At 67.7% G+C, this 57,671-nt stretch carries 46 protein-coding genes and 1 tRNA gene (2 of these 47 cut by a window edge); 20 read left to right on the forward strand and 27 right to left on the reverse strand.

What is annotated here, in order from left to right; genetic code table 11:
* The 6 genes from FOF45_RS12440 to pyrH form a co-directional block, all read right to left on the reverse strand.
* Positions 1-101: the 5' end (the start) of a 1-deoxy-D-xylulose-5-phosphate reductoisomerase gene (locus tag FOF45_RS12440; protein WP_158985328.1), read on the reverse strand. The gene continues 1,066 nt to the left of window position 1, outside the view; 101 of the gene's 1,167 nt are visible here — the first part of the coding sequence; its start codon is at positions 99-101; its stop codon lies beyond the left edge, outside the window.
* A gap of 2 nt (positions 102-103) precedes the next feature.
* Positions 104-955, reverse strand: a complete 852-nt coding sequence (locus FOF45_RS12445; protein ID WP_158985330.1) for a phosphatidate cytidylyltransferase — start codon at positions 953-955, stop codon at positions 104-106.
* Positions 952-1,719, reverse strand: coding sequence for a polyprenyl diphosphate synthase (gene uppS, locus FOF45_RS12450; protein ID WP_158985333.1), 768 nt, complete (start codon positions 1,717-1,719; stop codon positions 952-954). Before uppS ends, FOF45_RS12445 begins: the two co-directional genes overlap by 4 nt.
* A 20-nt stretch (positions 1,720-1,739) precedes the next feature.
* Positions 1,740-2,297, reverse strand: a complete 558-nt coding sequence (gene frr, locus FOF45_RS12455) for a ribosome recycling factor (RefSeq protein ID WP_158985335.1) — start codon at positions 2,295-2,297, stop codon at positions 1,740-1,742.
* A 135-nt stretch (positions 2,298-2,432) separates the two neighbouring features.
* A complete protein-coding gene (locus FOF45_RS12460; RefSeq protein ID WP_158985337.1) occupies positions 2,433-3,371 on the reverse strand; it encodes a cation diffusion facilitator family transporter in 939 nt (312 codons plus the stop codon).
* A gap of 87 nt (positions 3,372-3,458) precedes the next feature.
* Positions 3,459-4,184, reverse strand: coding sequence for a UMP kinase (gene pyrH / locus FOF45_RS12465; protein ID WP_158985339.1), 726 nt, complete (start codon positions 4,182-4,184; stop codon positions 3,459-3,461).
* Between the two features lie 330 nt (positions 4,185-4,514).
* On the opposite strand from pyrH, the gene FOF45_RS12470 reads away from it, so the two are divergent.
* From FOF45_RS12470 to FOF45_RS18440, 5 genes are all read left to right on the forward strand, one after another.
* Positions 4,515-7,565, forward strand: a complete 3,051-nt coding sequence (locus FOF45_RS12470; RefSeq protein WP_158985341.1) for a TonB-dependent receptor — start codon at positions 4,515-4,517, stop codon at positions 7,563-7,565.
* Between the two features lie 106 nt (positions 7,566-7,671).
* On the forward strand, positions 7,672-7,878 hold the full coding sequence (locus FOF45_RS12475) for a hypothetical protein (RefSeq protein WP_158985343.1): 207 nt from the start codon (positions 7,672-7,674) through the stop codon (positions 7,876-7,878).
* A gap of 318 nt (positions 7,879-8,196) precedes the next feature.
* Positions 8,197-8,802, forward strand: coding sequence for an RNA polymerase sigma factor (locus FOF45_RS12480; protein WP_158985345.1), 606 nt, complete (start codon positions 8,197-8,199; stop codon positions 8,800-8,802).
* Positions 8,799-9,770 carry a FecR family protein gene (locus FOF45_RS12485; RefSeq protein WP_158985347.1) on the forward strand — a complete coding sequence of 324 codons (972 nt, stop codon included), beginning with the start codon at positions 8,799-8,801 and terminating at the stop codon, positions 9,768-9,770. Before FOF45_RS12480 ends, FOF45_RS12485 begins: the two co-directional genes overlap by 4 nt.
* Positions 9,771-9,895: 125 nt before the next feature.
* On the forward strand, positions 9,896-12,736 hold the full coding sequence (locus FOF45_RS18440; protein ID WP_158985349.1) for a TonB-dependent receptor domain-containing protein: 2,841 nt from the start codon (positions 9,896-9,898) through the stop codon (positions 12,734-12,736).
* A gap of 367 nt (positions 12,737-13,103) precedes the next feature.
* Here the strand turns inward: FOF45_RS18440 and tsf are convergent, their stop codons facing one another.
* Both tsf and rpsB read right to left on the reverse strand, forming a co-directional pair.
* Positions 13,104-14,003 carry a translation elongation factor Ts gene (gene tsf, locus FOF45_RS12495; RefSeq protein WP_484502621.1) on the reverse strand — a complete coding sequence of 300 codons (900 nt, stop codon included), beginning with the start codon at positions 14,001-14,003 and terminating at the stop codon, positions 13,104-13,106.
* A gap of 116 nt (positions 14,004-14,119) precedes the next feature.
* Positions 14,120-14,935 (reverse strand): 30S ribosomal protein S2, encoded by an 816-nt coding sequence (rpsB, locus tag FOF45_RS12500; RefSeq protein WP_158985353.1) that lies wholly within the window; start codon positions 14,933-14,935, stop codon positions 14,120-14,122.
* A 338-nt stretch (positions 14,936-15,273) separates the two neighbouring features.
* On the opposite strand from rpsB, the gene map reads away from it, so the two are divergent.
* From map to dapE, 5 genes are read left to right on the forward strand one after another with little or no spacing between them, the layout of a single operon-like run.
* The gene (map, locus tag FOF45_RS12505; RefSeq protein WP_158985355.1) at positions 15,274-16,050 is read left to right on the forward strand and encodes a type I methionyl aminopeptidase; all 777 of its coding nucleotides are present in this window, start codon (positions 15,274-15,276) and stop codon (positions 16,048-16,050) included.
* Entirely contained in the window at positions 16,047-18,680 is a 2,634-nt protein-coding gene (gene glnD / locus FOF45_RS12510; RefSeq protein ID WP_158985357.1) for a [protein-PII] uridylyltransferase, read from the forward strand. The genes map and glnD overlap by 4 nt, the downstream gene beginning before the upstream one ends.
* Positions 18,681-19,577, forward strand: a complete 897-nt coding sequence (dapD, locus tag FOF45_RS12515; protein ID WP_158985359.1) for a 2,3,4,5-tetrahydropyridine-2,6-dicarboxylate N-succinyltransferase — start codon at positions 18,681-18,683, stop codon at positions 19,575-19,577.
* 4 nt (positions 19,578-19,581) lie between these two features.
* On the forward strand, positions 19,582-19,941 hold the full coding sequence (locus tag FOF45_RS12520; protein ID WP_158985361.1) for a Spx/MgsR family RNA polymerase-binding regulatory protein: 360 nt from the start codon (positions 19,582-19,584) through the stop codon (positions 19,939-19,941).
* A gap of 10 nt (positions 19,942-19,951) precedes the next feature.
* Complete coding sequence (gene dapE / locus FOF45_RS12525) at positions 19,952-21,082, forward strand: succinyl-diaminopimelate desuccinylase (protein WP_158985363.1); 1,131 nt, start codon at positions 19,952-19,954, stop codon at positions 21,080-21,082.
* A 39-nt stretch (positions 21,083-21,121) separates the two neighbouring features.
* Here the strand turns inward: dapE and FOF45_RS12530 are convergent, their stop codons facing one another.
* Complete coding sequence (locus tag FOF45_RS12530) at positions 21,122-23,470, reverse strand: penicillin acylase family protein (RefSeq protein ID WP_158985365.1); 2,349 nt, start codon at positions 23,468-23,470, stop codon at positions 21,122-21,124.
* Positions 23,471-23,811: 341 nt separating this feature from the next.
* On the opposite strand from FOF45_RS12530, the gene asnB reads away from it, so the two are divergent.
* Both asnB and bfr read left to right on the forward strand, forming a co-directional pair.
* Positions 23,812-25,503, forward strand: coding sequence for an asparagine synthase B (gene asnB, locus FOF45_RS12535; RefSeq protein ID WP_158985367.1), 1,692 nt, complete (start codon positions 23,812-23,814; stop codon positions 25,501-25,503).
* Between the two features lie 111 nt (positions 25,504-25,614).
* Positions 25,615-26,100, forward strand: a complete 486-nt coding sequence (bfr, locus tag FOF45_RS12540; protein ID WP_158985369.1) for a bacterioferritin — start codon at positions 25,615-25,617, stop codon at positions 26,098-26,100.
* Between the two features lie 33 nt (positions 26,101-26,133).
* On the opposite strand, the gene FOF45_RS12545 is transcribed toward bfr, so the two are convergent.
* From FOF45_RS12545 to rnk, 3 genes are all read right to left on the reverse strand, one after another.
* On the reverse strand, positions 26,134-26,793 hold the full coding sequence (locus FOF45_RS12545; RefSeq protein WP_158985371.1) for a thiopurine S-methyltransferase: 660 nt from the start codon (positions 26,791-26,793) through the stop codon (positions 26,134-26,136).
* A 4-nt stretch (positions 26,794-26,797) separates the two neighbouring features.
* Positions 26,798-29,041 carry a DNA topoisomerase IV subunit A gene (parC, locus tag FOF45_RS12550; protein WP_158985373.1) on the reverse strand — a complete coding sequence of 748 codons (2,244 nt, stop codon included), beginning with the start codon at positions 29,039-29,041 and terminating at the stop codon, positions 26,798-26,800.
* Between the two features lie 108 nt (positions 29,042-29,149).
* On the reverse strand, positions 29,150-29,566 hold the full coding sequence (gene rnk / locus FOF45_RS12555; RefSeq protein WP_158985375.1) for a nucleoside diphosphate kinase regulator: 417 nt from the start codon (positions 29,564-29,566) through the stop codon (positions 29,150-29,152).
* A gap of 263 nt (positions 29,567-29,829) precedes the next feature.
* Between rnk and FOF45_RS12560 the strand changes: the two genes are divergently transcribed.
* Positions 29,830-29,914: transfer RNA gene (locus FOF45_RS12560), tRNA-Leu, on the forward strand.
* A gap of 105 nt (positions 29,915-30,019) precedes the next feature.
* On the opposite strand, the gene pgaD is transcribed toward FOF45_RS12560, so the two are convergent.
* From pgaD to pgaA, 4 genes are read right to left on the reverse strand one after another with little or no spacing between them, the layout of a single operon-like run.
* Positions 30,020-30,484, reverse strand: coding sequence for a poly-beta-1,6-N-acetyl-D-glucosamine biosynthesis protein PgaD (pgaD, locus tag FOF45_RS12565; RefSeq protein ID WP_158985378.1), 465 nt, complete (start codon positions 30,482-30,484; stop codon positions 30,020-30,022).
* 2 nt (positions 30,485-30,486) lie between these two features.
* Positions 30,487-31,737, reverse strand: coding sequence for a poly-beta-1,6-N-acetyl-D-glucosamine synthase (gene pgaC, locus FOF45_RS12570; RefSeq protein ID WP_158985380.1), 1,251 nt, complete (start codon positions 31,735-31,737; stop codon positions 30,487-30,489).
* Positions 31,734-33,467 carry a poly-beta-1,6-N-acetyl-D-glucosamine N-deacetylase PgaB gene (gene pgaB, locus FOF45_RS12575; RefSeq protein WP_158985382.1) on the reverse strand — a complete coding sequence of 578 codons (1,734 nt, stop codon included), beginning with the start codon at positions 33,465-33,467 and terminating at the stop codon, positions 31,734-31,736. The genes pgaC and pgaB overlap by 4 nt, the downstream gene beginning before the upstream one ends.
* A 4-nt stretch (positions 33,468-33,471) precedes the next feature.
* Positions 33,472-35,490: a poly-beta-1,6 N-acetyl-D-glucosamine export porin PgaA gene (gene pgaA / locus FOF45_RS12580; protein ID WP_158985384.1), complete on the reverse strand. Its 2,019-nt coding sequence runs from the start codon at positions 35,488-35,490 to the stop codon at positions 33,472-33,474.
* Between the two features lie 260 nt (positions 35,491-35,750).
* On the opposite strand from pgaA, the gene FOF45_RS12585 reads away from it, so the two are divergent.
* The 7 genes from FOF45_RS12585 (at position 35,751) to sugE (ending at position 48,430) form a co-directional block, all read left to right on the forward strand.
* Entirely contained in the window at positions 35,751-38,498 is a 2,748-nt protein-coding gene (locus FOF45_RS12585) for an aminotransferase class I/II-fold pyridoxal phosphate-dependent enzyme (protein ID WP_158985386.1), read from the forward strand.
* Positions 38,499-38,522: 24 nt separating this feature from the next.
* Positions 38,523-40,223, forward strand: coding sequence for an aspartate:alanine exchanger family transporter (locus FOF45_RS12590; RefSeq protein ID WP_158985388.1), 1,701 nt, complete (start codon positions 38,523-38,525; stop codon positions 40,221-40,223).
* 15 nt (positions 40,224-40,238) lie between these two features.
* Positions 40,239-41,627, forward strand: coding sequence for an OprD family outer membrane porin (locus FOF45_RS12595; RefSeq protein ID WP_158985390.1), 1,389 nt, complete (start codon positions 40,239-40,241; stop codon positions 41,625-41,627).
* An 84-nt stretch (positions 41,628-41,711) separates the two neighbouring features.
* Positions 41,712-44,141, forward strand: coding sequence for a ribonuclease R (gene rnr, locus FOF45_RS12600; RefSeq protein ID WP_158985392.1), 2,430 nt, complete (start codon positions 41,712-41,714; stop codon positions 44,139-44,141).
* Positions 44,142-44,183: 42 nt separating this feature from the next.
* Positions 44,184-44,936, forward strand: a complete 753-nt coding sequence (gene rlmB / locus FOF45_RS12605; protein ID WP_158985394.1) for a 23S rRNA (guanosine(2251)-2'-O)-methyltransferase RlmB — start codon at positions 44,184-44,186, stop codon at positions 44,934-44,936.
* Between the two features lie 145 nt (positions 44,937-45,081).
* Positions 45,082-48,024: a diguanylate cyclase gene (locus FOF45_RS12610; RefSeq protein ID WP_233264227.1), complete on the forward strand. Its 2,943-nt coding sequence runs from the start codon at positions 45,082-45,084 to the stop codon at positions 48,022-48,024.
* 88 nt (positions 48,025-48,112) lie between these two features.
* Positions 48,113-48,430: a quaternary ammonium compound efflux SMR transporter SugE gene (gene sugE / locus FOF45_RS12615; protein WP_158985397.1), complete on the forward strand. Its 318-nt coding sequence runs from the start codon at positions 48,113-48,115 to the stop codon at positions 48,428-48,430.
* Positions 48,431-48,585: 155 nt separating this feature from the next.
* Here the strand turns inward: sugE and FOF45_RS12620 are convergent, their stop codons facing one another.
* The 11 genes from FOF45_RS12620 to pstS form a co-directional block, all read right to left on the reverse strand.
* Positions 48,586-49,635 (reverse strand): lipid A deacylase LpxR family protein, encoded by a 1,050-nt coding sequence (locus FOF45_RS12620; RefSeq protein WP_158985399.1) that lies wholly within the window; start codon positions 49,633-49,635, stop codon positions 48,586-48,588.
* Between the two features lie 267 nt (positions 49,636-49,902).
* On the reverse strand, positions 49,903-50,448 hold the full coding sequence (locus FOF45_RS12625; RefSeq protein ID WP_158987487.1) for a sugar O-acetyltransferase: 546 nt from the start codon (positions 50,446-50,448) through the stop codon (positions 49,903-49,905).
* A gap of 17 nt (positions 50,449-50,465) precedes the next feature.
* Positions 50,466-51,116: a ribonuclease T gene (gene rnt / locus FOF45_RS12630; protein WP_158985401.1), complete on the reverse strand. Its 651-nt coding sequence runs from the start codon at positions 51,114-51,116 to the stop codon at positions 50,466-50,468.
* 98 nt (positions 51,117-51,214) lie between these two features.
* Positions 51,215-51,982 carry an HvfC family RiPP maturation protein gene (locus FOF45_RS12635; RefSeq protein ID WP_158985403.1) on the reverse strand — a complete coding sequence of 256 codons (768 nt, stop codon included), beginning with the start codon at positions 51,980-51,982 and terminating at the stop codon, positions 51,215-51,217.
* Positions 51,969-52,841, reverse strand: coding sequence for an HvfB family MNIO-type RiPP peptide maturase (locus FOF45_RS12640; RefSeq protein WP_158985405.1), 873 nt, complete (start codon positions 52,839-52,841; stop codon positions 51,969-51,971). The genes FOF45_RS12635 and FOF45_RS12640 overlap by 14 nt, the downstream gene beginning before the upstream one ends.
* A 31-nt stretch (positions 52,842-52,872) precedes the next feature.
* The gene (locus FOF45_RS12645; RefSeq protein ID WP_158985407.1) at positions 52,873-53,265 is read right to left on the reverse strand and encodes an HvfA family oxazolone/thioamide-modified RiPP metallophore; all 393 of its coding nucleotides are present in this window, start codon (positions 53,263-53,265) and stop codon (positions 52,873-52,875) included.
* Positions 53,266-53,638: 373 nt separating this feature from the next.
* A complete protein-coding gene (phoU, locus tag FOF45_RS12650) occupies positions 53,639-54,349 on the reverse strand; it encodes a phosphate signaling complex protein PhoU (RefSeq protein ID WP_158985408.1) in 711 nt (236 codons plus the stop codon).
* A 143-nt stretch (positions 54,350-54,492) separates the two neighbouring features.
* Positions 54,493-55,308, reverse strand: a complete 816-nt coding sequence (pstB, locus tag FOF45_RS12655; protein ID WP_233264141.1) for a phosphate ABC transporter ATP-binding protein PstB — start codon at positions 55,306-55,308, stop codon at positions 54,493-54,495.
* A 34-nt stretch (positions 55,309-55,342) separates the two neighbouring features.
* On the reverse strand, positions 55,343-56,242 hold the full coding sequence (gene pstA / locus FOF45_RS12660; protein ID WP_158985412.1) for a phosphate ABC transporter permease PstA: 900 nt from the start codon (positions 56,240-56,242) through the stop codon (positions 55,343-55,345).
* A complete protein-coding gene (gene pstC / locus FOF45_RS12665) occupies positions 56,242-57,213 on the reverse strand; it encodes a phosphate ABC transporter permease subunit PstC (protein ID WP_158985414.1) in 972 nt (323 codons plus the stop codon). Before pstC ends, pstA begins: the two co-directional genes overlap by 1 nt.
* A 212-nt stretch (positions 57,214-57,425) precedes the next feature.
* On the reverse strand, positions 57,426-57,671 hold the final stretch of the coding sequence (pstS, locus tag FOF45_RS12670) for a phosphate ABC transporter substrate-binding protein PstS (RefSeq protein ID WP_425481923.1). It continues 843 nt past the right edge of the window; only the last 246 of its 1,089 coding nucleotides appear in the window; the start codon falls outside the window, past its right edge; it ends in the stop codon at positions 57,426-57,428.

Consider the following 57,671-nt stretch of genomic DNA (forward strand, 5'->3'; position numbering starts at 1 on the left):
GCAAGCACGCACGCGCGCAGACGATCGGGATGGCGCGCGATCACGTCCAGCGCGGACGTGCCGATCGAACCCGTGGCACCCAGTACGGCGACGCGACGCATGATCAGAAGCCCAGTACCGCCTTGCCCAGCGCGAACACCGGCAGCGCGGCGAGCACGCCGTCCACGCGGTCCAGAATGCCGCCGTGGCCCGGGATCAGGTTGCCCGAGTCCTTCACGCCGGCATGGCGCTTGAGCAGGCTTTCGAAGAGGTCGCCGACCACCGAGAACAGCACGGCCACCAGCGCGACCAGCGCGACGGCCGGCAACTGCGACGGTGTTGCGCCGGCGATCAATGCGAACACCACGCCCACCAGCACACCGGCGATGACGCCACCGCCGAGGCCTTCGAGCGTCTTGTTGGGGCTGATCCGCGGCGCAAGCTTGCGCGCACCGAAGATGCGTCCGCCGAGCTTGCGGCCGGCGAAGTACGCACCGCTGTCGGCGGCCCAGACGATCGCCAGCGCGGTCAGTAGCCAGCGATGGCCGTTGGGCTGGCTGGCATGGATCCACGCCAGCGCGCACCACGCCGGAATCATGCTCAGCGCGCCAGCGGCGAGCTTGAACACGCGCGCATGCGTGTCGTGGTCGCTGGCGAAGTCGTAACGGCCGAGCCAGATCAGCGCCAGCAGCCACCACGCCACGCCGATCACGGACGCAAGCTGGAACAACACCATGCTGTAGCCGGAGGTCGAACGCGAGGCCCACACCAGCGCCACCATCACCGCGAGGTTGGCCACCAGCAGCACCGTGCGCGCCAGCGTGTCCTCGATCTCGGCCAGGTCGAACCACTCCCACAGGCCGGCGAGGAACAGTACCGCGGCTAGCGCGACCATCCACGGCGTGGGCAGCAGCAGGATGGCGGCGATCGCGAGCGGCGCCATCACCAGCGCGGCGAGCAGGCGGGTTCGGGTCATTCAGAAGTCTCGTTGGTCGGGGCCGGCGCCACCTGGGCACCGGTCAGGCCGAAGCGGCGCTGGCGGCCGGCATAGTCGTCCAGGGCGCGCTGCAGTGTGGCCGCATCCAATTCGGGCCACAACAGGTCGGTGAACCACAGTTCGGTGTAGGCCAGCTGCCACAGCAGGAAATTGCTGATGCGCGTCTCGCCGCCGGTGCGGATGAACAGATCCGGCGCGGGCAGCTCGGCCAGACAGGTGCGCGACGCGATGGCGCGTTCGTCGATCTCGTCCGGGTCCAGGTGGCCCGCGGCGACGTCCTGCGCCAGCGAGCGCGCGGCCTGCGCGATGTCCCAGCGTCCGCCGTAACTGGCGGCGATGGTCAGGTGCAGGCGGGTGTTGGCGCGGGTGCGGTCTTCGGCCGACTGCATCTGCGCGCGGATCGCTTCGCTGAAGCGCTCGCGTTCGCCGATGAAGCGCACGCGCACGCCGCGACGATCGAGTTCCTCGACCTCGCGTTCCAGCGCGCCGAGGAACAGCTTCATCAGTGCGCCGACTTCCTCTTCCGGGCGGCCCCAGTTCTCGCTCGAGAACGCGAACAGGGTCAGTGCCTCGATACCGCGCTCGAGGCAGAAGTCGATGCACACGTTGACCGCGCGCGCCCCGGCGCGATGGCCGATGACGCGGGGACGGCGGCGGCGCTCGGCCCAACGGCCGTTGCCGTCCATGATGACGGCAAGGTGGCGCGGGACGCGCGAAACGGCGAGGGCAGGTTCGGACGACATGGACGGTACGGACAGACCCGTCAGACCGCCATGAGTTCCTGCTCTTTCAACTTGACCACTTCGTCGACGTCCTTGATGGCGGAGTCCGTGATCTTCTGGATCTCGGTCTCGGCACGGGCGACGTCGTCCTCGGTGACCTGCTTTTCCTTGAGCAGTTCCTTGACCTGGTGGTTGGCGTCGCGGCGGATGTTGCGGATCGCGACCTTCGCGTTCTCGCTCTCCGAATGCACGAGCTTGGACAGCTCGCGGCGGCGCTCTTCGGTCAGGGCCGGCAGGTTGAGGCGGATCACGGTGCCGGCGGTGTTCGGGGTCAGGCCCAGGTCGGAGGCGAGGATCGCCTTCTCGACGGGGCCGACCATCTGCTTCTCCCACGGCGTGATCGTCAGCGAGCGCGCGTCGGAAATGGCGACCGTGGCGACCTGCGACAGCGGCATGTCCGAGCCGTAGTAGTTGACCTTCAGGTGGTCGACCAGCGCGGTGGTGGCGCGGCCGGTGCGGATCTTGACCAGATCGTGCCGGAACGCCTCGACGCTCTTGGCCATGCGGGTCTGGGCGTCTTTCTTGATGTCGTTGAGCATCGCCGGCTCCGATCCTTTTGCGGTAATCGCGGGATTATATAGGCAGGGCGAGCCTCCCCGCGTGCCGCGCCGGACACACGCAGGCGGCGGGTCCCGGGATTCGAGGGGCGGGCCCGGCAATGCGGGGCGGCAGCCTCAATGCGCGTGATCGTGGTCGTGCTGGTGCCCATCCCCGTGGGGCGCGCGGTCGTGGCGGTCGTGCTCGCAGGCGCGGCCCTGCTCGATCTGCAGAGTCGGATGGTTGATCCCGAAGCGGTGGTCGAGCTCGTGGTTCAACCGGTCGATGAAGGCATCGTGGTCGCCCGCGGCCGGGCGCACCAGATGCGCGGTCATCGCGATCTCGCCCGCGCCGAGCGACCAGATGTGCAGATGATGGACCGCCTGCACGCCGGGCTGGGTCGCCAGGAAGTCCTGCACCTGCGTGCGGTCGATGCCGCGCGGCACCGCGTCCATCGCGGCGTTGAACGCATCGCGCAGCAGGCCGAATGCGCCCACCGCGACGACCACGCCGATCAGCAGTGCGATCGCCGGATCCAGCCATTCCCAGCCCAGCCACCACATGCCCAGGCCGGCGAGCACCGCCGCCAGCGACACCGCCGCGTCGGCGACCAGGTGCAGGAAGGCACCGCGGCGATTGAGGTCGTGTTCGTGTCCGTCGCGCACCAGCCAGGCAGCGCCGAGATTCACCGCGATACCGAGCGCGGCCACCACCATCACCGGCAGCGCGGGGATTTCCGGTGGCGCCGAGAAGCGGCGCATCGCTTCCCATGCGAGCGCGCCGGAAAACGCGACCAGCAACAGCGCATTGGCCAGCGGCGAGAGCAGGGTGGCGCGACGCCAGCCATAAGTGTGGCGTTCGGTCGGCGCGCGTCGCGCCAGTACCGCAGCACCCCACGCCAGGCCGAGGCCGAGCACGTCGCCGAGGTTGTGCAGCGCATCCGACAGCAGCGCCAGCGAATTGGTCGCGAAGCCGTACCCCGCTTCGAGCGCGGTGTAGGCGAGGTTGATCAGCGTGACCGCGGCGAACGTGCGGGTCGCGTTGAACGTGTGGTCGTGATGGTGTCCGTGGCCCATGCGCGGATGGTCGCACGGGCGGCGCGGCGGACTCTATTACAGGCAGGACCTGCATCGCAGGCCCGGATTCGGCGCGCTGGAACGGCCTCAGACGTTGCGGCCGCGCACCAGCGTGCCAATGTCCTCACCGTGCAGGATCTTCAGCAGCTGGCCCGGATGGCCCATGTCGAAGATGCGCAGCGGCAGGTCGCTGTCGCGGCACAGTGCGAAGGCCGCCGTGTCCATCACCTGCAGGTCGCGGTTGATGACCTCGTCGTAGGTCAGCTTCTCGAAGCGCACCGCGTCCTTGTGCTTCTTCGGATCCTTGTCGTACACGCCGTCGACCTTGGTGGCCTTGAGCAGCAGGTCCGCGCCGATCTCGATCGCGCGCAGCGCTGCACCCGAATCGGTTGTGAAGAACGGATTGCCGGTGCCAGCGGCGAAGATGGTGATTCGGCCTTTTTCGAGATGACGGATCGCGCGGCGACGGATGTAGTCCTCGCACACGTCGTTGATCTTGATCGCGCTCATCACGCGGCACTTCGCACCGAGCTTCTCCAGCGCGTCCTGCATCGCCAGCGCGTTGATCACGGTGGCGAGCATGCCCATCTGGTCGCCGGTCACCCGGTCCATGCCGCCGGCGGCCAGCCCGGCGCCGCGGAAGATGTTGCCGCCGCCGATCACCAGTGCGACCTCGGCCCCGGCCTGCTGGGCCTCGATCACCTCGCGGGCCAGCCGGCCGATCATCTTCGGGTCGATGCCGTAGTCCTCGTCCCCCATCAGCGCCTCGCCGGACAGTTTGAGCAGGACACGGCGATAGGCGAGCTGGGACATGGAGACCTCGGAAGTTGGGGGCAAACAGCGGGATTGTACGGGATCGCGGTCCGGCCCCTCCGGGGCCCGTCCGGCTGTCGCGTAGACGCCGTCTTCACGCCGCTAGACGAATCCGGCGGTCCCGGGCAAGGCCCGGGTCGACGATCTGAGGGCTCTCACTTTGCCGCATTTGCTCTCAAACATTTCACCACTTGGCTGATGTCGGTCAATTGACACAAAAGAGCCGCAAACGCATTGAACCCGAATGATGACGAAAGTCATATTCAGCTCGCCCTCAGGGGGAGGGCATTCCCACCGACTTTAGGGGTCAACAAAGTGGCAAATACAAAAATGAACCGTGCGCTGCGACGCAGCGCGCTGACGGTGGCGCTTGGTCTGTGTTTTGCGTCCAGCGTCCATGCGCAGTCCAACACGGCGGGCGCCGTGTTCGGTCAGGCAGCAGCGGGAGATACGGTGCTGGTCGAGAATCCGGCGACCGGCTTCAAGCGTGAGATCCGCGTCGGCAGCGACGGTCAGTACCGCGCCTCGGCGCTTCCGACCGGCAGCTACCGCGTGACGTTGCAGCGCGCGGACGGCACCAGCAGCGTGCGTGAGAACGTCACGGTGAACGTCGGCACCGGTACGTCGGTGAACTTCGCGGCCGCCGCAGCCGGTGGCGCGACCGACCTCGATGCGATCCAGGTGACCGCCACGCTGGTGAACCCGATCGACGTCTCGTCGGTGGAATCCACCACCATCCTGACCGCCACGCAGATCGCCAAGATCCCGGTGCCGCGCGACCTCACCAGCGTTGCACTGCTGGCGCCGGGCACGGTGAAGGGCGATGCGGCCTTCGGCAGCCTGCCGTCGTTCGGTGGTTCTTCGGTGGCCGAGAACGGTTACTACGTCAACGGCTTCAACGTGACGAACTCGTTCAAGGGCCTGAACTTCGCCAACATCCCGTTCGAGGCGGTCGCTGAGCAGCAGATCAAGACCGGCGGCTACGGCGCCGAGTTCGGTCGCTCGACGGGCGGCATCATCAACGTCATCACCAAGCGCGGTACGAACAAGTTCGAGGCGGGCGGCAACATCTTCTGGGAGCCGGAGTCGCTGGCCGAGACCGACCCGAACCTGTACTACCCCGATGGTCGCCTGATCGAGGTCAACTCGAAGGACAAGACCTCCAACACGACCGCCTCGGTGTGGGCAAGCGGCGCGCTCGTCAAGGACAAGCTGTTCGCATACGGCCTGCTCCAGTACGGCTACCGTGATGAGGACTCGTATCCGGAGACCTTCAACGGCATCGATGGCGACCGCAATCATGGCGATGAAACCAAGTCGCCGATGTGGCTGGTCAAGCTCGACTGGAACATCAACGACAACAACCTGCTCGCGCTGACGGCCTTCTCCGACAAGCGCAAGACGGATGCGAAGTACTACAACACCCACTTCGGCACCGACAGCTCGCCCACCTGGACTCCGAGCCGTGGCGACTACGTCGGCACCGACACGATGGAAAACGGCGGCGACAGCTACTCGCTGAAGTACACCGGCTACCTGACCGACACCTTCACCCTGTCCGCATTGGCGGGACATGGCGAGTTCCGCCGCTTCAACTACGGCGTGTCCTCCAGCGGCATCCGCCAGGAGTATCGCGGTGACGTCGGCGGCCCGGTCTCCGGTTGCCCGTGGATCGTCGACGCGCGTCCCTCCGTCATCAATGGCGTGAACCAGGAAATCACCGGCTGCTGGTTCGTCGATTCGCTGGGTCGCGTGGACGCAAAGGATACGCGTGACCAGTTCCGCCTCGACGCCGAATGGCAGCTGGGCGACCACCTGCTGCGCGGCGGTGTCGACATCGACAACTTCGAGACCATCGACGGTACGTCGTACGCGGGCGGTGAGCAGTGGCGCTACGGCCGCTACACCCCGATCGGCGGCACCGCCACCGAGAACGTCGTGCGTCGCCGCGTGTTCCAGTCCGGTGCGACCGTGAAGGTCGACCAGCGTGCGTTCTACGTCGAGGACAACTGGAGCATCACCGACTCGTTCAACGCGTACCTCGGCCTGCGTTGGGACACGTTCGACAACAAGAACGGTTCCGGCCAGACCTACGTCAAGATCGACAACCAGTTCGCGCCGCGACTGGGTTTCTCGTGGGACGTCAACGGCGACTCGTCGCTGAAGATCTTCGGTAACGCCGGCCGTTATGCGCTGCCGCTGACCGCCAACGTCGCCATTCGCGGCGCCAGCGCCTCGCTGTACAGCGAAGAGCATTTCACCTACACCGGCGTCGACCCCGTCACGGGCGCACCGACCGGTCTGGTGCAGATTCCGAACGTCATCACGGGTGAGGACACGCGTTACCTCAACAATGAGTTCGGCGTCGGCAAGGATCCCAAGACGATCGCCTCGGGCAACCTGGAGCCGATGTACCAGGACGAGTACATCCTGGGCTTCCAGACCCAGATCACCGACGGCTTCTCCGGCGGTGCTCGCGCGATCTACCGCGACCTGAAGCGCGCCATCGACGACACCTGCGACTACCGTCCGATCTTCGAGTGGGCCGACGAGAACGGCTACGAAGTGCACGACGCCAATCCGGGCTTCCCGTACTGCCGCCTCTACAACCCGGGCAGCGACGGCGTCTTCACGATGGACGTCGACGGCGACGGCACGTTCGAGCACATCACCGTGCCGGCCGACGTGCTGGGTCCGAAGGCCAAGCGCACCTACAAGGCGATCGAGCTGTTCGCCGAAGGCCAGCTGACCGACAAGTTCTTCCTGCAGGGTTCGTACACCTGGTCGAAGAACAAGGGCAACACCGAAGGCGGCGTGAAGTCGGACATCGGCCAGGCCGATACCGGCACCACGCAGGACTTCGACTACCCCGAGCTGACCGTCGGCGCCGATGGTTACCTGCCCAACGACCGTCGTCACTCGCTGAAGCTGTTCGGCAACTACCAGTTCAACGACCAGTGGAGCGCCGGTGCGAACCTGCTGGTGCAGTCGGGTCGTCCGATCAACTGCTTCGGCTACAACGGCGCAGGCGACAGCAACTACGCCAACGGCTACTTCTGGTGCGACAAGGGCGATGGCAATGGCAGCCAGCTGGTGCCGCGCGGTACCGCGGGCCGCACGCCGTGGACGCGTACGCTCGATCTGAACGTGGCCTACTCGCCGACCATCCCGACCGGCGAGCTGACCTTCAAGGTCGACGTGTTCAACGTCTTCAACGAGCAGGAAGCCGTCGCCGTGTACGAGTACGGCGAGGACGCGGGTGGCACGCCGCAGCAGGGCGGCACCGCGCCGGACGGTACCGAGTACGCCAATGTCTACGGCTACCCGACCGCCTGGCAGGCACCGCGCTCGGTGCGTTTCATGGTGCAGTACCGCTTCTGATGTAATCGCAGCAAATCGAAACGGCCGCCTTCGGGCGGCCGTTTCCTTCGCGCTCACGGCCGACACCATCCAGGAACTGTTCGCACGTTCCGAGCAGGCTGCCGCCTTGAAGCGCTGGCCCGATGCGATCGAGGCAATCGAGACGGTGCTGGCGAAATCGCCGGACCATACGCAAGCGCTGCTTCAACTTTCCTATCTCAATTCTATCGGCGGCCATTACCGGATGGCCCATCGGCACACAGTGCAGTGCCCCCCCAAGTGGACGCGCTACGAACGCTGGCTGGGCCCCTTGCGCGAACACCTGAAGGACTGACGACCGCGGTCACGGTCCGCGGGTGGGGTATCGCCCGTGCCCTGCGTTGATCAGGGCATGGATGGACGCACTTACCCTGCGATGACGGTGGACACGGCAGTCCTGGAGGCGGCCGAGGCGTCTGCATCCGCGTTGCGCGCGTGCTACAACGTGGTCCTGCGACGTGCCGCGCCCGGGGATGCGCGGCCGCTCCCTCCGGAGCGGACCCATCCCGGTTCCGGCGCCCGCGATGTCCCCCCAGCCGCTGGTGCCCTGCATGCGATCGAGCCCCCGTCCGCCTTCCGGAACGACGCGGAATCCCGCCACAGGCCGGCGCGGATGAGCCACGCAGTGGCCGCCACGGTGATCCTGCCCACGCAACTGCCCGACGACGACGCGCCCGCGGCCGGGACGACGGGCGAGGCCGGCGACGGTTTCGAGGCATTCGTGCGCGACCACCGAGGCATGCTGGTGGCGTACCTCGGCCGTCGCATCGGCGAGGACGACGCGCAGGACATCGCGCAGGAAACGATGGTGCGGTTGATGCGCTACCGCGCGCAGCCGGTCGAACAGCTGCGTCCGCTGATGTACCGCATCGCCATCAACGTCATCCACGATCGCGGCCGCCGCGACGCGACCCGGCAGGTGTTCGCGCACGTCAGCCTCGACCAGGATTTCGTCGGCCTGGCGTCGCTGGAGCCGGCGCACGACCAGCGCATCGAACACGAACAGGAACTCGCGCTCGCACGCGCGGCGATCCTGAAACTCCCCGAACGCTGCCGGCAGGTGTACCTGCTCAACCGAATCGAGGGCATGAGCTACAGCCAGATCGCGCAGCACTGCGGGATCTCGGTGAAGGCCGTCGAGAAGCACATCGGCAAGGCGCTTGGCATCCTGCGCGCCCGATTGAAGGAAGGCGGCATGGACCGCGAGGACCGGTCATGAACGCAAGGACGACGAATCCCTCCACCGAAGCCGCGCAGGCGTGGATGGCGCGCCTGATGGCGCCGGACTGCACCGCCTCCGAACGCGCGCTGTTCGAGGACTGGCTGGCCGAATCGCCGGAGAACATCGCCGCGTTCCTGGAGCTCGAGCGCGTGAATGCACTGACCGCCGAACTCGCCTCCGACGAGATGGTGCGCGCCGCGGCGCGGGCCGCACGTCGCGCACCGGCGGCTCCGATGCGGCGTTGGCGGGTGTGGGTGCCGAGCGCCGCTGCCGCGGTGCTGGTGGTAGCGGTAGCCATGCTGCATTGGCGGCAGCCGGTGGATGTCCCGGCCGTCGAACACTACGTGACCACGCTGGGCGAACAGCGCGACGTCACGCTTGCCGATGGCACGAAGCTGCGGCTGGATACCGCGTCGGTGCTGACTACCCGGTTCGACAGCGACGCGCGCGTGGTCGAACTGAACCGTGGCCGCGCCCAGTTCACCGTCGGCGACGATCCGCGGCCGTTCCTGGTCCACGCCGGCGCGGGCACGGTGCGCGACATCGGCACCACGTTCCAGGTCAGCCATCGCGGCGACGTGGTCGATGTCGGACTGCTGGAAGGCCGCGTGGACGTCTCCACCGCGAAGGCCGGCTCCAGCACGCTGGCGCCGGGTGAACAGGTCACCGTCCAGGCCGATGGTCGCATCGGCGCGAAGGCGCCGCTGGACGTGGCGATGGCGCGTGCGTGGCCGCAGGGCGATCTGGTGTTCCAGCAGCGTCGCCTGGACGAACTGCTGTCCGAGATGAACCGGTATTCGTCGCGCCAGATCCGCCTGGCCGATCCGGCCCTGGGCGAGCTGCGGGTGAGCGGCGTGTTCCACGCGGGCGACCAGGAAGCGCTGGTCGCGGTGCTGGAGCGCGGCTGGCCGCTGCGCGCGGTGCGCAGCAGCGACGACGAGATCGTCCTGCACGCCCGGGACTGAACGCAGGCGTCCGTCACACCGTCGCGACAACCCAGCGGCGGACGCCAACGGCGCGGACGGAATCCATTGCGCCGCGATGGCGCGCTCTCGTATGGTGAAGGTCTCGGACCGACTTCTCCGTACGAATGGCCAGGAAGCTCCGCCTCACCCTCGCCATCGTCGGAGCGTTGTCCCTGGCCTGCTCGGCTGCGCCGGTTCTCGCGGCAGGGGATCCGCCTCCGGTCGTCCGCTTCGTGATCCCCGCCGGTTCGCTGGATCGCGCGCTGCAGACGCTGGCGACGCAGGCGCGCGTGCAGATCCTGTACGCACCGGCGCTGGTTGAACAGCAGCAATCGTCCGGCCTGCAGGCGCGCCTGACGCCGCAACAGGCGCTGGATGTGCTGCTGCACGACGCCCGCCTGCGCGCGGTGGCGGTCAATCCCAACACGTTCCTGATCGAGCGCGCGCCCGCGGTGGTCGCGCCGCCGCCCGGGCCCGCGCTGCTGCCCTCGCGCGAACCGACCGAACTGGCGCCGGTGGAAGTCACCGGCACGCACATCCCGCGCGCGGACATCGAGATCGTCACGCCGATGCCGATGACGCGGATCGGCCGCGCGCAGATCGAGGCGAGCGGATTCCAGACCCTGTTCGAACTGCTGAGCTACCAGCCTGGCATGGTCAGCCACCATCCGGTGGACGTGGCGACCGACGGCAATTTCCAGTCGCAGCAACCGTTCGCGGCGGCGGCGACGACCAGCCTGTACGGACTCGGGCCGCGCGCGACGCTGTTCCTGATCGACGGACGGCGCGTCGCGAATTACGGCCTCGCATCGGCGGACCTGGGCGGACTGACCGACCTCAACGGCATTCCGTTGAGCATGATCGAGCGCATCGAGATCATCCGCGGCGGCGCATCGGCGATCTACGGCGCCGACGCGATGGCCGGCGTGGTCAACATCATCCTGCGCAAGTCGCAGAAGGGCGGAGAAGTCGTCGCGCGCTACGGATTGTCCGAGCGCGGCGACGCCGAACAGATCCGCCTGTCGCTGAGTTACGGCGCCGATACCGACAGCGGCGGCAGCTTCTATCTCAGTGGTGATTACTTCCATCGCGAGGCATTGGTCGGCGCGCAGCGCGACTGGCGCACCGCCGACCTGCGCGGCTACGGACTCGGCGACTGGCGGTTGCCGCTGGGCTATTTCAGCCTCCTGGACCTCTCGCTGGTGCGCGCCGTGTGTCCCGACGAGGTGCGCGAGGCGGACGGCTCGTGCCATCTCGACACGCCGAAGTACCTCACGCTGCAACCGGAAACGGAAAGCGGCGCGTTTTACGCGCGCTACACGCAACCGTTGGGCGACAGCCTCGATTTCGACGCATCGGTGCGCCTGGGGCAGGTGAAGCAGCGCCTGCAGGGCGCGCCGCTGCACGGCACCGTGTTGCTGCCGTTCGGCCATCCGGACGATCTCAACGAAGGCGTGCCGACGCTGCTCGACTACGCGTTCTTCGACATCGGTCCGGTGCGCAGCCGCAGCAGTGCGCGCAGCGTGGACCTCGATGCCGGACTCAGCGGCTGGCTCGGTCGCTGGCAATGGCGCACCGATCTGTCGCACCACCACAACAGCGTCGACAACCAGATCGACCGCATGGTCAGCAACAGCGCGTTCGCGCAGGCGGTGGCCGAGCAGACGTACCGCTTCAACGCAGGCAATTCGCCGGAATTGCTGCGCGCGCTGTCGCCGCGCGTGGAGGTCAAGGGCGACGCGCGTTTCGACCAGTTCACCGCGTCCTTCAACGGTCCGTGGTTCACGCTGCCCGGCGGCGAAACGCAGGCCGCGCTCGGCGTGGAATGGTCGCGCGATGCGCTCGACAACCGGCCCGATCAGCGCATGCTCGACGGCGACGTCGCGCTCGGTGCGCAGAAGAGCCGGCTCGACGATCATCGCTACAGCTCGGCGTTCTACGCTGAACTGAGCATGCCGATCACCGACTGGCTGCACGCCGATGCCGCTTGGCGCATCGATCATCGACAGGGTTACGGCAGCGAGTCCTCGCCGATGCTCGGACTCAAGTGGGAGCCGGCGCGCTGGCTGACCGTGCGCGGCACGGTCGCGACCGGGTATCGAGCGCCGTCGCTTTTCGAACTGCGCCGGCCCACGGTGGCGAGCACGATCGATGCGGTGCCGATGACCGATACGCTCGCGCCGTGCCTGATTTCCAGCACGCTCGACAATGGCGTCACGTATTGCCTGGTCGAACACGGCGCGATCGAGAATCCCGATCTGGAACCGGAGACCTCGCGCAGCGCGACGCTCGGCATGGTGTGGGCGCCGAGCGAGAGCTTCGACCTGAGCCTGGACCGTTTCCACATCCGCCGCCGCAACGAGATCGTCACCACCGACGCGCTCGCCGATCCGGAGGCGTTCCCGCTGTCGCTGGAGCGCAATGAGGCGGGGGAACTCGTCGCGGTCAACGATTACTTCGCCAACGTCGGCCGCACCGAAGTGGAAGGCTGGGAGTTGCAGGGCGAATACCGTCTCGATACCACGCGCGCGGGACGCTTCACGTTCCGCCTCGCGGCCAGTTATCTCAGCAAGCTGGAACGGCAGATCGCAGCGGGCGGGCCGGTGCTCGACTATGCCGGTCATCGTGCGCCCCAGCGCGCCGTGCTCACCGGGCTGGAATGGGGCTATGGCGACTGGCTGACCACGCTCAACGTGCACCAGTTCGGACCGGCGGAAGTCGCCCCGCCGGGGCAGCCGTGTCCGGAATGGAACGCCGCCGTCGGCAAGTGTTCCACGCCGTCGGCGACCACGGCGGATCTCTATGTCGCCTGGGGTGGGATTCCGAACTGGCGGCTGTCGCTCAACGTGAACAACCTCACCGACCATGAGCCGGTGAACTACGACGTCGGCAAGGGCGGTTACGACATCGCCTACGACGATCCGCGCGGTCGCTACTACCTCGTCAGCGCCGCGTACCGGTTCTGACGCCGCGCTGACGGCGTAATCACGACGCGAAAAAAATCCCTACTCGGGGTAGGGGGGGAGCACTGCGCCCGCGTTATTGGATTCGTGCTTCCGGAAACGAAAGCGCCGCGCCAAGGACGGCGCACTTTTCCGGACCAGGCCGAAGGAGCGGCGCCAGCTGTGATGCGTACCAGGAAGGTGCGTCTCCGGCGGGAACCACGGGACCCGTCGGTCCGGATCGAAGCGGACCCTGCCGCTTCGACCCCCTCTGGAGAAGCCCCGGATGGCTTCTCCAGACCCTCCCCCAAGGGACCGCCACCTCCCCGGCGATCCCAATAAAAAAGGCCGCGATCGCTCGCGGCCTTTTTCCTTTGCGGCAGTCGGTGGCTTACGCCAGGCCGGCCTGCTTCATCACTTCGGCGGCGTAATCCTCGACCACCTTCTCGATGCCTTCGCCCACGGCCAGGCGCTGGCTGCTGACGACGTCGGCGCCGGCGGCCTTGAGCACCTGCTCGACGGTCTGGTTGGTGTCGAGCACGTACGGCTGGCCGTACAGGGTCACTTCGTTGACGATCTTGGCGATCTTGCCGCCGATGATCTTCTCGAGGATGTCGGCCGGCTTGGCCTTGTCCTTGTCGGACATCTTGGCCAGCTCGATTTCCTTTTCCTTCTCGACGAAGTCGGCCGGAACATCGGACGCCTTGATGTGCGGCGGGTTCATCGCAGCGACGTGCATCGCCAGGCCGCGGGCCAGATCGGCGTCGCCGCCCTTGACCTCGACCAGCACGCCGATCTTGCCGCCGTGGACGTAGGCCGCGACGTTGTTGGCGCTGTCGACGATGGCCATGCGACGGATCTGGATGTTCTCGCCGAGCTTGGCGATGGCGGCAGCGCGGGCTTCCTCGACGGTTTCGCCCGAGGCCAGCTTGGCACCCTTGAGCGCTTCGACGTCGGCGGCGCCGGAGGCCAGGGCGGCCTGGGCTACGGCGTTGGCGAACGCCAGGAAGTTCTCGTCCTTGGCGACGAAGTCGGTCTCGGAGTTGATCTCGACCAGCACGGCCTTGCCGCCGTTCTGGGCGACCGCGATGCGGCCTTCGGCGGCCACGCGGCCGGCCTTCTTGTCGGCCTTGGCCAGACCCGACTTGCGCAGCCACTCGGCCGCGGTGTCGATGTCGCCGTTGTTCTCGGTGAGTGCCTTCTTGCACTCCATCATGCCGGCGCCGGTGCGCTCGCGCAGTTCCTTGACCAGGGAAGCGGTGATTTCAGCCATTGGGTGCCTCGAATGGATATAGGACGGGCGCGGGCCCGCCTTTGCGATTCAGTTGACGCCGCCGGGACGCGGCCCGGGCGGCGCTCGAGCATCGATGCGGCCACGCAGGATCGCGCGGCCGCATGACGCGGGTCTTACTCGGCCGCTTCGGCCTTCTTGGCGCCAGCCTTCTTGGCCGGGGCGCGACGCGGAGCCTTGCGCTCGCCGGCTTCCTCGCCCTCGGCGGCCTCGGCGAAGTCTTCCTCGCGGACGCTGGCGGCCGACGGAGCGGCAGCCTTGCCTTCGAGCACGGCATCGGCGGCGGCACGGGCGTACAGCTGCACGGCGCGGATGGCGTCGTCGTTGCCCGGGATGGCGTAGTCGACCAGTTCCGGGTTGTAGTTGGTGTCGACGACAGCGATGACCGGGATGCCGAGCTTCTTGGCTTCCTTGATCGCAATGTCTTCGTGGCCGATATCGATCACGAACAGCGCGTCGGGCAGGCGGTTCATGTCCTTGATGCCGCCCAGCGAGGCTTCCAGCTTCTCGCGCTCACGACGCAGGCCCAGCACTTCGTGCTTGACCAGCTTCTGGAAGGTGCCGTCGGTCTCGGCCGCTTCCAGCTCCTTCAGGCGCTGCACCGACTGCTTCACGGTGCGGAAGTTGGTCAGCGTGCCGCCCAGCCAACGCTGGTTCATGTACGGCATGCCGCAACGCTCGGCCTCTTCCTTGATCGACTCGCGCGCGCTGCGCTTGGTGCCGAGGAACAGGATCATGCCGCGCTTCTGGGCGATGCCCGAGAGGAAGTTCATCGCGTCGTTGAACAGCGGAACGGTCTTCTCGAGGTTGATGATGTGGATCTTGCCGCGGGCGCCGAAGATGTACGGACCCATCTTCGGGTTCCAGTAACGGGTCTGGTGGCCGAAATGGACGCCGGCTTCCAGCATCTGACGCATGGTGATCTGGGGCATTGCTTAACTCCAAGGCAGTGGAACCGACCGCCGGTAAGTGATGGCGGTGCCGCGGCGAAGCCGGGGCAGGGGTTCCGGGGTTGGGCCTCCCCGCAGCTTCCGTGACCGAACCAGAGCCGCCTTCTGGGCGGTTCCGGCACCCCGGCACGGAGGGTGGCTGCGGGTGTGTATTCGCCTGCCGCCGGAACGGGGTCCGGAGGCTGTCGCCCTGGCGTGGGCGGCGCGACGGGCACGGGGCCGGTCGCTGAGCCGCGGAATTGTAGCCGTAACAGACTGTTACGGGCAACTTCGGGGTTCCCGGGACCCTGAACGGGCTGCGGATGGCCCATAATGCCGGCATGCCCATCACCATCAAGACCCCCGAAGAGATCGAGAAGATGCGCGTCGCCGGCCGCCTGGCCGCCGAGGTGCTCCAGATCGTCGCGCCGCACGTCAAAGCCGGCGCGACCACCGAGGAGCTGGACCGCATCTGCCACGATCACATCGTCAACGTGCAGCAGGCCATTCCGGCCAACGTCGGCTACAAGGGTTTCCCCAAGACCGTCTGCACCTCGGTCAACAACGTGATCTGTCACGGCATCCCCAGCCCCGGCAAGGTGCTGAAGGATGGCGACATCATCAACATCGATGTCACCGTCATCAAGGACGGCTGGCACGGCGACACCAGCCGCATGTACGTGGTCGGCAATCCGTCGGTCATGGCCAGGCGCCTGGTCGACGTGACCCGCGAGGCGATGTTCCGCGGCATCCGCACGGTCCGTCCGGGCGCGACCCTGGGCGACATCGGCCAGGCGATCCAGCAGTACGCCGAAGCCGAGCGCTTCAGTGTGGTGCGCGAGTACTGCGGCCACGGCATCGGCCGGATCTACCACGAAGACCCGCAGGTGTTGCACTACGGCCGCGCCGGCGAAGGCCTGGTGCTGAAGCCGGGCATGACCTTCACGATCGAACCGATGATCAACGAGGGCGCGCGCCACACCAAGCTGCTGCCCGACGGCTGGACCGTGGTCACCAAGGACCGCAAGCTTTCCGCGCAGTGGGAGCATACCGTCGCGGTGACCGAGGACGGCGTGGAGATCCTGACCCGCTTGCCAGGCGACGACAACGACCTATGAGTCCTCCTTCCGCCGTCGATGAATCTTCGGCGGTGCAGGACAGCGCCGACCGCGCCGCGTCGATCCGAAGCGCCATCGCGACCGTCGATGCGGGCCTTGCGAAGGCGTTCGATTCCGATCCGGACGCCGACATCGACCGCCTGCTGCTGGCGCGCGCGGGTGCGATCGACGCACAGGTCCGCGCCGCGTGGAAGGCCTGCCTGCCCGACGACGCACCACTGGCCCTGTTCGCCATCGGTGGCTACGGCCGCGCCGAACTGTTCCCGCAATCCGACATCGATCTGCTGGTGCTGGCCGAAGCCGACGCGCAGGCCGCGCACGCCGAAGCGCTGGCCGCGTTCGTCGCGCTGTTGTGGGACGCGGGCCTGCCGGTCGGCCACGCCGTGCGTTCCTCGGCGCAGTGCACCGAGGCCGCGGCGGACATCACCGTGCTCACTTCGATGCTGGAAGCGCGCCCGCTGCTGGCGAAGGTCGAACACCTGCATGCGCTGCAGGCGGCGATCGCGCCCAGCCTGGTCTGGCCTGCGGGCGAGTTCTTCGCCGCCAAGCGCGAGGAACTGCGCCTGCGCCACGCGCGCTACGAAGACACCGCCGACAACCTCGAGCCCAATCTGAAGGAAGGCCCTGGCGGCCTGCGCGACGTGCAGACGCTGCGCTGGATGGCGCTGCGCATCGTCGGCACGGGCGATCTCGAATCGCTGGTCGCAATCGGCCAGTTCGGTTCCGACGAGCTCGCCACGCTCGAACGCGAACGCCGCGCGCTGTCGCGCCTGCGCTTCGGCCTGCACCTGGTCGCCGGCAAGCGCGAGGAACGCCTGCGCTTCGATTACCAGAAGCTGCTGGCGCAGCGCCTGGGCCACACCGACAACGCCGACAACCTTGCCGTCGAACAGATGATGCAGGGCTTCTACCGCAGCGCCGCGCTGGTGCTTCGCATCGGCGAGCGCCTGCTTCAGCGCTTCGAGGAGCAGATCGAGGGCGAGCCGGCGCCGGTCGCGATCGACCACGCGTTCGAACTGCGCCGCGACTACCTCGCCGCGGGCGACGCGCACTGGCCGCGCGATGCCTACGATGTGTTCGCGCTGTTCGCGGTGTGGGCCTCGCACGACGCCGTGCGTGGCCTGCATTCGCAGACGGCGCGCGCGCTGGCCGAATCGCTGTCACGCGTGCCCGCGTTCCAGCAGGCCGAAATGCCGATGCGCGAACGCTTCATGGCGCTGCTGCGCGGTCCGCACCCGGTGCATGCGCTCGAACGCATGGCACGACTGGGCGTGCTCGGGCGCTGGATTCCCGCGTTCGCGAAGGTCTCCGGGCGCATGCAGTTCGACCTGTTCCATGTGTTCACGGTCGACCAGCACACGCTCGCGGTACTGCGCAACCTCGCGCGCTTCGCCTCGGGCATCGCCGATGAGCGCTTCAGCATCGCGCACGAAGTCTGGCCGCGCCTGCGCAAGCCGGAGCTGTTGCTGCTCGCCGGCCTGTTCCACGACATCGGCAAGGGCCGCGGCGGCGATCACTCCGAACTCGGCGCCGAAGACGCGCGCATCTTCTGCAGCACGATGGGCCTGTCGCAGGCCGACACGTCGCTGGTGGAATGGCTGGTGCGCCAGCACCTGCTGATGTCGGTCACCGCGCAGAAGCAGGACATCGCCGATCCGGAAGTCATCCACCGTTTCGCCGGCAAGGTGGCCGACCGCGAACGGCTCGACCATCTCTACCTGCTCACCTGCGCCGACATCGCCGGCACGTCGCCGAAGCTGTGGAACGGATGGAAGGACCGCCTGCTCGCGGACCTCTACACCGCCACGCGCCTGGCGCTGCGTCGCGGGCTGGAGCATCCCGTCGCCGCGGCCGAACGCGCCGGCGAGACGCGCGAGGCCGCGCGCGCGATGCTCGCCACGCTCGGTTTCGGCGACGAGGAAGTCGACGCGCTCTATGCGCGCATGCCCGAAATCGGATTCCAGCGCGGGCGTCCCGACCAGATCGCGTGGCAGGCCGCGTCGCTGCGCGGCGTCGCCGACGGCGAGACGCGCGTACGCGCACGCGCGCTGGGAGAACACGCTGGCGCGATGGAAGTGTTCGTGCATTCGCCCGACCGCGACGGCCTGTTCGCGGCGATCGTCGCCACGCTCGACCGCCTCGGCCTGGCGATCCAGCAGGCGCGCGTGCTCGACGGCCCGCACGGCATGATCTTCGACAGCTTCGAAGTGGTGCCGATCGATCCGCGTTGCCCGCCGACCACGGACGAAGTCGAACATCGCCTCGGCACCGCGCTGGCTGGCGAACTCGACCGCATCAAACCCGCGCGCCGTGCGCAGCCGCGCCACCTGCGCCATTTCCGCATTGCGCCGCAGGTCGGATTCGACACGTTCGTCGAGAACGGAAACACGCGCACCATGCTGAGCCTGGTGTGCACCGACCGTCCCGGCCTGCTCGCCGACGTCACCCATGCGATCCGAAGCCAGGGCCTGCGCGTGCACGACGCGCGCATCGCCACGTTCGGCGAGCGCGCGGAGGACGTGTTCCAGCTCACCCATCCCCATCCCGACGGGCGCGACGAAGCGCTCGACGACACGCAACAGCAGGCCCTGCGCGACGCGCTGCTGGCCTGCCTCGAAGGAGACCGTTGAATGGCTGTGCAGAAGAAGACCGCCCGCAAGACCGTGCGCAAGAAGGCCGAACCGAAGGGCCCGGGCATCGATGAGCTGAAGTTCATGGTCGACAGCGCCTTCGAGCGCCGCGCGATGCTGACGCTCGACGAGATCGAAGGTTCGACCCGGCCGACGGTGGAGCGCGTGATCTCCGGCCTGGAAACGGGCGAGTTCCGCGTCGCCGAGCCCGACGGCAAGGGCGGCTGGACCGTCAACGAGTGGCTGAAGAAGGCGGTGCTGTTGTACTTCCGCGTCAACGACATGCAGGTGGTCGAAGGCTATCCCGCGCCGTACTGGGACAAGGTGCCGTCGCGCTTCGAAGGCTATGGCGAGACGGACTTCCGCAAGCTCGGCGCGCGTGTCGTGCCCGGCGCCGTCGCGCGTCGCGGCGCGCATATCGGCAAGGACGTGGTGCTGATGCCGAGCTTCGTCAACATCGGTGCGCACGTGGGTGAGGGCACGATGGTCGACACCTGGGCGACGGTGGGTTCGTGCGCGCAGGTCGGCAAGCATTGCCACCTGTCCGGCGGTGCCGGCATCGGCGGCGTGCTCGAACCGTTGCAGGCCAGCCCGACCATCATCGAGGACCACTGCTTCATCGGCGCGCGTTCGGAAGTCGTCGAAGGCGTGGTCGTTGGCCACCACAGCGTGATCGGCATGGGTGTGTTTCTCGGCCAGAGCACGCGCATCTACAACCGCGCGACCGGTGAGATCAGCTACGGCTACGTGCCGCCGTACAGCGTCGTCGTCTCCGGCCAGCTGCCGGCGAAGGACGGCTCGCATTCGCTGTACTGCGCCGTGATCGTCAAGCAGGTGGATGCGAAGACGCGCAGCAAGACCAGCATCAACGAACTGCTGCGCGGCCTGGCGGAGTAATTGGATGGCGCCCACGCTGTACGGACTCAACAACTGCGACACCTGCAAGAAGGCCCGCAAGTGGCTGGACCGTTTCGGTGTCGCGCACGCCTTCGTCGACTATCGCGACCAGCGCCAGTCACCGGAAACGCTGGTGCAATGGAAGGACGCGCTGGGTGGCTGGGAAGCGATGATCAACAAGTCGTCCACGACTTGGCGCACGCTGCCGGACATCCGCAAATCGCCGGGTTCCGATGCGGAGTGGAAACTACTGCTGAAGGAATACCCGCAGCTGATCCGCCGTCCGGTAGTAGTGGCCGAAGACGGCACGATCACCCAGGGCTTCAGCGACAACGGATTCAAGAAGCGTTTTGGCATTGCGTGAAGCGAACACGATGAGCGACGTACTCGACCTGACCTGCGAACTGATCGCGCGCCCCTCGGTGACGCCGGACGACGGCCATTGCCAGGCGGTGATCGCGCGACGCCTGCTGGCTTCGAAATTCCGCTGCGAGCACCTGCACTACGGTGACGTCGACAACCTCTGGGCCGTGCATGGCGACGAGGGCCCGACGCTGGTGCTGCTCGGCCACACCGACGTGGTGCCGCCGGGCCCGCGCGAGGCGTGGGGCAGCGACCCGTTCGTTCCGGAAATCCGCGACGGCGTGCTGTACGGACGCGGCGCGGCCGACATGAAAGGCAGTGTCGCGGCGTTCGTCGTGGCGCTGGAGCGCTTCGTCGCGGCCAATCCCGACCATCCCGGACGCATCGCGCTGTTGCTGACCTCGGACGAGGAAGGCGATGCGGTGGACGGCGTGCGCCGCGTCGCCGAGACCTTCCGCGAGCGCGGCGAGCGCATCGACTGGTGCATCACCGGCGAACCCTCGTCGACGACGCGGCTGGGCGACCTGTTACGCGTGGGCCGTCGCGGCACGCTGTCGGCGACGCTCACCGTGCACGGCGTGCAGGGCCACGTCGCGTACCCGGAGAAGGCGCGCAATCCGATCCACCAGGCGATGCCGGCGCTGTCCGAACTCGCCGCGCGCCGTTGGGACGACGGTTACGAAACGTTCCCGCCGACGAGCCTGCAGATCAGCAACATCCACGCCGGCACCGGCGCCAACAACGTCATTCCGGGCGAACTGCAGGTGCTGTTCAACCTGCGCTTCAATCCGAACTGGCGCGCCGAGCAGCTCGAGCGCGAATGCGAAGACGTGCTGCGTCGCCACGGCCTGGACTACCAGGCGCGCTGGCATCGCGGCGGCGAACCGTTCTACACGCCGGAAGGTCCGCTGCGTGCGGCCGCGCGGTCGGTGCTCGCGGCGCATGCGGGCGCGGCGCCGGACGAAAGCACCGGCGGCGGCACATCCGATGCGCGCTTCATCGCGCCGCTGGGCGCGCAGTGCATCGAGATCGGTCCGGTCAACGCCAGCATCCACAAGGTCGACGAGAACGTGTCCGTCGCCGACCTCGAAGCGCTGCCCGGCCTGTACCTGCGCCTGATCGAACGGATGCTGCTCGCCTGACGCGAAGCCGGAGGCGTCGGTGCCTCCGGCCTTGATGCGTCAACCGCCAGAGGGCGTGAGCGTCAGCGTGTGCTGTGCGGCGCCGGGCAGGAACGGGGTCGCGCGTCCGTGCACCCAGTCGTCGTGGCCCGCGCCCCAGAACGGCGACAACGGATGGCTGCTCTGGCCGCCGGGCATGTGGATGATGCCGTCGGCTTCGTGGCCCGGCGAGACGACCATGCGCTCGGACGCGCCGAAATCCGGTCCCTGCACGCGCGGCATGCCGCTGTCGCCCGGCAGTTCGTCGGCCGGCATGCACAGCGCGGGCTTGATGAAGCCCGGCAACGCGCGCGACAGCGGATGGCAGATCTTCGCGGTGTTGCGTTCGCCCCAGGTGCGTTCGCCGATCGGGCCCTGCGCCTTCAGCTCATCGCGCACTTCGCGCGCGGCGTCCTCGAACAGCGCTTCCCATGACGCGAACCGGCGCGGCAGCAGATGCGCGGGGCGCTGCGTCACCAGCGGCCATGCCACGCCTTCGAAGTGCTGCAGCGTCGGCATGTCGAAACGTTCGCCCAGCGCCGCGTGCGCGGGTGCGGTGAGTCCGTCCATCAGGCGATCGTGCACGGCCAGTCGCCACGCGCGCGCGATGCGATAGCTCACCGAATCGGTACTGGCACGGTCCTGCCACGTCGCGGCGGCGCTGGCGAGTTCGTGCAGCGCAGGCGAGGTCGCCGCGGCGTCGCGTTCGCGCAGCAGCTGCCACCAGCGCTGCAGGAACAGCGCACGGTCGTCGAGCTGGATCGCGAGCAGGTCGCGTTCGGTGAACGTCTGCTTCGCGAACAGGTCGTCGCGGATCTGCCTCGCGCGTGCGCCGTTCGCATAGCCGCCGTCGCCGACGCGTGCGAGCAGACCGTCGTCGACCACGCGCGTGTTCGCGGTCCAAACGCGCTGCACGCTGCCGATCGGCAATGCGACGCCGGAGGCGGTGGTGAACGGCCACGGCGCGCAACTGCCGGCCTCGGCGACGGTGGTCGCGGCGCAACCCGGCGCGCGCAATGGCACCGGACCGAGCAGGCGCCACGTGATGCGACCACGGCTGTCGCCGATGGCGAGGTTCTGGCCCGGAATCGCGGTGTGGTCTGCCGTCGCCAGCGCGTCGTCGAGCGACTGTGCATGCAGGAAATCGGCCAGGCCGAGGTTCATCGAACCGGGCAGGTGCGCGATCCAGCGCAGGGCGAGCCCACTGCCGTCGTCCTCGTGGTGCACGATCGGGCCCCACGCGGTTTCCTCGACCGGGAACTCGACATCGTCCTGCCCGGCAACGCGGATGCGTTCCAGCGTGCGCGTGGTGCCCTCACACGGTTGCTTCGCACACGCAGCGACGCGCTGCCAGTCGAGCCAGTCGCCATAACTGTTGGTGAAGCCCCACGCGACGTGACCGTTGCTGCCGACCACCAGCGCCGGCAGGCCGGGCAGGGTGAAGCCGTTGGCATCGACACGGCCGCCCGGCGCGCGCGGATCCGCATAGCGCAGCCGCGCGCGGAACCAGATGTTCGGTGCACGCAGGCCCAGGTGCATGTCGTCGGCGACGATGGCGCGGCCGTCGCGGGTGAGTTCGCCAGACACGGCGAAGTTGTTGCTGCCGACGTCGGACGGTTCCGGCATCTGCGCAGGCTTGTCGTCCTTCTGCATCGGCAACGTGCGCAGGTCGAGCGTCGCGGCGTCCGGCAGTGTGGCATCGCCACGCGCGCGACCGGCGATCGGCGCGTCCCAGCTGGTGCCGTCGTGCGTGAGCAGCGCGTACAGCGACGGCGGCAGGTGCGGACGGATCCGCCACATCGCCAGCTCGCGCTTGTTCTGCGCGTCCTGCAGGTCGAAGTACATCGCGTAACCGGTGAGCGCCGAATCGGCCAGCGTCCACGGTTCGGGTTGCGTGCGCAGCAGCAGGTACGGCCACGGTCGCACCTTGAGCGAAGCGAGCCCGGCGTTGACGCCGTCGACGTAGTCCTGCGCCATCGGTCGCTTGTCGCCGAGGATCGTCTCCATGTTGCCGGTGACGCGTGCGCGCATGCGATGCACGCGGTGTTCCTTGTCCAGGCCGATCGCGGCCGGGCCGAACAGCGCGGACAGCTCACCGGCCGCCGTGCGGCGCAGCAGGTCCATTTCGAAATAGCGTTCCTGCGCGTGCACGTAGCCGAGTGCACGCATGGCATCGGATTCGTTGGCGGCGGATACGGTCACCACACCCAGCGAGTCGCGCTCGATCGACACCGGCGCCGACAGGCCGGGCAGGGCGAGGTCGCCCTCCAGCGGCGGCAGGCTCCCGCGCATCAGCCACCACGCGGCCAGCGCCAATACCAGCACCAGCAGCACCAGCGCGATCAGCACGCGCCTGATCCATTTCGTCATGTCCCGTCCCGTGTTCGTTCCCCTGCGCCGAGCTTAGCCGATGGGCGGGGCGCGTCGGCGGCGATGCCCCCTTGCATCCGCGCCCGACCTCGCGCAGGATCGGGCCATGACCTGCGTCCCGACCACCGCCCGCTTCGCCGCCGCCACCCGCGGCTGCCCGCGCGTGGCCGCCCCGGTCGCGACCGCCAATAACAACAACCGCAATAACGCCAGCCACCCGCGGGCCGGCGATTAGCGCGTTGTAGAAACCGCTAGATCGCTCACGAAGCCCGCGCCGAGAAGCGCGGGCTTCGTCGTTTCCGGACCTCAAAAAACCATCGACCACCCAGGAGTCCTCGACCATGTGTTCCATCCTCGGCATCTTCGGACTGCAACCCGGCGACGACGTCCACGCCCTGCGACGTCGCGCGCTGGAACTCTCGCAACGCCAGCGCCATCGCGGTCCCGACTGGAGCGGCGTGCACCTGGACGAAGGCGCGATCCTCGTCCATGAGCGCCTCGCCATCGTCGACCCGGCCGGCGGTTCGCAGCCGCTGCGCTCGGCGGACGGCCAACTGGTGCTCGCGGTCAACGGTGAGATCTACAACCACCGCGAACTCAAGGAGCATCTCGCCGAGCCGTACGCGTTCCAGACCGGCTCGGACTGCGAGGTCATCAACGCGCTGTATCGCCAGCAGCCCGACATCGGCGCGTGGCTCAACGCGCTCAACGGCATCTTCGCGTTTGCGCTGTGGGACCGTGAGCGCGGACGCTACGTGATCGCGCGCGATCCGATCGGCGTGTGCCCGCTGTACTGGGGCCACGATCGCGACGGCCGCCTGTGCGTCGCGTCGGAGATGAAAGCCCTGGTCGACATCTGCGCGGACGTGGCGCAGTTCCCGCCCGGTCACTACTACGACAGCGAGTCCGGCGAACTGACGCGTTACTACGTGAAGGCGTGGCGCGACTACGCCGTGACGAAGGACGTGGACGTCGGCCTGCAGGAACTGCGCGAAGCCTTCGAGCGTGCCGTGCACCGGCAGATGATGACCGACGTGCCGTACGGCGTGCTGCTCTCCGGCGGACTGGATTCGTCGCTCGTCGCCGCGGTCGCCGCGCGCTACGCGCGCAAGCGCATCGAGGACGACGACACCACCGAAGCCTGGTGGCCGCGCCTGCATTCCTTCGCGATAGGACTGGACGGTTCACCCGACCTGGCCGCGGCGGAAATCGCGGCGAAGGCGCTGGGCACCGTGCACCACGGCTTCACGTACACCTTCGAGGAAGGACTCGACGCGCTGCCGGAAGTGATCCGCCACATCGAGACGTACGACGTCACCACGATCCGTGCATCCACGCCGATGTTCCTGCTGGCGCGGCGCATCAAGGCGATGGGCGTGAAGATGGTGCTGTCGGGCGAAGGGTCCGACGAGGTGTTCGGCGGTTACCTGTACTTCCACAAGGCGCCCAATGCCGTGGAGTTCCATGAAGAAACCGTGCGCAAGCTCGATGCGCTGTACAACTACGATTGCCTGCGCGCCAACAAGTCGATGATGGCCTGGGGCGTGGAGCCGCGCGTGCCCTTCCTGGACGTGGAATTCCTCGACGTCGCCATGCGCATGGACGCGAAGCACAAGATGGCCGGCACCGGCGCGGACGGGAAGCGGCGCATCGAGAAGGCGATCCTGCGCGAGGCATTCGAAGGCTACCTGCCGGATTCGATCCTGTGGCGTCAGAAGGAACAGTTCAGCGATGGCGTCGGTTACGGCTGGATCGACGGACTGAAGGCGCATGCGCAGGTCGAAGTCAGCGATCGCGTGTTCGCCGCCGCGGCCAGCCGTTTTCCGGTCAACCCGCCGCAGACCAAGGAGGCCTACCTGTACCGGCACATCTTCGAGCAGTTCTTCCCCAGTTCGGCCGCGGCGGAAACCGTGCCAGGAGGCAAGTCGATCGCCTGTTCCTCGCCGGCCGCGATCGCGTGGGACGCGGCGTTCGCGAGCATGGCCGATCCGTCGGGACGCGCGGTCGCGGGGGTGCACCAGTCGGCGTTGTGAAGCCGGCGTCACGATCCGCGCGGATGCGATTGATTCCGATTGAAACATCGCCCGCGCGGATCGGGCACGCTATGCGCCTCACGGCACGTGTGTTTCCACGAGGACTCCCCCATGAAAGGCCATCCCGAGGTCGTCGACTATCTCAAGCAGCTGCTGCGCGGCGAGCTGGCCGCGCGCGACCAGTACTTCATCCATTCCCGCCGTTACGAGGACATGGGGCTGCTGTCGCTGTACGAGCGGATCGACCATGAAATGCAGGAGGAGACCGAGCACGCCGATGCGCTGCTGCGCCGCATCCTCTTCCTCGAAGGCGATCCGGACATGGTGCCCGATGCCTTCGTGGCCGGCCGCACCGTCGAAGAGATGCTGCAGCGCGACCTGGAAGTCGAGTACCACGTGCGCGCCGCGCTCGCCAAGGGCGTCGCGCTGTGCGAGCAGCACGGCGATTTCGTCAGTCGCGAGATCCTGCGCGTCCAGTTGCAGGACACCGAGGAAGACCATGCGCACTGGCTGGAACAGCAGCTCGGGCTGATCCGTCGCCTCGGCATCGAGAACTACCTGACCGCACGCCTGGCGCAGAAGAAGTCGGAAGAGTGACGGCGCGGGCGGATGCGTTCCGCCCGGCTTCGTTCAATCCCTGCGCTGCAGACGGTAGACCACGGTGTCGAGCGCGGTCACGCCTTCCTCGGCGAACTTCGGTTGCTGTTCGAGGATGGCGCGGCGTTCCAGCGTGGTGACGTTCCAGTCGCGCGCGTAGAGCGAACGCACTTCGTCCTCGATCACGCTGAAGGGCGGGCCGTCCTTCTCATGCTGCGGATACTCCAGCGTGATCAGCAACCCGCAACAGCCGGACGGCAGGCGTGCATGGAGCTCGTGCACGTAACGCTCGCGCAGCGCGGGCGGCAGCGCGATCAGTGCCGCGCGATCGAACACTGCGCTGCAATCGGCCAGCGCCGCCGCGTCCAGGGCGAACGCATCGCCGCACACGAGTTCGACGTTGCCGGCCTCGTAATGCGTTCCGTAGCGCGATTCGCGCACGGCGGGCGTGAGGCCGTGTTCTTCGAAGAACGCCTCCACGGCGATCCTCGACAGCTCCACGCCCAGCACGCGATAACCCTGCGACGCGAACCACGCCATGTCGCGGGTCTTCCCCGCGAGCGGCACGAACACGCGCGCGCCCGTCGGTACCTGCAGCGACGACCAATGCTTGAGCATCAGCGGCGTCGGCTGGTCCTGGTGGAAACCGATCTGGTTGTCCTGCCAGCGCTGGTGCCAGAAGTCCGGCTGCATCGGCTTACTCGACCGCCAGGCCTTCGACCTTTTGCCAACCTCGCGGCAGCAGCCCGCCGCGCGTCGCGCGGGCGCCGAGGTACTCGTCCAGGTCCTTGAACGACAGCGACATCGTGCGCGCGCCGGACTTCACCACCAGCGTGCCGCCGGGCGCGACGACCGCGACCGCGACCACGCGCTCGGTGCCGAGCTTCGCCTTCGGGATGTCGATGAGCTTGTTGCCCTTGCCCTTGTCGAGTTCCGGCAGTTCGCCGACCGGGAACGCGAGCAGATGGCCGACGTTGGTCACCACCGCGATGCGATCCTGGCCGACGTCGCCCACCGGCGCCGGCTGCACGACCTTCGCGCCCGGCGTCAGCGACAGCATCGCCTTGCCGGCCTTGTTGCGGCCGGTGAGGTTCTCGAAGCGGGTGACGAAGCCATAGCCGTGGCTGGACGCGAGCACGAAGCGCGTGTCGTTGTCGCCGCTGGCCAGCGCCTGGAACGACGCGCCCGGCGCCGGCGAGAAGCGGCCGGTCAGCGGTTCGCCGTTGCCGCGCGCCGACGGCAGCGAGTGCACCACGGTCGAATAAGCGCGGCCGGTCGAATCGAGGAACGCGACCTGCTGCGTGCTGCGGCTCTTCGTCGCGGCGAGCAGCTCATCGCCTTCGCGGTAGCTCAACGAGGCGGCGTCGATGTCGTGACCCTTGGCCGCGCGCACCCAGCCCTTCTCGCTGATCACCACCGTCATCGGTTCGCTCGCGACCAGTTCGGTTTCGGACAGCGCCTGCGCCGCGCCGCGCGAGACCAGCGGCGAACGGCGCGCGTCGCCGAACTTCTTGGCGTCGGCGATCAGCTCGTCCTTGACCAGCTTCTTCAGCTTGGCCTTGCTGTCGAGCGTGGCGACGATGCGCTCGCGTTCGGCGAGCAGTTCGTCCTGCTCGCCGCGGATCTTCATTTCTTCCAGACGCGCGAGCTGGCGCAGGCGCGTCTCGAGGATGTAGTCGGTCTGGTCCTCGGTGAGCTTGAAGCGCTTCATCAGCACCGGTGCGGGTTCGTCCTCGGTGCGGATGATGCGGATCACTTCATCCAGGTTGAGGAATGCGACTAGCAGACCTTCCAACAGGTGCAGGCGGCGCTCGACCTTTTCCAGGCGATGCCGCAGGCGGCGCGTCACCGTTTCGGAGCGGAACGCCAGCCACTCGCTGAGCAGCGTCTTGAGACCCTTCACCTGCGGACGACCGTCCGCGCCGATCACGTTGAAGTTGACGCGGAAACTCTTCTCCATGTCGGTCGTGGCGAAGAGGTGGCCCATCAGCTGTTCGGCATCGACGCGGTTGCTGCGCGGCACCAGCACGATGCGCGTGGGATTGGCGTGGTCGGACTCGTCGCGGATGTCCTCCAGCCACGGCAGCTTCTTCGCGCGCATCTGCGTGGCGATCTGTTCGATCACCTTGCCCGGCGAGGTCTGGTAGGGAAGGGCGGTGATGACGAGGTTGCTGCCGTCCTTCTCGTAGACCGCGCGGGCGCGCACGCTGCCCAGGCCGGTCTCGTACATCTGCAGGAGGTCGGCCGCAGGCGTGATGATCTCCGCCGACGTCGGATAGTCCGGGCCGCGCACGTGTTCGCACAGGTCGCGCGTGGTCGCATCCGGATCGTCGAGCAGGCGCACGCAGGCGCTGACGACTTCGTTGAGGTTGTGCGGCGGCACGTCGGTCGCCATGCCCACCGCGATGCCGGTCGTGCCATTGAGCAGCAGGTGGGGCAGGCGCGCCGGCATCCAGCTCGGTTCGTCCAGCGTGCCGTCGAAGTTGGGAGTCCAGTCGACCGTGCCCTGGCCGAGTTCGCCCAGCAGCACTTCCGCGATCGGCGTCAGCTTGGCCTCGGTGTAGCGCATCGCCGCGAACGACTTGGGATCGTCGGTGGAGCCGAAGTTGCCCTGGCCCTCGATCAGCGGATACCGGTACGAGAACGGCTGGGCCATCAGCACCATCGCCTCGTAGCAGGCGCTGTCGCCATGCGGGTGGTACTTGCCGATGACGTCGCCGACGGTGCGCGCGGACTTCTTCGGCTTGGAGGCGGCATTGAGCCCCAGCTCGCTCATCGCATAGATGATGCGGCGCTGCACCGGCTTGAGCCCGTCGCCGAGGAACGGCAGGGCGCGGTCGAGCACGACGTACATCGAGTAGTCGAGGTACGCGCGCTCGGCGTATTCGCGCAGCGGGATCTGTTCGAAGCCGTGGAAGGCCGGACGTACGGTGTCGTTCATGGAGCGTGGAGGGCCTGCGAAAGTCGTGTGTCGATTCTGGGTGAATCGATTCTCAGCGGCTGATTCTAGCGGCGGCGCTGGCGCAGGAGCCGTGCATGCCGCACGGACTCAGCGGTGCAGTTCGCCGGCGGCCTCGGGCTGGTAGCGGACCGACAGCACGCGCAGGCGGATGACGCGCCCACCCGGACCCGGCCACTCGATGCTCGCGCCCACGCGCAGGCCCAGCAGCGCGCTGCCGACCGGGGCGAAGATCGACACCTTGTCGTGGCTGCCGTCGGCATCGCGCGGGAAGACCAGGGTGATCTCGTGCTCCTCGCCGCTGGTTTCGTCGAGGAAGCGCGCGGTCGAATTCATGGTGATCACGTCGGGCGGCATCTGCGCCGGCTCGACGATTTCCGCGCGCTCCAACTCGGCCTCCAGCGCGGAGGTGTCGATGCCCTGCGCGATGGGCTGTTCGAGCAGCGATTCGATGCGCTCCACGTCAAGGCGCGAGAGCAGAAGGGGCGGGGTGGTCGGAACGGACATACCTGTCTCCAAAGCAGTGCGGGCGACGCACCCGGGTGCGTCGCCCGCAGATCAGTGTTGTCCAACGAACATAGCCCCGAACGCCGGACGCATCAACCCGGACGCCTGCGACAATGAGACAGGACCGGGGCTTGCGTTTCATCGGCGGTCAGGGTGGGCGTGCCGCGTCGGGCCGGATGAAAATTTTCTGTCACGGGGCGTTGACAACGCGTCCCTCGCACCGCAACATACGCGGCCTCGCACGGCGCAAACCGGACGAGAATGCCCAGGTGGCGGAATTGGTAGACGCACTAGTTTCAGGTACTAGCGGGTAAAACCGTGGAGGTTCGAGTCCTCTCCTGGGCACCAACACAAAGTTTCCGGAAATCGCACGACGACCGGAAAATCCAGAAGCCCCGCACTGCGGGGTTTTTTGTTGCCTGCGCTCCGGGAGATCCCGGTCGAGGCCGCTGTTCAGCCGGCCGGGCGATCCGGGCCGCGGGGCTCCACGCCCGATACCGTGCCATCCTCGCGCAGGTGCACGACCATCACCCGGGAATCCTGCAGCGCGCTGCCGTCGGTCCGGGAAAGGCCGAGAGCGTCCGCCTGGACCGCGGGCTCCAGCGGGTCCGGCTGCGACAGGGCCTCCCTCGTGTCGATCAGGCGCCGCCAGCGCACCAGCGCAAATGCCGCAAGCCATCCGACCAGCAGCAGCACCACTCCCATGAACGGAGCCAGGTCGCGCAGGATCTTGCCGGCCGGCCACGGTGGGACGGGGTGTTCGATGCCGAACCGGTCGAGCACCCAGTAGCCCCCCGCGGTCATCATGTCGCGCAACAGGTACAGCAGTACCAGCCATGCCAGCAGAGTGAGCACGAAGTCGCGCAACCGCATCCACATCGGCAGGCGCGCGTTCTCGATGATGGGCGGCCATTTCATCATCAGCGGAAGCCCCGGTCCGGACTGGTCCAGCGCCCTTTATCCCCGCGCATCAATGCCAGCGGCAAGCCGACCACCGCTGTCGCCGCCTGCAGGGTCCAGAACACGAGTGGGTACCACACCACCCAGAACAGCGCGCGCATCATGCCGTACTCGTAACGACGGTCGAGTGCGACGGCAACCAGCGCCTGCAGAAGGTAGTAGAACGCCAGCACCATCCCGAACTGGCCCGGCAGGAAGCCGATGCCGCGCAGTCCCATGAACCGGCCCACGTTCCACGTATCGACCAGGCCGAGCGCGATCACCAGCAGCATTGCGTAGGCCCACATCACCGACACCAGCCAGTTGAGCCACAGCGGCCACATGCGCGCGCCGTGCCCGCGCAACAGTTGCGGCGTGGCACGCAGCGCGACGCCGGCACCGCCTTCGGCCCAGCGCAGGCGCTGTCGCCACAGGCCACGGACGGTTTCCGGCGTCAGGATCCATGCCAGCGCCTTCGGCTCGAACGCCATCTGCCAGCCCGTCATCTGCAGGCGCCAGCTGATGTCGACATCCTCGGTAACGGTGTGGGGCGACCACCAGCCGGCATCGTGCAGGGCGCGCTTGCGATACGCACTGATTGCGCCCGATGCGGTGAACAGCGAGCCGTAAATCCTCTGCGCACGTTTGATCAGGCCGACGATCGCGGAGAACTCACCGACCTGCAGCCGGCCGACCAGCGTGCTCCGGTTGCGAATGCGCGGATTTCCGGTCACGCCACCGATGCGCGGATCGTTCTGGAAACGCCGCACGACCCAGGTGATGGCATGCGGATCGAGGAGGGTGTCGCCGTCGATGCAGAGCAGCAATTCGCTCCGGGCGGTCGTAGCGCCGAAGTTCAGCGCCGCGCCCTTGCCGCGGTTGCGATCCAGGTGCACCACGCGCAGGCGGGGGTAGCGCGTGGCAAGCTCATCCAAAAGAGCACTGCTGCCGTCCGTGGAGCCATCGTCGATCGCGATGATCTCGAAATCCGGATACGTCGATGCATCCAGTGCGGCCAGGGTTTCCGCGATCTGCTGCGCTTCATTGTGGCAGGGCACCAGGACCGAGACCGGCGGATGCTGCGCCAGAGGCGGCGGCATGTCGAAGCGCGGTTCCTTGCGCTCGCGCAGCAGGTGGAAGAGAACGCCGCCAATCATCCAGTACCACGCCATCGCGTACGGATAGCCGAAGCAGAGCAATTCGAGCCATACGCGGAGTGAACTCCAGTTCATGGCCCTTGCCTCCGCAGGGGAGCATCGCGCGACGAGAACGCGGGCGCGACGATCGCGGCCTTCGGAGTATCGGACAGCGGATCGTCCGGTCGCCAGCCGAACACGGTGCCGCCATCGACCTGGAACGCGCGCATGGCGCGCACCAGTGCGGCGGGATCGACGCGCGAATCCGTCGTCCACCACAGCCCTGTGCGTCGGGACAGCGGTACGTCGAGTCGCGGCGTCGCGGGCAACATCGCCGCATCGAAACCGCGCGGTACCAGCGTCAGTTCGGCCAAGCCCGACGGACGGTCCAGCGGATGCGTCGATGGCGCGAGCCAGAACAGTTCCAGACCGGATCGCGTCCGTTCGGCGATGCGGAACGCCTGCAGTGCGAATGCGTCCTCGCGACGCCACCCCGCGCTGTCACTCGCCTGGCGCCGGGCCCTCACATCCGCGGGATCGTCCTGCGCGCTCGCGGTGCTTTCGCCCAGCGCATCAACGTCTTCCAGCAGCATCGCTTCGAACGGCACGTGTCGCGCGAGGTCCGCGTACAGCGCCAATGCGCGCTGTTCATCGCCCAATGTCCTGAGCACCGCGATATGCGGAAGACGGACCGCCACGCTGACGCCGGCACGCGCGCGCATCTGCGCGGCCAGTCGCGGCAGTACATCGTTGCGCACCGGCAGCAAGGAGGTCGGGAACCACGTGCCGTCGATGCGGCCATCGGCCGACAGCGTGGCCGCGTCGATCGCGACATGGGTCGCGCCGATCGCGACGAGTCGTTCGATCACCCGCCCGAGACGCGCGTTGCTGGCCTCGGCATCGCCATCGAACACGCGCGCCGGATCGACTTCGACGACGCGGCGCGCAGCGGGCCACGGATCCTCGAAGCGCAGGTTGGCGACGGTGATGCCGAGAAGCGGATCGCCGGTCGGCAGGAAGCGTCCGATATCGAGCGGGTGCGCGGCATCGGCGGGAGCGGGCGAGAGCGTCAGGGCGAAGCGGAATCCACGGCTGGTCGCGACGTCGAGCGCATCCTGGTTGTAGCGGCCATAGGGCCACGCGATCGCACGCGGCGCGCGACCGAGTTCCTCGCGCATGCGTTCGCGCGATCGCACAAGGTCAGTGTCGATACGCGTGCGGAAGGCGGCGGGGCTTTCGTATCGGCCGTTCGCGAAGGCGAGATTCTGCGCGGCTGGCAGCACGTTCCCCTGGGGGTTGGCGATCACGACGTCATGCAGCGCATGGCTGTGCGAGGCGAACTCGACCAACCCCGATGCCTGCATCTCGCGCGCCTGCGCCCAGCTGATGAAGCCCGTGCGCGGCAGGTTGCGTTCGCCGTAGCGCACCGACGCATTGGCCGGCGTGTCCATCCACGAACCGACGATCGCCGCCACGATCGGCGTGCGATACGCCAGCGCCAGCGGATACACCCGCGCGTACAGGCTCTGCCGGCCATCGTCGACGGTGATGAGGATCGCGCGCGGTGGCAGCGGCTTCGCACCGGTGCGTGCGCGTTCGATGTCGTCCAGCGAGATCGCGGTCCAGCCGTTTCCCGCCAGCCATTCGAAGAGAGCGACGAGGCGGTCGCTGGTGATCGCGTCCTCGTCCAGTTCCGCCCGTGTGTCGACCACGTCGTGCAGCGCGATGGATACGAAGGGTTGCGATGGCTCCTGCGCCGTCGTGCGAACCGGTAGCGCGAGCAGAGTGAGGATCGACAGCGCGGCGAGGGTGGTGCGAACGTTCACGGCCTCAGAACCTCTGGTCCAGGCGTACGAAGGCAACCAGCGACCGCTCGGAATCTCCATCGTAGGTGGCGCGCGTCCATGCGACGCCGTAGTTCCACTCGCTACGGGGATCGTGGCTGTACGTCTGCGAATACTCCACGCCGCCGATGACGTCGCTGTCGAAACCCGATTGCCAGTACCCGCCGAGGGTGGCGAGCAGCCGCTGGCGCAGGCTGCGCTGGTAGCGTCGCCAGATGAGATGACGAACGTCGACGCCGAGGCTGATCGAGGCGTCGCGCTCCGGGTTGAAGTAGGGCGCGTCGCGCAGCGAGTTGCGCGAGGCATAGAGCGCGGGACGAAGCAGGACATCGAGCGTGGGGCGGTCGACGATCGTGCCGGTGTAATCCGCGCTCAGCTGCCAGCGACGATTGCCATCGGTGAAATCGAGCGTGGTCAGCGACGCCGATGCCACGCGCTTTTCGTTCCAGGCATGGACGACGCCGAGACTCGCCGCGTCGGCGCGTACGCCGGCTTCGATCGCGCGCAGTGGCGTGTTTGCGGAAAACGCCTGCAACTCGCCGATCAACGTCCAGTGGTCGTCCGGCTGCCATTGCACGCTGGCATCGGCACCGCCGTGATCGAGCAGGCCACGGTTCGCCCAGCCCACCAGTTCGAAGGTCACGTCGGGCCAGCGTCCTTCGATGCCCGCGCCGTAACGATTGCGGCTGAGGTGTTCGCCTTCAGGCTCGTCGAGTTCCCGTTCGGCCGCGGCGAGCAGGCGCCAGCGCTCCGCAAGCGGCGGCGTGTACACGCGCGCCGACGCGGAGATGCCATCGCCGGGCGCATTGCGACCGCCGCCGTCGGCGCGCCTTGGCGCGATGGCCAACAGCAGCTGTGCATCGCGATGCGCCTCGATGTCCGCGAGCAGGCGATGAACCTGCGGATTGTCCGGCCGCAGCGCGGCGGCCTCGCGCGCGTGCCGTTCGGCGGCGTTCCACTGACGACGACGCATTTCGGCGTCGGCCAGCACCTGCCGCGCGCCGGGCGCGTCCGGCGCGAGACTGTGCGCGATCCGGGCTTCCTCATGCGCAAGGCGCGGCCACCCGCGCGCACCGGCGAGTTCGCTTCGTTCCATGCGCAGGTACGGCGCGGCCGGCGCCGACGCAACCAGCGGATCGAGCAGTTGCCACGCATCGGCGAGCATGTCGGCGTATCGCCGTGCCTGCGCGCGCAACAGCTGCGCGTCGAGCCAGTCCGGATCGGACGACTCGCCTCGCGATACGCCGACGCGGCGCATCGGCGCACCTTCCGCGGCGAGCGCATCGACGGTCGCGAACGCTGCGTCGAAATCCTCACTCTCGACCTGCGCATAGAACAGCCCGGCGCGTGCGTCGCGATTGCGTGGATCCGCTGCGAGCACGTCGCCATAGGCAGCGAGCGCGCGCTCGGGCTGCTCGGTGGCGAGCAACGCATCGGCCTGCGCCTGGCGCACGTAGGACGGTAAAGGTCCGGCCTGTTCGAGTTCGTCGGCGAGCGAGAGCGCTTCGGCCCAGCGTTCGCGGTTGCGCAGCGCGACGACTCGATCGCACTGCAGACGACGCAGCGCGCCCGCATCCGGCGTCGGCATCGAGCTCACATCCGCGATCAATTCGTCCAGCTTCGCGATCGCCGCATCGGTGCCGGCGAAAGGGTATGCGGGATCGGGACCATCGACCTGCTCGCCCCAGCGCACGGCCTCGGTGGCCTGGCCGATGCGGATGCCCAGGTCGTCCTGCGTACCGAGCGCGCGCGCGGCGCCCTGCGGCGCACCGAGTTGCATCAGGACGTCCGCGAGGGCACGGCGGATGTCCGGATTCGCCGGTTCCAGTTCGCGAGCGAGGGCGACCTTGCGCAACGCGAGGTAGGGATCGCCTGCCTGCAACGCGGTTCGGCCTTCCTGCATGAGCTGGCGCGGCGATGCCCGTTCCGCCGCGACCGCGGGCCCCGCGGCCGCAGCCACGGCCACCGTCAGGCAACACGCGGCGATGTGAAGGGCGCCTTGCATGACCTTCCGGCGGGGGCGGTCGCCATAGAAGGAGGTCCACAACGTTATGCATGCGTGAACCTCGCGCCGCCAAGTCCCATGCCAAGGGAGTGCCCGCAGGTGCCATGCACGACGAATGGCCGGCGCGCACCGGCCGTGATACCGGTCGACATAGGGCCAAGGGCCAATTTCGAACTCCCCGGCGCCGTCCTAGCCTTGCCGGCGCAGGGGTGCAGAGCCGCCGGCGCATCGTGCGTCCGCGGAAAGGTCTGGAGCGCGCCATGAACAAGGATTCCCAGCCCAGGTTGTCGCATGTCGTGGTCGCCGCTTCGCTGCGCGCCGATCAATGGAGGCAACTCAACGCGACCGCGCGCGCATGGGCGTCCGCGAGCAGCGACGCCGCCGCAGGATTGCGCGACCGCTGCCAGGAAGCCTTCGATGACGTGCTGCGCCTGGAGCACTGTTGGGCGTATCCGGGCGAACGCCTGCTCATCGCGTTGCGCGAGGCGTTCGATCGCGGCGATGCAGCGCTGTTCTCGCGACTGGCGCGCAAGATCTCTGCGGCGATCCTCTCCGGCGACTATCGGCGCGACGAGCATGTCTGGGATACCGATGAGGAAATCGACCGCAGCGTGCTGGATGCGCTGCCGCCGGACATTGCGGGAACGCAGGACAAGCCGTACTTCGAAGTCCTCGTCGTCACGCCCAGCGATCCGGCGCAGTGGGCGCGTTCGAAAGAGGAAATGCGCCGCATGCGGCGCCCGGAAGATCCCTTCCACTACGCAGCCGTGCATGCCGGCAGTTTCGAGGACGCCGCGCTGACGGTCATGGTCAACCCCGACGTGCAGGCGGTGGTGCTCGTCGACGGCTTCGGCTATGCCTCGCGCCACGACATTCCCGACCTGAAAGAGTTCCTGTCGCGCTACATCCATACGCGCAAGGACGAAGTCGCACCGGGTGCCCTGTCGCTGACGCTGGCGCGGACGATCCGCGGCTACCGTCCCGAACTCGACCTGTACCTCCTGTCCGACCGCTCGCCCGAGGCGCTGGCAGGAAGCGAGGAAGCGGCATCGCTTCGACGGATCTTCCACCACGTCGAGGAACCGATGGAGATCCACCTGTCGATCCTCGACGGGATCAAGGATCGCTACGAGACGCCGTATTTCGACAACCTGAAGAAGTACGCGATGCGTCCCATCGGTACCTTCCATGCGTTGCCGATCGCGCGCGGCAAGTCGATCTTCGGATCCAACTGGATCCGCGACATGGGCCACTTCTATGGCACCAACATCCTGTTCGCCGAATCCTCCGCGACCACCGGCGGCCTCGACAGCCTGCTGGAGCCCACCGGCAACATCAAGCGCGCACAGGAAGCGGTTGCGCGCGCGTTCGGCGCCAAACGCGCGTACCTGGGCACCAACGGCACGTCGACGTCGAACAAGATCGTCGTGCAGGCGGTATGCAAGCCGGGCGACATCGTCATCGTCGACCGCAACTGCCACAAGTCGCATCACTACGGCTTCGTGCTCAGCGGTGCGCAGCCGTACTACGTCGAGGCGTTCCCACTGACGCAGTACTCGATGTACGGCGCGGTCCCGCTTCGCACCATCAAGCAGGCACTGATCGACTGCGCCGCGGGCGGCAAGCTCGACCGGGTCAAGGTCATCGACATGACCAACTGCACCTTCGACGGCCACATGTACAACCCGCGCCGGGTGATGGAGGAATGCCTGGCGATCAAGCCCGACCTGATCTTCCTGTGGGACGAGGCGTGGTTCGGCTTCGCGCGCTTCAATCCCCTGCATCGCCGCCGCAGCGCGATGGGCGCGGCCGCGGCGCTGACGGCGCGTTACCGCAGCAAGGCCTATCGCGAGGAGTACGAGGCGTGGAAGGCGAAGCGCGGCGAACTGGATCCCACCGATGCCGCGCTGCTCGACGAGCACCCGCTCCCCGATCCGGACAAGGTGCGCATCCGCGTCTACCAGACCAACTCCACGCACAAGTCGATGTCGGCGTTCCGGCAGGGTTCGATGATGCTGGTGTGGGACGACGACTTCCACCACGTCGAGGGGCCGTTCGAGGAGGCGTTCTTCGCGCATACCTCGACATCGCCGAACCTGCAGCTGATCGCGTCGCTCGACCTCGCGCGCCGGCAGATGGAGCTGGAAGGCTACGCGCTGACGATGCGCATGACCGACCTTGCGCTAAAGATCCGCGCCGCGGTGAACAACCATCCGCTGATCTCGAAGTACTTCCGCGTGGCGACGCCGGAGGACATGGTGCCGGCGGAGTTCCGCGAGTCCGGAATCAAGGACTATGGCCCGCCGCATTCGACCTGGGCGCAGGCGGTGGAAGCATGGGATCGAGATGAGTTCGCGCTGGATCCGACGCGCCTGACCCTGATCTGCGGCGCGGCCGGCTTCGACGGCACCCAGTTCAAGGGGATGCTCGCGGAACGTTTCGACATCCAGATCAACAAGACCTCGCGCAACAGCGTGCTGGTGCAGACCAACATCAACAACACGCACAGCGATGCAGCCCTGCTGATCAAGGCGCTGGCGGACCTGTCGCGCGAGATCGAGTCGCGCCTGTCGCAGGAAGGCTCGATCGGGCAGAGGGTGTTCGACGACCGGGTCAAGTCGCTGATGACGGATGTCCCGGACCTGCCGAACTTCAGCCGTTTCCACGATGCGTTCCGCGACGATCCCGCCGGGGCGAGCAACGAGGGCCACATGCGGCCCGCGTTCTTCATGGCCTACGAGGAGGACAACTGCGAGTTCGTGAAGCTGGGCAGCGAAGAGGTCGACAAGCGCCTGCGTGAAGGCCCGGAGATGGTCTCGGCCAACTTCGTGATCCCGTATCCGCCGGGCTTCCCGATCATGGTGCCGGGGCAGGTGATCACCGCCGACACCATCGCCTTCATGCGCAAGCTCGACGTGAAGGAAATCCACGGCTACCACGCCGCGCAGGGCATCAAGCTGATCAAGCCGTCGTCGCTCGCCGGCCGTCGCGCCGGTTCGACGCATTAATCGCCACGTTCGGAGGCAGCCGCCATGCAAGGATTCTTCCAGTTCCTCGCCGACAACCCCTACATCCTGCTGTTCTTCACGGTGGGCATGGCGGTGCTGGTCGGCAAGTTCTCGGTGAAGGGCTACGGGCTGGGCATGGTCGCCGCCGCCGTGGTCGTGGGTGCGGCGCTGGCGACGTGGGCTTCGACCTACGGCGTCAAGCTGCAGCTCGACAACTTCGCCAAGTCGCTCTTCTATTACCTCTTCATGTACGGCGTCGGACTGCGCGTGGGCCCGGCGTTCTTCAACAGCCTGAAGAAGGACGGCATCACCTTCACCATCCTCGCCGTGATCTGCTCGTTCCTCGGTCTGGGGCTGGTGGTGTTCATGTCGAAGATATTCGATCTTCCCGCCGGCGCCGCCGGTGGCGTGCTGGCCGGTTCGCAGACGATGTCCGCCGCGATCGGCACCGCCGAGATGGCCGTGGAGCAGGGCGCGTACAAGTTGCCCGCGGGCACGACGGCCGAACAGGTGTCGGGCATGATCGCGCTCGGTTACGGCGTGACCTACATCTGGGGCACGGTCGGCATCATCCTGATCTGCAAGTACCTGCCGCGCTGGTGGGGCGTGGACGCGGCCAAGGCCGCGCGCGAGTACGAGCAGGAACACGGCGTGCGCAACGTCGACGATGCCGCGCTCACCGGTTATCGCGGCGGTGGCCTGCGTGCGTACCGGCTCGACAATGCCCAGACCGCGGGGCAGAGCATCGCGCAGTTCCGCAAGACCTATCCGCAGTACCGCATCGCCAACGTGCGGCGCGGCGATGAGTCGCTCGGCGCGTCGCCCGATGTCGTCCTGCAGCGTGGCGACGTGATCGCACTCGGTGGACGGCTCGAAGACCTGACCGCCAACCTGGGACTGATCGGTTCCGAGATCGACGATCCCAAGGCGCTGAACGTGCCGCTGGACCAGGCCGAGATCCTGGTGACCGACAAGGCCTTCGAAGGCAAGCCACTGAAGACGCTGGCGACGGAAGACTTCGCCGGCCAGTTGCAGGTGACGCGGCTGGAGCGTTCGGGCGAGCCGATCCCGGTCGGCGCGGATACCGAGCTCAAGCGCCTCGACGTCGTCTTCGTGACTGGCCTGAAGAGCGCGGTGGACAAGGCGGCGGGACTGCTCGGCAAGGTCGCGCGTCCGAGTACTTCCACCGACCTGCTCACGCTGTCGGCGGGCATGGTGCTGGGCCTGCTGATCGGCAAGATCAACGTGCCGGTCGGCGATTTCTCGGTGGGCCTTGGCAATGCCGGCGGCCTGCTGCTGTCGGGCATCTTCGTTTCGTCGATCGTGTCGCGCCTGCGCTACTTCGGCAGCACGCCGAACGCGGCGCGCAACATCCTCGAAGACCTGGGTCTGGTGACCTTCATCGCCATCGTCGGCATCAACGCCGGCGCGACGCTGCTCGAGCAGCTGACCGGTTCGATCGCGCTGAAGATCTTCCTCGCCGGCTTCGTCGCCAGCACGATCCCACCGTTCATCACCTGGGCGATCGGCTACCACTTCTTCAAGATCAACCCGGCGGTGTTGATGGGCGGCGTCGCGGGCTCGCGCTCGCATTCCGGTCCGGCACGCGAAGCGGCCAAGGAAATCAACAGCACCGTGCCGTGGGTGGGCTTCCCGGTCGGCTATGCGATTTCGGGCGTGCTGTACACGGTGTTCGGCTACTTCGCGATGGTGCTTTCGCAGTAAACCGCAGGAGGCGACATGAACGCGTATCGCAACCCATCGCGCACGCCGTTGTTCGTGGCCTGCGTACTGGCATCCGCGCTGCTCGCGCCGTCGCAGGCCGGCGCGCAGACGACGACCTCGCCGCCACCGGCGGCGACGGTCGAGGATGACGAGTACGTCGAGCAGGCGCCGACGTCCACCGAGCAGGGCCAGACGCCCATCGACGAGGCATTCGCTCCGCGCGATCGCGCGGAGTGGGTGCGCGAGACGCGGCGCAAGGCGTTCCAGGACACCAAGTGGGACCTGCAGATCCGTTCGTTCTACCTGGATCGCTACAAGTACGACGACACCCAGAGCGAAGCGTGGGCACTGGGCGGCTCGCTCGGTTTCAAGACCGGCTATTTCCGCGATCGTTTCGCCTTCGGCGCGACCGGGTATACCTCGCAGAAGCTGTACGGCCCGGAGGACAAGGACGGCACGCTGCTGCTCAAGTCGGGGCAGGAGGGTTACACGGTACTCGGCGAAGTCTACGGCGAGTTCCTGATCAACGACGACACGCGGCTGACTGTCGGCCGTCGCGGCATCGACACGCCGTATCTCAATCGCAATGACGCGCGCATGACGCCGAACACGTTCGAACTCATCACCGTGCAAGGCCTTTACGGCGGCGATGAGGGACGGCCTGAATGGCGCGTGGGCGGCGGCTACGTCGACGAGATCAAGGAGCGCAACTCGGACAAGTTCGTCTCGATGGCCACCGATGCCGGCGCGCCTGCCGGTACCGAGCGCGGCGTGTACGCGCTCGGCGGCAACTTCAAGATGGGCGACCTCTCCATCGGTGCGATCGATTACTACAGCGACGACATCATCAACATCTTCTACACCGAGGCGAAGTACGCGATCCCGCTGGGCGAGAAGCTGAAACTCGCGCTCGCCGCGCAGTATTCCGACCAGGCCAGCACCGGCGACGATCTGCTGCGTGGCACCAACTTCTCCTCCGACCAGTGGGGCGCGAAGGCGGAGCTCGCCTGGGGCGGCGCGCTGTTCACCGCGGCCTACACCAGTGCGGGCGGCGACACCAACATGCAGAACCCGTGGAGCGGCTATCCCGGTTACACCAGCGTGCAGGTCGAGGATTTCAACCGCGACGGCGAGGACGCATGGATGCTGCGCGCCGGCTACACCTTCCCGTGGATCAAGGGCGCCAGCGTCTACGCGCTGTACGTCGATGGCAGCGATCCGCAATCGCCCACCGAGTACGCCAAGGACGAGTACGACTTCAACTTCCAGTGGGCGATACCGGACGGCTTCCTGCAGGGGCTGCTGTTCCGCATCCGCTACGCGCACGTGTCGCAGAAGGATCCGGCAGAATCGGATCTGGACGACGTTCGCGTGATGATCTACTACGACCCGCCGAAGCTTTGAACCCGCCATGCGGGGCCGGTGTCGGGAGGCGGCCCGTGCGCCTCCGCGACACCGTGTTCATGCCGATGTGCGACCATTCGCGCGATGACCAAGAAAACACCGAGCCGGGGGAAGTCCGGCGGCCCGAAGTCCGCGTCGCCCAAGGCGCCATCCCGCAAGTCCGACGCCTCCCGTCCCGCGAAGCCGGGCAAGGGAGCGCCGAAATCCAAGCGACCCGGCTGGATGCCCGACCTCCCGCCGCCACCGCCGCGCGGCCGCGGTGCACCCTCCCGGGGCGGCGCCTACCACGATCCCCACGCTGCGCGTGAAGCCGCCCGCTACGAGCAGCCCATCGCCAGCCGCGAGGTGATCCTGCAGATCCTGATGCAGGCCGACGGTCCGATGCCGGCCGAAGAGCTCGCGCAGCGCCTGGGCCTGTCCGAGCCCGACCGTTTCGACGCGCTCGGCAAGCGCCTGGGCGCGATGGTTCGCGACGGCCAGCTGCTGCGCAATCGTGTCGGCGAATTCCTGCCGGCCCGGCAGCTCGACCTCGTGCCGGGCGTGGTGATCGCCAATCCGGACGGTTTCGGCTTCCTGCGCCTGGAGTCCGGTGGCGACGACCTGTTCCTGCCGCCGCTGGAAATGCGCAAGGCCATGCATGGCGACCGCGTACTGGCCTCCGTGACCGGCGTGGATCGACGCGGCCGTCGCGAAGGCGCGATCCTGCGCGTGCTCGAGCGCCGCCTCAACCGCCTGATCGGCCGCTTCGTGTTGGAGGCCGGCATCAGCTACGTCGTGCCCGACGACCGTCGCATCCAGCGCAACGTGCAGATACCGCCGGACGAACGCCTGGGTGCGCAGAACGGACAGCTCGTGGTGTGCGAACTGTTGCAGGCACCGGATCCGCAGCGCCCGCCGATCGGTCGCGTGCTGGCGGTGCTCGGCGATCGCCTGACCGCGTCGCTGGCCGTGCAGGCCGCGATTCACGGGCATGAGATCCCGCACGAATTCCCGCAGCCGGTGCTCGACGAAGCCGCTGCGGTGCCGCTCACCGTCGACGCCGCGACCGCGGCGCAGCGCGTGGACCTTCGCGAACTGCCGCTGGTCACCATCGACGGCGAGGACGCCAAGGACTTCGACGACGCGGTCTACTGCGAATCCAACCGCAACGGCTTCCGCCTTGTCGTGGCGATCGCCGACGTCTCGCACTACGTGCGTCCCGGCACGCCACTGGACGACGAAGCGCAGAAGCGCGCGACGTCCGTGTACTTCCCCGGCTTCGTCGTGCCGATGCTGCCGGAGACGCTGTCCAACGGCATCTGCTCGCTCAACCCTAAGGTCGACCGGCTGTGCTTCGTCTGCGACATGCAGATCGACCGCGATGGACAGGTCACGAAGTCGAAGTTCTACGAAGCAGTGATGAACTCGCACGCGCGCCTGACCTACACGCAGGTCTGGAACGCGGTGGGCGACACCGTGCTCGACGAGGAAAAGGCCGAGGCGCGTGCGCAGATCGGCTCGCTGATGCCCAGCGTCGAGCGCCTGCACCAGCTCTACCACGTGTTGTCGAAGGCGCGCGAGCAGCGCGGTGCGATCGAGTTCGAATCCAGCGAGGTGCGCTTCGTGCTGGGCGCGAAGGGCGAAGTCGTGCAGGCCGGCATGCTCCAGCGCAACGACGCGCACAAGCTGATCGAGGAATGCATGATCGCGGCGAACGTGGAGGCGGCGAAGTACCTGATCGCGCACCGCGTGCCCGCGCCGTACCGCATCCACGACAAGCCGCCGGAACAGAAGTACTCGGACCTGCAGGAGTTCCTGCGCGAGTTCCGCCTGCGCATGCCGCCGTGGGGCAAGCTGGAACCGCGCGACTTCACCTCGCTGCTGAAGAAGATCCGCGAGCGTCCCGATGCGGCGCTGATCGAATCGGTGCTGCTGCGCAGCCAGTCGCTGGCGGTGTATTCGCCAGACAACGTCGGCCACTTCGGCCTGGCGCTGGAAGCCTACGCGCACTTCACCTCGCCGATCCGCCGTTACCCCGACCTGCTCGTGCACCGCGCGATCAAGCACGCGCTGGCCAGCGGCAAGCCGGAGAAGTACCGGTATTCGCCCAGCGACATGGCCGCGCTGGCCCTGCAGTGTTCCGAGCGCGAGCGCCGCGCCGACGAGGCCGAGCGCGAGGTCGACGAGCGCTACCGTGCCGCGTGGATGGAACAGCACGTGGGCGGCGAGTTCGAGGGCGTCATCAGCGGCGTGACCAGCTTCGGCCTGTTCGTCGAACTGGACGGGTCGAAGGTGAACGGCCTGGTCCACGTGACCCAGCTGCCCCACGACTATTATCATTTCGATCCTATCCGCAAGACGCTGTCCGGCGAGCGCAGCGGCCGCGAGTTCCGCCTCGGCGACCGCGTCCGCATCGTGGTGATGAAGGCCAGCGTCGAGGAACGCAAGATCGATTTCCGCCTGGCGCAGGAACGCGACGCCAAAGCGCTCCCGCCACGGGGGCAGCCGGCGAAGCGGAAGAAGATTCCCTACTGACCATCGCCGCGCGCCGGGCGCGCGCGGGAACGAGAGAGAACCATGAGCCAGAAGCAATGGATCGCCGGCATCAACGCCGTGTCGGCGGCCCTGGAGCACGATGCCTCGCACGTGCGTGAAGTGTTGATCGAAGCCGGGGCGAAGAACCCGCGCCTGACCGAGATCGAGAGCAATGCGCGGCGGCTGGACATCGACGTGCGCCGCGTCGCCACGCAGGCGCTCGACGGCGTGGTCGGCAACCTGCGCCACCAGGGCGTGGTCGCGCGCTACGCCGCAGCCAAGACCTGGAACGAGAACGAGCTGGAAGCCCTGATCGAGGGTGCACAGGGCCGTGCGCTGGTGCTGGTCCTCGACGGCGTGCAGGATCCGCACAACCTCGGCGCATGCCTGCGCAGCGCCGCTGCCGCAGGCGTGACCGCGGTGATCATCCCCAAGGACAAGTCGGTGCAGGTCAACGCGACCGTGCGCAAGACCTCCGCCGGTGCGGCCGACAGCGTCGCGGTGATCCCGGTGACCAACCTCGCGCGCACCATGCGCGACCTGCAGAAGCTCGGCGTGTGGTTGTACGGACTGGCCGGCGAGGCGACGGATTCGCTGTATTCGCTGGACCTCACCGGCAACGTCGGCCTCGTGCTCGGTGGCGAAGCCGACGGCCTGCGCCGGCTGACCCGCGAGAACTGCGACAGCCTGGTGAAGATCCCGATGCCCGGCGCGGACGGACTCGGCGTGGAAAGCCTGAACGTCTCCGTGGCCGCCGGCGTGACCCTGTTCGAGGCCGTGCGCCAGCGCGGTTAATGTTCGCGGTCGCGGCGCCGTTAACGCCTGCGGCAGTTGAGGGGATCGGGGACTGATGCGGGTTGGGGGGATCGACAAGCGACGCCGCGTGCGAGCGCTCGGGCTGGCCGCATGCTGTCTGGTCGCATGCTGCCTGGCCTGGCTGATGCCGCTCGCGTCGTGGGCGTTCGCCGCGTCCGGACCGCCGCCACTGCGCGATTACGTCGTCGATGCGTGGACCTCGCGCAACGGCCTGCCGCACAACTCGCTGCGCGACATCGCGCAGACACCGGAAGGCCACCTGTGGTTCGCCACCTGGGAAGGCGCGGTGCGCTACAACGGCATCGACTTCACCGTGATCGGGCGCGGCACGCATCCGGCGCTGCGCGACAACGGTATCGGCGCGCTCTACGTCGATCCGCGCGGCCGCCTGTGGCTGACCGATTCGCGCGGCAACCTAGGCCGACAGGAACCCGACGGGGAATGGCGGTTCTGGGAACGCACCGGCGCATGGCCGCAGGCGCTGATCCTGGACATGGTCATGGACGGCAAGGGCCGGCTGTGGCTGCTGTTCGAAGGCCACGGCATGGGCCGCCTCGATCCCGACAACGGATTCGAATACTTCGCGCCGCCCGCGGGCGTTCCGCTCGCCGCCGCTTTCCCGCGCATCGCCATCGACGCGCAGGAGCGCATCTGGATCGGCGCTCTCGATGGCCTGTCGATTCGCGAACCGGACGGCCGCTGGCATCGCGCGCCGGCCGAGTGGGGACTTCCAGACGGACTGGTCTGGCCGTATCGCGCGCCCGACGGCTCGCTGTGGCTCACCGCGGACGAGCGCGTGTTCGAAGTGCGCGACGGAACGCCGCGACTGGCGCAGCACCTGCCGGGCCTGGGCCACTTCACCGCGATGCTGCGCGACCGCAACGGTGGGCTGTGGCTGGGCACCGAGAACCACGGCCTGGTCCGCATCGGCGGGCACGGCGTGGAATGGATGCGCGCCGGCGACGTGCTGCCCAACGGGCGCATCGCCAGCCTGCTCGAAGACGCCGAGGGCAACATCTGGATCGGCGCCAACGGCGGTCTGTTCCGCCTGCGCGAAACGCTGTTCGGCCGCTACACGCGTCGCGACGGGCTGTCCGGCGACTACGTGCGCGCGGTGATGGAAGATCGTCACGGCGGCTTGTGGATCGGCGGTGGTGGCGGGCTGGACTACATGCATCGCGACGGACGCATCGAACCGATGCAGCTGCGCGCGGACAACGGCGACGGTGTGTCGGTGCTGAGCATCGCTGAAGGCCACGATGGCGATGTCTGGGCAGGGACGTTCGCCGACGGCGTGTTCCGTCTGCGCGAAGGCAGCCTGCTGCGGCACTACGGTGTCGAGGAAGGCCTGCCGGGCGGCCACGTGCGCGCGATCGCGGTCGACGACGCGGGCGTGGTCTGGGCCGGCACGCACCGCGGACTGGTCACGCTGGACGGCGCTGGCGAGGCGCGGACGCCCGCGATCGCGGGGCTGCCGAAGGGGTTGATCACCGCGCTTGCGAGCATCGACGACGCGTTGTGGATCGGCTCGGTCGAAGGCGCCAGCGTGTTGCGCGACGATCGTGTCGAACGCATCGAAGTGGAAGGCCTGGGCGGCGCACGTTCGGTGTTCGGCTTCAATGCCGTCGGGCGCGACGTGTGGATTTCCACCGATCGCGGCCTGTACCGCCATCGCGACGGACGCACGGTGCGCGTCGGGCTCGAACAGGGCCTGCCGGTCGACACCGTGTTCCAGCTCGTTCCCGATCTTCGCGGCCATGCCTGGATCACCAGCAACCGTGGCGTGCTGCGCGTGTCGCTGGACGCATTGCGCGACGCTGCCGACGGCACCGCGCTGCCGCTGCGCGCGGAGCGCTACACCGAGGCCGACGGACTGGCGAGCGCACAGGGCAACGGCAGCTCGTCGCCGTCGGCGATCCTGCGCCACGACGGTTCGGTGTGGCTGGCAACGGCGGGCGGCGTGAGCATGGTCGATCCGGCGCGGATGGAGCGTTACGCGAATCGTCCTCCGCCGCCCGCGGTGATCGAGGACGTCAGGCTCGGCAGCACGGAGTTCCCGTGGCGCGACCGGCGCGACGTGCCCGGCGGGCAGCGCCTGAGCGTGTCCTACGTCGGTCTGAGTTACGTGCTTTCCGATCGCATCCGCTACCGCACGCGGCTGGTCGGCATGGATGACCAGTGGATCGAGCGCGGCACGCAGCGCACGGTCGAGTACATCGGATTGCCGCCGGGCGATTACGTGCTGCTGGTCGCGGCGGCGCATCCGAGTGGCGCATGGAGCACGCAGGTCGCGAGCTGGGCCTTCACCGTCGAGCCGCTGTGGTGGCAGCGCAGCGACACGCGCGGGCTGTTCGCGATCGCGGTACTGCTGCTGTTGTTCGCGTTGTACCGCTATCTGTTGCAGCGCTACCGCACGCGCAACCAGCGCCTGGTGAAACTGGTCGCCGAGCGCACGCGCGATCTGGAATCGCAGGCCGAACAGCTGCGCGCCATCGACCGCGACCGCGTGCAGCTGCTCGAACGCCTGCGCGAACAGGCGGCCGCCTACGGACGGCAGGCGCGCGAGGACGTGCTGACCGGCCTGCCGAACCGCCGCCGCTTCGACGAAGTGCTCAGGCGCGACATCGCCGTGGCGCATCGCGGCGCACATCCGCTGTGCCTGGCGCTGATCGACCTGGACCACTTCAAGCGCATCAACGACACCCATTCGCACAGCGTCGGCGACACCGTGCTGCGCGAGGCCGCGCGGTTGATGTCGGTCGACAGTCGCGAGGCCGACCTGCTCGCGCGCCTGGGCGGCGAGGAGTTCGCGCTTCTGCTGCCGGACACGACGCTGGAAGATGCGATCGCGATCTGCGAGCGCCTGCAGCAGACGTTCCGCGCGCACGGATCGTGGGCCGGCATCGACGGCCTGAACGTGACGTTCAGCGTGGGCGTGGCCGAATGCCGCTTCGACGACACGCCGGCGCGCCTGCTGGAGCGTGCCGACGCGGCGATGTACCGCGCCAAGAACCTCGGCCGCAACGTCATCTGCTACGACGAGAACCCGCCGCAGGCGCGGCTGTGAAATAATCCGCGTGCAGCAGGAAGCGGGGACGACCCCGCCGCTCCATCATCGTCAGGGGACGGCCCCGCATTCGATTGGAGACACTGCCATGCCCTGGATCATCCTCGTACTCGCCGGCCTGTTCGAAGTGGGCTGGGCGATCGGCCTGAAATACACCGACGGTTTCACCCGCCTGTGGCCCACCGTGGGCACGGTCGCGGCGATGGCGATCAGCCTGGGCCTGCTCGGTATCGCGATGAAGTCGCTGCCGGTCGGCACCGCGTATGCGATCTGGGTCGGCGTCGGTGCAGTGGGCACCGTCATCCTCGGCATCGTGCTGTTCCAGGAGCCGGTGAACGCCCTGCGCATGATCAGCGTCGGCCTGATCATCGCCGGCCTGATCGGGTTGAAGCTCGCTTCGCCGTGAGTGGCGCCCTCTCTCCCCTTGCGGGAGAGGGATAGGCCGCCGAAGGCGGCCAGGGAGAGGGGTAGCACGCGCTGCGCACGCACCCCTCTTCCGGCGCTTCGCGCCACCTTCTCCCGCAAGGGGAGAAGGGAAAGCAAAGGCTCGCTCTATTGCGCTCAGAACGCGCGACTGATCGTGAAGCTGCCGAACACCGGCGTCTCGCGCTGGCCGTCGTACTCGCGGGTGCCGTGGTAGCGCGCCAGCGCGAACTTCCAGCGATGCCGCATCAGTGCCACGCCGTAGCCGATGTTGGCAACGGCGTGGCGCTTGTCGACGCTGTGGCTGTCGCGGAAGGTGTTGCCGTCCAGCGTGATGTCGTACATCACCCAGCGCGTGTCGAACGTGACGAACAGGTGCGCGCCGGGCGTGTACTGGCTCTGCGGCTCGCGTGTGGGCGCGGTGTTCTCGCCGGCCGGGCGCAGCGGCGTGCTGCCGAAATCGTCGGGCAGGTTGCGGCCGAAACGGAATTCCGCACCGGCGTTGAGGTACGTCGCCAGGTTGCCGAGGCTGCCGCCGTAGTGCGCGATCGTGTCCCAGCCCCAGCCGCGCGCGCCGTCGCTGGACGAAAAGCGATGCATGCGCTCGTGGATGATGCGGAACACCGGTTCGTTCTCGAGCTGGTTGTCCCAGCCGCGGAACTTCTCGCTGCCGGTGACCTGGTGCACCGCGTCCTGCGCTTCCTTGCCCAGCGCGGCCGGGCCGACCAGGCCGAACTGCAGCTGCGTGGTGCGCAGACGGTCGCCTTCGCGCGCGTTGTAGCCCAGACCGACCAGCAGCGCCGCCACGTACGGGCGGTCGTCCTCGATCAGGTCGCTGCGACTGAAATCGGTGGGGGTGAAGATGCCCTGCGCGAACGTCGCGATCATGTTCTGCTGCTCGAACGTCTCGGGCTGCAGCGCGTTGAGGTGGCGGTTGACCCAGCGCGCCAGGCGCGGGATGCAGGGATCGTCGGTGTAGTCGCGCAGGTTCGGCGAGACCAGGGTGAGCTGCACGCCGTTGCTGTAACCCTGGTCCTGTCCGCCGAGCAGGTCGTTGTCGACGCGCAGGTTCACGATGGGCGGCAGGCGGGTGGGGCCGTCGGTGCATTCCTCGCGGCCGTGCGCGTGGACGGCGCCGGCACAGGCATAGGCGATGACGGCCGGGAGCAGCCATCCGGTGCGGTTCATGGAGCGGGTTTTCCGAAGTCTGATGACGACAGCGCCGCGGCCGTCGTGGAGGCCGCGGCAAAGCTGCCGGTGGGGGCGCACAGGATGGCATCGCGCCTGCGTGGCGGCGATGCAGCGCCTGCGACGGAGCATTCCAGCAACGCTTCTTTAAAACGGTTTTAAGGTCGCGGTCGAAGCGCGGAGGATTGTCGGCGCTGGGGCACTACCGCGGAATGGCCGAGGGCGGCGACATGGCGTTGCCGCGTGCGAACCAATGCAGCGTGGACGTCAGCCTGCGGTGCGAACGGCCCGGGCCGGATTGCCCGCCACGGTCGCGCCGGCGGGAACATCGCGAGTGACCACGCTGCCCGCGCCGACCAGCGCATCGTCGCCGATGCTCACGCCCGGCAGGATGATCGCGCCACCGCCGATCCACACGTTGCGCCCGATCCGCACGGGACGACCGAACTCCCAGCCTTCGCGGCGCACGTCCGGATCGCGCGGATGATCGGCCGTGTAGATCTGCACCGCGGGACCGATCTGCGTGCCGTCGCCGATCTCGACTTCGACCACGTCGAGGACCACGCAGTTGAAGTTGAGGAACACGCCGCGGCCGAGACGCAGGTTGAAGCCGTAGTCGCAATGGAACGGCGGGCGGATCTCACTGCCGGCTCCGACCGCGCCGAGTCGTTCGGCGAGTAGCGCGTGGCGTTGCGCGGGCGTCATCGACAGCGCCGCGTTGTAGCGCACCATCCACTCGCGCGCGGCGGCCTGCGCCGTCTGGATCTCCACGTCGTCGGCGCGATAGAGCTCGCCGGCGAGCATGCGCTGCATCGGCGTGGCGTGTCCGCTCACGTTCCCTGGGCGTCCGCGATCGGCAGCGGCGATGGCCACGCGTTGACGATCTTGCAGAACAGCTGCGCGGTGCGCTCGGTGTCGTAGACGGCCGCATGCTGCTCGTCGCTGTTCCAGTCCAGCCCGGCGGCCTGCACCGCGCGCGCGAGCACGGTCTGCCCGTACGCGACGCCGGCCAGCGTGACCGTGTCGAACACGCTGAATGGATGGAACGGGCTGCGCTTGTGGCCGCTGCGTGCGATCGCCGCGTTGAGGAAGTTCAGGTCGAAGTGCGCGTTGTGGCCGACCAGGATCGCGCGCTGGCAACCGTGCTTCTTCACCGCCGCGCGCACCGGTGCGAACACCGCTTCCAGCGCGACGCGTTCGGGCTTGGCGTCGCGGAACGGATGATCGATGTCGATGCCGGTGACTTCCAGCGACTTGGGGTCGATCTCCAGTCCCTGCGCCGGAACGACATGGCTGCTGGTGATGGGGCCGACGACCAGCAGGCCGTTCTCGTCGATGTCGATCGGCGCCACCGCGATTTCCAGCAGTGCGTGGCGGTTCCAGTCGAAGCCGCCGGTTTCCACGTCCACCACGACCGGCAGGAAGCCGCGGAATCGCGTGGCGAGCGGGGAGGGTGCTGCGGCGGTATCTGCGTTTGGCATGACCTAGCGTAACAGACGCGTCACGAACGACCTCGCGCGCGAGCGCAGTAGTGTGCGCGCGGTTACGTACGACGGCGTGTGCTAGCGGTAACCCCGGCTCATTCCGGCGCGGTCGCGATGCCCGGAATCACGCGCGCCTGGCGCATCTGCAGCAGCAGGGCGCGGCCGTGCTCGACGAACGCGGCGACATCGTCGCTGCCGGCTTCGCGGGCAAGCGCTTCGAGTTGCATGCGTCCGCTGAGGTGCGGCGCTTCTTCCATACGCTGCAGTAGGCGGAACGCCAGCGGGCTGAGTTCGGAGAAGCGCACCGTGCCGTCGTCGTCGCGGCGCACCAGCAGCAGCGTCGGCGTGGGCGGCGGCGTCGCCGGGCGGTGTTCGGGCCCGATGCGGTGCACGGGCCACGCGTAGGCGAGCGGCCACGCCAGCGGCGACAGCACCGGCCGACCGTCGAGCAGGTCGCCGTCGGCGTCGTGCGCGGGCAATGCGGCGTCGCTGATCTGCAATGCCAGTTCGACCCACTCGTAGTGCGCCAGTTCGGCGAGGAACGGCGGGTCGAGCGGTTCGATCGTGTCGAGGAAGCGGATGAATTCGCGCCCCAGTTCGGTGAACAGCGGTGTCTGGCAGCGGTGGTCGCGGAAGAACGCATGCACCAGCGCCTGCCACTGCTCGTCGTCGAGCAGCGTGCGGATCACCGGGAAATTTCCGGCGAGCAGGCTCTCGACGTTGTTGAACAACAAATCGCGATATACCGCCAGGCGACGGTACTCGATGCCTTCCGGTGCGGGGACGTGGGCGGGATCGCGCAGGTGCCGCGTCAGCGAGAGCTGTTGTGCGCGCAGGCGTTCGGGGGCTTCAGGCGCGTGCATGCAGCGTCCCGGCACCGGCGTGGTCGCGCATGCGCTGGCGCACGACGTCGAGTTCGCGCAGCAGTTCGACGTACGGCGGGACGTTGAAGTCGCGTTCCAACAGTGTGGGCCGCGCACCGAAGCGTGCGTACGCCTCGCCGAGCAGGTCCCACACCGCGTCCTTCACCGCCGCACCGTGCGTGTCGACCTTGAGGTCCTCGGCTTCGTCGTAGTGGCCGGCGACATGGAAGTACGCCACGCGATCCACCGGCATCGCCGCGAGGAACGCGTGCGGGTCGTAGCGGTGGTTGATCGCATTGACGTAGACGTTGTTGACGTCGAGCAGCAGGTCGCAGTCGGCTTCGGCCAGCACGGCGTTGATGAACGCCGCTTCGTCGAGTGCCTGCTGTCCGCGATCGATCGGCACCGTCGCGTAATAGGAGACGTTCTCCACCGCGATGCGCCGGCCGAGGATGTCCTGGGTCTGGCGGATGCGTGCGGCGACGTGATGCACCGCTTCCTCGGTGAAGGGAATCGGCAGCAGGTCGTAGAGGTGGCCGTCGTCGCTGCAGTAGCTCAGGTGTTCGCTATACAGCGCGACGCGGTGGCGTTCGAGGAAGCGGCGCACGCGCACCAGGAAGGTCTCGTCCAGCGGCGCGAAGCCGCCAAGCGAGAGCGACAGTCCGTGGCACGCCAGCGGATGGCGCGAAGTGAGTTCGTCGAGCGCGTCGCCGAGCTTGCCGCCGACGCCGATCCAGTTTTCCGGCGCGCATTCGAGGAAGTCGAAATCGCCCGGCGCGGCCGCCTGCAGCGGACCCAGCAGGGTCCGCCGCAGGCCGAGGCCGGCGGCATCGGGAGGGAGCGTGCGCGGTGCGCTCATGCGGTCCTTCGATGCGGGCCGTTGCGGCGACTTACATCGAACCGCCGCACTTGCCTTCGCCGCACTTGCCTTCGGCGTCCGCCTTCTTCTTGTCGGCGCCGCACTTGCCTTCGCCCTTGGCCTTGAGCTCGTCGGCGCTGAGGAAGCCGTCCTTGTTGGCGTCGTGCGCGGCGAACTTGCTGGTGTCGCCCTTGTGGGCGGCGCCGAACTCGGCCTGCGAAACGCGGCCGTCCTTGTCGGTGTCCATCACCTCGACGCCGCACTTGCCTTCGCCGGCCTTGGCGCCGTCACCTGCGCTGAGCATGTAGCCCGACGCCAGCTCGGTCATCGCGAAGGCCGAGCCCGACAGGGCCAGTCCACCGGCCAGGGCGGCGCCGGCGACGAGTACGACGGACTTGCGGGACTTGCTGTTGCTGTTCGACATGACGTTGAACTCCTGTGACGCGATGCGGGGGAACCCGCGGGACATTGGCCCGGGTCCGGGCCGGGGAACGATGGCAGGGGAAAGGCTATCGCGCAGTGAACATTGCGATGGAACGAATCGCGCGCACGCCGAGGCGTGGAATGATGCGACGCAGCACGCGCGGTGGGCAGCGTGGTTCACGGCAAGTCAGGGAATGCGCGTGGCGCTGGAATGCACGGCTGGGGGGCTGCGTGCTCATGGGGGGCGTCCTCTCCGACGCGCCACTGTGCCGGTTGCGCCCGCCCGGCGCATAGGCCATGAGTCGTGGCACCGACGTACGGCGATCCGACGCGGGGCCATCGCCCGCGTCGGATTCAAACTTCGTTCAGACGGCTCAGGGGGCCGCGGTGGTGCTGCTGTCGTCGCGCTTCTCGCGCGGCGGCAGGGCTTCCTCGCCGCGCACCAGGAACCACACGTTCTCGGCGATGTTGGTCGCGTGGTCGCCGATGCGCTCGATGTTCTTGGCCATGAACAGCAGGTGCGTGCACGGCGTGATGCTGCGCGCGTCTTCCATCATGTAGGTGAGCAGCTCGCGGAACAGGGCGGTGTAGGCGACGTCCAGGTCGGCGTCGCGGGCGCGCACGCGCTGGGCCAGTTCGACGTTGTTGTCGCGGTAGGCGACGAGCACGTCGCGCACCTGTTGCACCGCGAGCGTGCCGATCGCGTGCAGGCCGCTCACGTGCGGCAGCGGCGGCGACAGGTTGAGCGCGGTGGAACGCTTGGCCACGTTGGCGGCGTAGTCGCCGATGCGCTCGATGTCCGAGGCGATGCGGATCGCGGCGAGGATTTCGCGCAGGTCGCGCGCCATCGGCCCGCGCAGGGCCAGCTTCATCACGTCGTGGCTGACTTCCTGTTCCAGCGCGTCGATCGCCTCGTCGTTGGCGATGATGCGCTCGGCCGCCCTGTCGTCGCGGCGCTGGACCACGTCGAGCGCGGCCTCCAGCTGCGATGCGGCCATCTCGCCCATGCGCAGGGTTTCGTTGAGCAGTCGGCGCTGCTCGTCGTCGTAGCTCTTGACGATGTGGTCGTGCATCTGGGTGCTCATGTGTGTGGTGTCCGTCTTAGTGCTTCTTCAAGCGCTTGGTTGCCATCCCTGGCGCAACGCTGCAGGCTCCGGTCCGCCCGGCCCGGCCATCCGTGGCCGGGCGTTCGGCAGGCCGCGCGGCAGTGCCGCGCGAGCGGCCTGCCTCACCCAAACCGACCGGTGATGTAATCCTCGGTCTGCTGCTTCGTCGGATTCGAGAAGATCGTCTCCGTCGTGCCGTGTTCGATCAGGTCGCCCAGGTACATGAAGGCGGTGAAGTCGGACACGCGCGCCGCCTGCTGCATGTTGTGGGTGACGATGACGATGGTGTAGTCCTTCTTCAGCTCTTCGACCAGCTGCTCGATGCGGCTGGTGGAGATCGGGTCCAGCGCCGAGGTCGGCTCGTCGAGCAGCAGCACGTCCGGGCGCAGCGCGACCGCGCGTGCGATGCACAGGCGCTGCTGCTGGCCACCGGACAGGCCCAGCGCGCTCTGGCCCAGCTTGTCCTTCACTTCGTCCCACAGCGCGCCCTGGCGCAGCGCGTGCTCCACGCGGGAGTCCATCTCGCTGCGCGAGAGCTTCTCGTGGTGGCGGATGCCGTAGGCGACGTTCTCGTAGATCGTCATCGGGAACGGCACCGGCTTCTGGAACACCATGCCGACCTTGCTGCGCAGGCGGTTCATCGGATAGCGCGCGTCGAGGATGTTCTCGCCGTCGAGCAGCACCTCGCCGCGGGCTTCCAGCTTCGGGTACAGCGCGTAGATGCGATTGAAGATGCGCAGCAGCGTGGACTTGCCGCAACCGGAAGGGCCGATCAGCGCGGTGACGCGCTTCTCCGGGATCTCCAGGTTGATTTCCTTGAGCGCATGGAACTTGTCGTAATAGAAGTCCAGGCCACGTGCGGCGAGCTTGACCGGCGACGCGACCGCGCTCGTGGCGCTGCGCTGCGGAGTAGCAAGGCTGATGCGAGCGTCGTTCATGGCCGGGGTCCGCGGGAAGTTCGGGGTCGTGAGGTCAGTCATGGCTGATTCTGTTGCGCAGCACGATGGCGCGAGCCACCAGGCTGATGAGGAGGACGAACACGGTGAGCACCAGCGCGCCGGCCCAGGCCAGCACCTGCCACGATTCGTACGGACTGCCGGCGAACTGGTTCATCACCACCGGCACGGACGCCATCGGCTGCAGCACGTTGGTGCTCCAGTACTGGTTGCCGAAGGCGGTGAACAGCAGCGGTGCGGTTTCACCGGAGATGCGTGCCAGTGCGAGCAGCACGCCGGTCACGATGCCGGCCGACGCGCTGCGGTAAAGCACCTGCATGGTCACCTTCCACTGCGGCACGCCGAGCGACAGCGCCGCTTCACGCATCTGCGCCGGCACCAGGCGCAGCATTTCGTCGGTGGTACGCACCACCACCGGCAGCACGATGAAGGCCAGCGCGATCGCACCGGCGAGCGCGGAGAAGTTGCCACCGCTCTGCATCACCACCAGCGTGTAGACGAACAGGCCCAGCACGATCGACGGCGCCGACAGCAGGATGTCGTTGACGAAGCGCACCACGGTGCCGATCTTGCGCGCGTGGCCGTATTCGGCCAGCCACGTGCCGGCGGCGATGCCGAGCGGAGTGCCGATCAGGATCGCGATCAGGCACATCACGGCGCTGCCGAAGAACGCGTTCATCAGGCCGCCTTCCTGCATCGGCGGCGGCGTGTTCTGGGTGAACAGCGCCAGGTTGATGCCGCCGATGCCCTTGGAGATCAGGGTCCACAGGATCCAGCCGAGGAAGAACAGGCCGAACACCGCGGCGGCGCAGGCCAGCAGGATGGAGATCGCGTTGAAGATGCGGCGACGGCGATACAGCGCGTCGGCGACCTTGAATTCGTGCGCGGTCTTGGTGGTGACGGTGGGCGCGCTCATCAGTTGCCCTCCTTGCGCGAGAGCTGCAGCAGCATGAAGCGGGCGACTGCCAGCACCACGAAGGTCACGATGAACAGCACGAAGCCGAGCAGCAGCAGCGCGGAGCGGTAGGTTTCGGTCGCTTCGCCGAAGTCGTTGGCGATCAGCGCGGCGATGGTGGTGCCCGGCTCCAGCAGCGACGGCGAGAAGTTGACGCTGTTGCCGATGACGAAAGCCACCGCCATCGTTTCGCCGAGCGCGCGGCCCAGGCCGAGGAAGATGCCGCCGATCACCGCCGAGCGGGTGTAGGGCAGCACGATGTCCCAGCTCACTTCCCACTTGGTCGAACCCAGCGCGTAGGCCGACTCCTTCAGGCGCGTGGGCACCGTCAGGAACACCTCGCGCATCACCGAGGAAATGAAGGGGATCACCATGATCGCCAGCACGATGCCGGCGGTGAGCATGCCGATGCCCAGCGGCGGTCCCTGGAACAGCGCGCCGATCACCGGCCACGTGCCGAGGTTGTCGTTGAGCCACGGCGTCACGTATTCGGTCATCACCGGCACGAGCACGAACAGGCCCCACATGCCGTAGATGATCGACGGGATGCCGGCGAGCAGTTCGATCGCCGTGCCGATCGGGCCACGCGCCCAGCGCGGCGCGACCTCGGTCAGGAAGAACGCGATGCCGAAGCTGACCGGAACCGCGATCAGCATCGCCACCAGCGCGGTGACCACGGTGCCGTAGATCGGCACCAGCGCGCCGTACTTGTCCTCGACGGGGTTCCACTCGGCGCTGATGAAGAAATCCAGGCCGGAGGTGGCGAGCACGTGGCGGCCGCCCCACAGCATCGACAGCGCGGCGCCGGCCAGCGCGATCAGCACGAACACCACCGTGCCGGTGAGGATCAGACGGAACGTCCGGTCGTTGCGCGCGTCCTTGATGTCGCGCGCGTCGCCTTGGGCCGTTGCGGGGAGGGTGGTGGCGTTCATTCGTTGGAAGTCTTGTGGCCGGGCTCGGTCGTGTTCATTGCAACCTGTCGTCCTTTCCGCTTCGTGTCGTCATCCCGCGAAGGCGGGAATCCAACAGTCGGGCTCATCGCGCACTACGGAAGGCGGAATCGGATCGGATACCTGGATCCCCGCCTTCGCGGGGATGACGCACTGGCAAAGGCGCTCGCGCGTTGCGCGAGCGCACCAGTGCCTCACTTGAACTCCGCCGCCCAGTACGCCTCGACCTGCTGCACCAGCGCCGGCGGCAGCGGCACGTAGTCCAGTCCCTGCGCCTGCGCCTGGCCGTTCTCGAACGCCCACTTGAAGAAGGCGCGCGTGTCGGCACTGCGCTTGGCATCCTTGGGCTGCTTGTACATCAGGATGAAGTTGGTGGCGGTGATCGGCCATGCGTCGGCACCGGCCGCATTGGTGATCACCAGGTTGAAGTCCTTCGCGCT

It is taken from the genome of Lysobacter panacisoli, assembly GCF_009765165.1.
Lineage (GTDB): Bacteria > Pseudomonadota > Gammaproteobacteria > Xanthomonadales > Xanthomonadaceae > Lysobacter_J > Lysobacter_J panacisoli.

Bases quoted from the DNA above. Each gene is read 5' to 3' on its own strand.
- FOF45_RS12445 (WP_158985330.1), bottom strand. From the start codon at position 955: ATGACCCGAACCCGCCTGCTCGCCGCGCTGGTGATGGCGCCGCTCGCG.
- uppS (WP_158985333.1), bottom strand. From the start codon at position 1,719: ATGTCGTCCGAACCTGCCCTCGCCGTTTCGCGCGTCCCGCGCCACCTT.
- frr (WP_158985335.1), bottom strand. From the start codon at position 2,297: ATGCTCAACGACATCAAGAAAGACGCCCAGACCCGCATGGCCAAGAGC.
- FOF45_RS12460 (WP_158985337.1), bottom strand. From the start codon at position 3,371: ATGGGCCACGGACACCATCACGACCACACGTTCAACGCGACCCGCACG.
- pyrH (WP_158985339.1), bottom strand. From the start codon at position 4,184: ATGTCCCAGCTCGCCTATCGCCGTGTCCTGCTCAAACTGTCCGGCGAG.
- FOF45_RS12470 (WP_158985341.1), top strand. From the start codon at position 4,515: ATGAACCGTGCGCTGCGACGCAGCGCGCTGACGGTGGCGCTTGGTCTG.
- FOF45_RS12480 (WP_158985345.1), top strand. From the start codon at position 8,197: ATGAGCCACGCAGTGGCCGCCACGGTGATCCTGCCCACGCAACTGCCC.
- FOF45_RS12485 (WP_158985347.1), top strand. From the start codon at position 8,799: ATGAACGCAAGGACGACGAATCCCTCCACCGAAGCCGCGCAGGCGTGG.
- FOF45_RS18440 (WP_158985349.1), top strand. From the start codon at position 9,896: ATGGCCAGGAAGCTCCGCCTCACCCTCGCCATCGTCGGAGCGTTGTCC.
- rpsB (WP_158985353.1), bottom strand. From the start codon at position 14,935: ATGCCCCAGATCACCATGCGTCAGATGCTGGAAGCCGGCGTCCATTTC.
- map (WP_158985355.1), top strand. From the start codon at position 15,274: ATGCCCATCACCATCAAGACCCCCGAAGAGATCGAGAAGATGCGCGTC.
- glnD (WP_158985357.1), top strand. From the start codon at position 16,047: ATGAGTCCTCCTTCCGCCGTCGATGAATCTTCGGCGGTGCAGGACAGC.
- dapD (WP_158985359.1), top strand. From the start codon at position 18,681: ATGGCTGTGCAGAAGAAGACCGCCCGCAAGACCGTGCGCAAGAAGGCC.
- FOF45_RS12520 (WP_158985361.1), top strand. From the start codon at position 19,582: ATGGCGCCCACGCTGTACGGACTCAACAACTGCGACACCTGCAAGAAG.
- dapE (WP_158985363.1), top strand. From the start codon at position 19,952: ATGAGCGACGTACTCGACCTGACCTGCGAACTGATCGCGCGCCCCTCG.
- FOF45_RS12530 (WP_158985365.1), bottom strand. From the start codon at position 23,470: ATGACGAAATGGATCAGGCGCGTGCTGATCGCGCTGGTGCTGCTGGTG.
- asnB (WP_158985367.1), top strand. From the start codon at position 23,812: ATGTGTTCCATCCTCGGCATCTTCGGACTGCAACCCGGCGACGACGTC.
- bfr (WP_158985369.1), top strand. From the start codon at position 25,615: ATGAAAGGCCATCCCGAGGTCGTCGACTATCTCAAGCAGCTGCTGCGC.
- FOF45_RS12545 (WP_158985371.1), bottom strand. From the start codon at position 26,793: ATGCAGCCGGACTTCTGGCACCAGCGCTGGCAGGACAACCAGATCGGT.
- parC (WP_158985373.1), bottom strand. From the start codon at position 29,041: ATGAACGACACCGTACGTCCGGCCTTCCACGGCTTCGAACAGATCCCG.
- rnk (WP_158985375.1), bottom strand. From the start codon at position 29,566: ATGTCCGTTCCGACCACCCCGCCCCTTCTGCTCTCGCGCCTTGACGTG.
- pgaD (WP_158985378.1), bottom strand. From the start codon at position 30,484: ATGAAATGGCCGCCCATCATCGAGAACGCGCGCCTGCCGATGTGGATG.
- pgaC (WP_158985380.1), bottom strand. From the start codon at position 31,737: ATGAACTGGAGTTCACTCCGCGTATGGCTCGAATTGCTCTGCTTCGGC.
- pgaA (WP_158985384.1), bottom strand. From the start codon at position 35,490: ATGCAAGGCGCCCTTCACATCGCCGCGTGTTGCCTGACGGTGGCCGTG.
- FOF45_RS12585 (WP_158985386.1), top strand. From the start codon at position 35,751: ATGAACAAGGATTCCCAGCCCAGGTTGTCGCATGTCGTGGTCGCCGCT.
- FOF45_RS12590 (WP_158985388.1), top strand. From the start codon at position 38,523: ATGCAAGGATTCTTCCAGTTCCTCGCCGACAACCCCTACATCCTGCTG.
- FOF45_RS12595 (WP_158985390.1), top strand. From the start codon at position 40,239: ATGAACGCGTATCGCAACCCATCGCGCACGCCGTTGTTCGTGGCCTGC.
- rnr (WP_158985392.1), top strand. From the start codon at position 41,712: ATGACCAAGAAAACACCGAGCCGGGGGAAGTCCGGCGGCCCGAAGTCC.
- rlmB (WP_158985394.1), top strand. From the start codon at position 44,184: ATGAGCCAGAAGCAATGGATCGCCGGCATCAACGCCGTGTCGGCGGCC.
- FOF45_RS12610 (WP_233264227.1), top strand. From the start codon at position 45,082: ATGCCGCTCGCGTCGTGGGCGTTCGCCGCGTCCGGACCGCCGCCACTG.
- sugE (WP_158985397.1), top strand. From the start codon at position 48,113: ATGCCCTGGATCATCCTCGTACTCGCCGGCCTGTTCGAAGTGGGCTGG.
- FOF45_RS12620 (WP_158985399.1), bottom strand. From the start codon at position 49,635: ATGAACCGCACCGGATGGCTGCTCCCGGCCGTCATCGCCTATGCCTGT.
- FOF45_RS12625 (WP_158987487.1), bottom strand. From the start codon at position 50,448: ATGCAGCGCATGCTCGCCGGCGAGCTCTATCGCGCCGACGACGTGGAG.
- rnt (WP_158985401.1), bottom strand. From the start codon at position 51,116: ATGCCAAACGCAGATACCGCCGCAGCACCCTCCCCGCTCGCCACGCGA.
- FOF45_RS12635 (WP_158985403.1), bottom strand. From the start codon at position 51,982: ATGCACGCGCCTGAAGCCCCCGAACGCCTGCGCGCACAACAGCTCTCG.
- FOF45_RS12640 (WP_158985405.1), bottom strand. From the start codon at position 52,841: ATGAGCGCACCGCGCACGCTCCCTCCCGATGCCGCCGGCCTCGGCCTG.
- FOF45_RS12645 (WP_158985407.1), bottom strand. From the start codon at position 53,265: ATGTCGAACAGCAACAGCAAGTCCCGCAAGTCCGTCGTACTCGTCGCC.
- phoU (WP_158985408.1), bottom strand. From the start codon at position 54,349: ATGAGCACCCAGATGCACGACCACATCGTCAAGAGCTACGACGACGAG.
- pstB (WP_233264141.1), bottom strand. From the start codon at position 55,308: ATGAACGACGCTCGCATCAGCCTTGCTACTCCGCAGCGCAGCGCCACG.
- pstA (WP_158985412.1), bottom strand. From the start codon at position 56,242: ATGAGCGCGCCCACCGTCACCACCAAGACCGCGCACGAATTCAAGGTC.
- pstC (WP_158985414.1), bottom strand. From the start codon at position 57,213: ATGAACGCCACCACCCTCCCCGCAACGGCCCAAGGCGACGCGCGCGAC.